This is a genomic window from Streptomyces sp. SID9727 (genome assembly GCF_010550605.1).
Lineage (GTDB): Bacteria > Actinomycetota > Actinomycetes > Streptomycetales > Streptomycetaceae > Streptomyces.
The window spans coordinates 1-45,830 of sequence record NZ_JAAGNI010000107.1 but is presented as its reverse complement, the minus strand read 5'-3'; the positions used below and the strand labels follow the sequence as shown (position 1 = coordinate 45,830).

Annotated in this window: 38 protein-coding genes and 1 pseudogene; 13 read left to right on the top strand and 26 right to left on the bottom strand. The window is 71.5% G+C overall.

Going from position 1 to position 45,830, the window contains the following annotated elements; genetic code table 11:
• The 3 genes from G3I41_RS06785 to G3I41_RS06775 form a co-directional block, all read right to left on the bottom strand.
• The coding region (locus tag G3I41_RS06785) for an electron transfer flavoprotein subunit beta/FixA family protein (protein ID WP_164399387.1) at window positions 1-784 on the bottom strand (784 nt) is incomplete at its 3' end.
• 202 nt (window positions 785-986) lie between these two features.
• Window positions 987-1,493 (bottom strand): flavin reductase family protein, encoded by a 507-nt coding sequence (locus G3I41_RS06780; RefSeq protein ID WP_164399386.1) that lies wholly within the window; start codon window positions 1,491-1,493, stop codon window positions 987-989.
• Between the two features lie 196 nt (window positions 1,494-1,689).
• Window positions 1,690-2,016, bottom strand: a complete 327-nt coding sequence (locus G3I41_RS06775; protein WP_164399385.1) for a thioredoxin family protein — start codon at window positions 2,014-2,016, stop codon at window positions 1,690-1,692.
• 219 nt (window positions 2,017-2,235) lie between these two features.
• Between G3I41_RS06775 and G3I41_RS06770 the strand changes: the two genes are divergently transcribed.
• Window positions 2,236-2,958 carry a lysophospholipid acyltransferase family protein gene (locus G3I41_RS06770; protein ID WP_164399392.1) on the top strand — a complete coding sequence of 241 codons (723 nt, stop codon included), beginning with the start codon at window positions 2,236-2,238 and terminating at the stop codon, window positions 2,956-2,958.
• Between the two features lie 55 nt (window positions 2,959-3,013).
• Here the strand turns inward: G3I41_RS06770 and G3I41_RS06765 are convergent, their stop codons facing one another.
• From G3I41_RS06765 to G3I41_RS06755, 3 genes are read right to left on the bottom strand one after another with little or no spacing between them, the layout of a single operon-like run.
• Window positions 3,014-4,096 carry a low specificity L-threonine aldolase gene (locus tag G3I41_RS06765; RefSeq protein ID WP_164399384.1) on the bottom strand — a complete coding sequence of 361 codons (1,083 nt, stop codon included), beginning with the start codon at window positions 4,094-4,096 and terminating at the stop codon, window positions 3,014-3,016.
• Window positions 4,075-4,842, bottom strand: a complete 768-nt coding sequence (locus G3I41_RS06760) for an SDR family NAD(P)-dependent oxidoreductase (RefSeq protein WP_164399383.1) — start codon at window positions 4,840-4,842, stop codon at window positions 4,075-4,077. Before G3I41_RS06760 ends, G3I41_RS06765 begins: the two co-directional genes overlap by 22 nt.
• Window positions 4,843-4,868: 26 nt before the next feature.
• Window positions 4,869-6,266 (bottom strand): DUF6421 family protein, encoded by a 1,398-nt coding sequence (locus G3I41_RS06755; RefSeq protein ID WP_164399382.1) that lies wholly within the window; start codon window positions 6,264-6,266, stop codon window positions 4,869-4,871.
• A gap of 261 nt (window positions 6,267-6,527) precedes the next feature.
• On the opposite strand from G3I41_RS06755, the gene G3I41_RS06750 reads away from it, so the two are divergent.
• Window positions 6,528-7,211, top strand: a complete 684-nt coding sequence (locus G3I41_RS06750) for a glycerophosphodiester phosphodiesterase family protein (RefSeq protein ID WP_164399381.1) — start codon at window positions 6,528-6,530, stop codon at window positions 7,209-7,211.
• Window positions 7,212-7,214: 3 nt separating this feature from the next.
• Here G3I41_RS06750 and G3I41_RS06745 read toward each other — a convergent pair whose 3' ends face one another.
• Window positions 7,215-7,769: a GNAT family N-acetyltransferase gene (locus G3I41_RS06745; RefSeq protein ID WP_164399380.1), complete on the bottom strand. Its 555-nt coding sequence runs from the start codon at window positions 7,767-7,769 to the stop codon at window positions 7,215-7,217.
• Window positions 7,770-7,989: 220 nt separating this feature from the next.
• On the opposite strand from G3I41_RS06745, the gene G3I41_RS06740 reads away from it, so the two are divergent.
• From G3I41_RS06740 to G3I41_RS06720, 5 genes are all read left to right on the top strand, one after another.
• Complete coding sequence (locus G3I41_RS06740) at window positions 7,990-8,577, top strand: DUF5134 domain-containing protein (protein WP_343242074.1); 588 nt, start codon at window positions 7,990-7,992, stop codon at window positions 8,575-8,577.
• Window positions 8,578-8,663: 86 nt separating this feature from the next.
• On the top strand, window positions 8,664-9,593 hold the full coding sequence (locus tag G3I41_RS06735) for a M56 family metallopeptidase (RefSeq protein WP_164399378.1): 930 nt from the start codon (window positions 8,664-8,666) through the stop codon (window positions 9,591-9,593).
• Window positions 9,594-9,662: 69 nt separating this feature from the next.
• Window positions 9,663-10,355, top strand: coding sequence for a phosphatase PAP2 family protein (locus G3I41_RS06730; RefSeq protein WP_164399377.1), 693 nt, complete (start codon window positions 9,663-9,665; stop codon window positions 10,353-10,355).
• Window positions 10,356-10,427: 72 nt separating this feature from the next.
• Entirely contained in the window at window positions 10,428-11,129 is a 702-nt protein-coding gene (locus tag G3I41_RS06725) for an HAD-IA family hydrolase (RefSeq protein WP_164399376.1), read from the top strand.
• A 70-nt stretch (window positions 11,130-11,199) separates the two neighbouring features.
• A complete protein-coding gene (locus G3I41_RS06720) occupies window positions 11,200-11,379 on the top strand; it encodes a hypothetical protein (protein WP_164399356.1) in 180 nt (59 codons plus the stop codon).
• Between the two features lie 142 nt (window positions 11,380-11,521).
• Here the strand turns inward: G3I41_RS06720 and G3I41_RS06715 are convergent, their stop codons facing one another.
• The 7 genes from G3I41_RS06715 to G3I41_RS06685 all read right to left on the bottom strand — a co-directional run bounded on the left by G3I41_RS06715 (window position 11,522) and on the right by G3I41_RS06685 (window position 19,354).
• Window positions 11,522-11,905 (bottom strand): helix-turn-helix transcriptional regulator, encoded by a 384-nt coding sequence (locus G3I41_RS06715; protein ID WP_164399375.1) that lies wholly within the window; start codon window positions 11,903-11,905, stop codon window positions 11,522-11,524.
• Window positions 11,906-11,984: 79 nt separating this feature from the next.
• Window positions 11,985-13,064: an aldose epimerase family protein gene (locus tag G3I41_RS06710; protein WP_203600358.1), complete on the bottom strand. Its 1,080-nt coding sequence runs from the start codon at window positions 13,062-13,064 to the stop codon at window positions 11,985-11,987.
• Window positions 13,065-13,314: 250 nt separating this feature from the next.
• Window positions 13,315-14,349, bottom strand: coding sequence for a LacI family DNA-binding transcriptional regulator (locus G3I41_RS06705; RefSeq protein WP_164399374.1), 1,035 nt, complete (start codon window positions 14,347-14,349; stop codon window positions 13,315-13,317).
• Between the two features lie 109 nt (window positions 14,350-14,458).
• Window positions 14,459-15,523 (bottom strand): ABC transporter permease, encoded by a 1,065-nt coding sequence (locus G3I41_RS06700; protein ID WP_164399373.1) that lies wholly within the window; start codon window positions 15,521-15,523, stop codon window positions 14,459-14,461.
• Entirely contained in the window at window positions 15,520-16,494 is a 975-nt protein-coding gene (locus G3I41_RS06695; RefSeq protein WP_164399372.1) for an ABC transporter permease, read from the bottom strand. Before G3I41_RS06695 ends, G3I41_RS06700 begins: the two co-directional genes overlap by 4 nt.
• Window positions 16,491-18,146, bottom strand: a complete 1,656-nt coding sequence (locus tag G3I41_RS06690) for a sugar ABC transporter ATP-binding protein (protein ID WP_164399371.1) — start codon at window positions 18,144-18,146, stop codon at window positions 16,491-16,493. Before G3I41_RS06690 ends, G3I41_RS06695 begins: the two co-directional genes overlap by 4 nt.
• 119 nt (window positions 18,147-18,265) lie before the next feature.
• Window positions 18,266-19,354, bottom strand: coding sequence for an ABC transporter substrate-binding protein (locus G3I41_RS06685; protein ID WP_164399370.1), 1,089 nt, complete (start codon window positions 19,352-19,354; stop codon window positions 18,266-18,268).
• 511 nt (window positions 19,355-19,865) lie between these two features.
• Between G3I41_RS06685 and G3I41_RS06680 the strand changes: the two genes are divergently transcribed.
• Window positions 19,866-22,310 (top strand): RICIN domain-containing protein, encoded by a 2,445-nt coding sequence (locus tag G3I41_RS06680; protein WP_164399369.1) that lies wholly within the window; start codon window positions 19,866-19,868, stop codon window positions 22,308-22,310.
• Window positions 22,311-22,459: 149 nt separating this feature from the next.
• Window positions 22,460-24,730 carry an AbfB domain-containing protein gene (locus G3I41_RS06675; protein WP_343242075.1) on the top strand — a complete coding sequence of 757 codons (2,271 nt, stop codon included), beginning with the start codon at window positions 22,460-22,462 and terminating at the stop codon, window positions 24,728-24,730.
• Window positions 24,731-24,781: 51 nt separating this feature from the next.
• On the opposite strand, the gene G3I41_RS06670 is transcribed toward G3I41_RS06675, so the two are convergent.
• Window positions 24,782-25,621, bottom strand: a complete 840-nt coding sequence (locus G3I41_RS06670) for a phytanoyl-CoA dioxygenase family protein (RefSeq protein ID WP_164399368.1) — start codon at window positions 25,619-25,621, stop codon at window positions 24,782-24,784.
• 140 nt (window positions 25,622-25,761) lie between these two features.
• Here G3I41_RS06670 and G3I41_RS06665 point away from each other — a divergent pair, with 140 nt between their 5' ends.
• On the top strand, window positions 25,762-26,766 hold the full coding sequence (locus G3I41_RS06665) for a LacI family DNA-binding transcriptional regulator (protein WP_164399367.1): 1,005 nt from the start codon (window positions 25,762-25,764) through the stop codon (window positions 26,764-26,766).
• Window positions 26,767-26,845: 79 nt separating this feature from the next.
• On the opposite strand, the gene G3I41_RS06660 is transcribed toward G3I41_RS06665, so the two are convergent.
• The 10 genes from G3I41_RS06660 to G3I41_RS06615 all read right to left on the bottom strand — a co-directional run bounded on the left by G3I41_RS06660 (window position 26,846) and on the right by G3I41_RS06615 (window position 42,363).
• Window positions 26,846-30,121, bottom strand: a complete 3,276-nt coding sequence (locus G3I41_RS06660; protein WP_164399366.1) for a LamG-like jellyroll fold domain-containing protein — start codon at window positions 30,119-30,121, stop codon at window positions 26,846-26,848.
• Between the two features lie 231 nt (window positions 30,122-30,352).
• Window positions 30,353-31,450: an NADH:flavin oxidoreductase/NADH oxidase gene (locus tag G3I41_RS06655; protein WP_164399365.1), complete on the bottom strand. Its 1,098-nt coding sequence runs from the start codon at window positions 31,448-31,450 to the stop codon at window positions 30,353-30,355.
• Window positions 31,451-31,568: 118 nt separating this feature from the next.
• Window positions 31,569-31,847, bottom strand: a complete 279-nt coding sequence (locus G3I41_RS06650) for a DUF1876 domain-containing protein (protein WP_164399364.1) — start codon at window positions 31,845-31,847, stop codon at window positions 31,569-31,571.
• 74 nt (window positions 31,848-31,921) lie between these two features.
• Window positions 31,922-32,302, bottom strand: coding sequence for a hypothetical protein (locus G3I41_RS06645; protein WP_164399363.1), 381 nt, complete (start codon window positions 32,300-32,302; stop codon window positions 31,922-31,924).
• Window positions 32,303-32,341: 39 nt separating this feature from the next.
• The gene (locus G3I41_RS06640; protein ID WP_164399362.1) at window positions 32,342-35,554 is read right to left on the bottom strand and encodes a glycosyl hydrolase 115 family protein; all 3,213 of its coding nucleotides are present in this window, start codon (window positions 35,552-35,554) and stop codon (window positions 32,342-32,344) included.
• Between the two features lie 20 nt (window positions 35,555-35,574).
• Entirely contained in the window at window positions 35,575-36,660 is a 1,086-nt protein-coding gene (locus tag G3I41_RS06635) for an endo-1,4-beta-xylanase (protein ID WP_164399361.1), read from the bottom strand.
• Between the two features lie 155 nt (window positions 36,661-36,815).
• Window positions 36,816-39,230, bottom strand: coding sequence for a glycoside hydrolase family 3 N-terminal domain-containing protein (locus G3I41_RS06630; RefSeq protein ID WP_164399360.1), 2,415 nt, complete (start codon window positions 39,228-39,230; stop codon window positions 36,816-36,818).
• A gap of 52 nt (window positions 39,231-39,282) precedes the next feature.
• Window positions 39,283-40,176, bottom strand: coding sequence for a carbohydrate ABC transporter permease (locus tag G3I41_RS06625; protein ID WP_164399359.1), 894 nt, complete (start codon window positions 40,174-40,176; stop codon window positions 39,283-39,285).
• A 4-nt stretch (window positions 40,177-40,180) separates the two neighbouring features.
• On the bottom strand, window positions 40,181-41,110 hold the full coding sequence (locus G3I41_RS06620) for a sugar ABC transporter permease (protein WP_143619846.1): 930 nt from the start codon (window positions 41,108-41,110) through the stop codon (window positions 40,181-40,183).
• A 2-nt stretch (window positions 41,111-41,112) separates the two neighbouring features.
• Window positions 41,113-42,363: an extracellular solute-binding protein gene (locus G3I41_RS06615; RefSeq protein WP_164399389.1), complete on the bottom strand. Its 1,251-nt coding sequence runs from the start codon at window positions 42,361-42,363 to the stop codon at window positions 41,113-41,115.
• A 214-nt stretch (window positions 42,364-42,577) separates the two neighbouring features.
• On the opposite strand from G3I41_RS06615, the gene G3I41_RS06610 reads away from it, so the two are divergent.
• Window positions 42,578-43,636, top strand: a complete 1,059-nt coding sequence (locus G3I41_RS06610) for a LacI family DNA-binding transcriptional regulator (RefSeq protein ID WP_239081508.1) — start codon at window positions 42,578-42,580, stop codon at window positions 43,634-43,636.
• Window positions 43,637-43,743: 107 nt separating this feature from the next.
• Window positions 43,744-44,832: an exo-alpha-sialidase gene (locus tag G3I41_RS06605; RefSeq protein WP_164399358.1), complete on the top strand. Its 1,089-nt coding sequence runs from the start codon at window positions 43,744-43,746 to the stop codon at window positions 44,830-44,832.
• A 16-nt stretch (window positions 44,833-44,848) separates the two neighbouring features.
• On the opposite strand, the gene G3I41_RS06600 is transcribed toward G3I41_RS06605, so the two are convergent.
• On the bottom strand, window positions 44,849-45,526 hold the full coding sequence (locus tag G3I41_RS06600; RefSeq protein ID WP_164399357.1) for a uracil-DNA glycosylase: 678 nt from the start codon (window positions 45,524-45,526) through the stop codon (window positions 44,849-44,851).
• 84 nt (window positions 45,527-45,610) lie between these two features.
• Here G3I41_RS06600 and G3I41_RS06595 point away from each other — a divergent pair.
• A pseudogene (locus G3I41_RS06595) lies at window positions 45,611-45,830 on the top strand (ATPase); the annotation flags it as partial.

Here is a 45,830-nt window from a genome sequence, read left to right as displayed (position 1 = left end):
AGATGAACTTCTGACCGGCCAGGAACTCGGCCAGCTGCTTGCCGCCCTCGCCCTCGTCCTTCACGATCGTGCCCGCGGTGCGGGCCGGGCGCTCGGTCGCGGAGTCGACCGCGGTCCACGCACCCGCCAGACCCACCTGCTCGGCGTCGATGCCCAGGTCGTCCAGGTCCAGGGACTTCACCGGCTTCTTCTTCGCCGCCATGATCCCCTTGAACGACGGGTAACGCGCCTCACCGGACTGGTCGGTCACCGACACGACCGCCGGGAGCGACGCCTCCAGCTCCTCCGACGCACTGTCCCCGTCCCGACGGCCGCGCACCACACCGCCCTCGACCGACACCTGCGACAGCAGCGTCACCTGCGGCACACCCAGCCGCTCCGCGAGCAGCGCCGGAACCACACCCATCGTGCCGTCCGTCGACGCCATCCCCGAGATCACCAGGTCGTACCCGGTCTCCTCGACCGCCTTCGCCAGCACCAGCGACGTGCCCAGCGCGTCCGTACCGTGCAGATCGTCGTCCTCGACGTGAACCGCCTTGTCCGCACCCATCGACAACGCCTTGCGCAACGCGTCCTTGGCATCCTCCGGACCCACCGTCAACACGGTGACCTCCGCGTCGTCAGCCGCCTCCGCGATCTGCAACGCCTGCTCGACCGCGTACTCGTCCAGCTCCGACAGCAGACCGTCGACATCCTCACGGTCCAACGTCAGGTCATCGGCGAAATGCCGGTCACCGGTCGCGTCGGGCACGTACTTCACACAGACAACGATCCTCAAGCTCACGCCGGCTCTCCTACTGCATCGTCATTTCCGGGGCTGCCTTGTTGCACGCAGCATAGGCGCCTGATGGGGCGTTTTCCGGTCGGGGCGACCGACGCTCCGACCGTCATATTACTCGCCAGTACATCGAGCGTGTGCCCAATGAGCAAGCGCTTTGCACTGTGATCTGCCCAACGCGATCCACCCGGGAACCCCCCGGGCCGCGTCAGTCCCGCAGACCCGTGAACCGCCCCTGGTGATAGACGAGTGGCCGGTCCCCGCCTGCCGGCTCGCCCTCGACCACCTGGGCGATCACGATGTGGTGGTCGCCCGCCGGGACCCGGGTCACCACGCGGCAGACCAGCCACGCCAGCACGCCGTCGAGCAGCGGAACGCCCTGCGGGCCACTGCGCCAAAAGGTGGACGGGCCGAACCGGTCGGCGCCGCTCCGGGCGAAGGTCGCGGCCAGTTCCCGCTGGTGTTCGCCGAGTATGTGCACGCCCACGTGCTCGGCCTCGGCCAGCACCGGCCAGCTGGAGGAGGCGGTGCCGACGCCGAAGGAGACGAGGGGCGGCTCCGCGGCCACGGAGTTGAGCGAGGTGGCGGTGAAGCCGACCGGCCGCTCCCCGGCGGCGGTGATCACGGCGACCCCGGCGGCGTGCCGGCGGAACACGGAGCGCAGGAGGTCCGGGGACGCCGTGCGCGTGTGGCCGAGCCCGGGTGATGCCGTCATGGAGATGTCCTTCTGCGCGTCGGAGATGCGGGGTCGTGGATGCTCAGGCACCCGGACAGCACGCGCCGGCGGTGCGGGCGAGGTCGATGTACGCCCGGCCATGGAGGAAGGGATCTGACGGCATAACGTCAGACTGACGATGCGCGGTCCGTGCAGTCAAGGGTGTCCCCTCAGGTGGGAGAAGCATCACGGTCCGTCATATCGCCCGGCCGAGGGCGGCGACGACATCGACGGTCCGGGGCTGCCCCTCGGCCCGGCGGACGATCCGGCCCCCGGCGTCCAGGACCAGGACGGTCGGGGTCCGGCTGATGCCGAGGGCGCGCACGAGCGCGAGACGCGCCTCCGCGTCGATCTCCACGTGGGCGACGCCTTCGACCATTCCGGCCACCTCCGCGAGGGTGCGGCGAGTGGCCCGGCACGGCTGGCAGAAGGCGGTGGAGAACTGCACGAGCGTGGCCCGCTCCCCCAGTTCCGCGCCGATCTGCGCGGCGTCCAGCCTCTCGGCACCTGCCTGCCCTTCCACCTGCGGCCTCCTGTCAGAGCTCTACGCAGAGGGTCAGCGCCCGCGACGGCGCGGGCATTCCCGGGGCCCCTACGTGACGAGAATCTCGCGCCCCGTCGCCGCCGGGACTGGCCACCACGTCGCCGCATGGGGCACGATCGGCGCAATGCCGAAAACCTACGGCTGCGTAACTTCCGCCGGGAGAACCTCCGCGGGCGCTGGAGAAAGGGCCTTCCCCAGATGGCAGAACTCGTCTATCGGCCGGTCATCGGCGCCGCTCGCACGTTTTTCAAGGCGCTCGACCTGAAGATCGACACTCAGGGTTCGGAGCACATCCCGAAGACCGGTGGCGCTGTTCTGGTCAGCAACCACATCAGTTATCTGGACTTCATCTTCAGTGGCCTCGCCGCGCTCCCGCAGAAGCGGCTGGTGCGTTTCATGGCCAAGGAATCCGTATTCCGGCACAAGGTTTCCGGGCCGCTGATGCGCGGCATGAAACACATTCCCGTCGACCGCAAGCAGGGCGAGGACGCCTACGCGCACGCGCTGGCCTCGCTGCGGTCCGGCGAGATCGTCGGGGTGTTTCCCGAGGCGACGATCTCTGAGTCCTTCACGCTCAAGAGCTTCAAGTCCGGTGCCGCGCGCCTGGCCCAGGAGGCCGGGGTGCCCCTGATCCCGATGGCTCTGTGGGGCACGCAGCGGCTGTGGACCAAGGGCCGGACGCGCAACTTCAAGCGCAGCCACACCCCCATCACCATCCGCGTCGGAGAGGCCGTGGAGGCCCCCACGGACCAGTACGCGGGCGCCATCACACGGCGGCTGCGGGAGCGGGTGCAGGAGCTGCTCGAAGCGGCCCAGCGGGCGTATCCGGTCCGGCCGAAGGACGCGAGTGACACGTGGTGGGTGCCCGCGCACCTGGGCGGTACGGCTCCGACGGCGGCCGAGGTCCGCGAACGCGGCTGAAACGCCGTAGCCGGGGTGCGGGACGGGTCCGCACCCCGGCTACGGCCAGACCGCCCTATGCGGCGGCCATCTCCTCCTTGAGCGCGAGGAGGAACGCGTCGACGTCCTCCTCCGTGGTGTCGAAGGCGCACATCCAGCGCACGTCACCGGCCTGCTCGTCCCAGAAGTAGAAGCGGAAGCGCTTCTGGAGCCGTTCGGTCACCGCGTGCGGCAACCGCGCGAAGACGGCGTTGGCCTGGACGGGGTAGAGGATCTCCACGCCGTCGATCCCGCGCACGCCCTCGGCGAGCCGCTGGGCCATCGCGTTGGCGTGCCGGGCGTTGCGCAGCCACAGGTCGCCCGCGAGCAGCGCCTCCAGTTGCACGGAGACGAAGCGCATCTTGGACGCGAGCTGCATCGACAGCTTGCGCAGGTGCTTCATGGCCCGTACGGCGTCCGGGTTCAGGACGACGACGGCCTCGCCGAAGATGGCCCCGTTCTTCGTGCCGCCGAAGGAGAGCACGTCGACGCCGACGGTGTTGGTGAACGTGCGCATGGGCACGTCCAGGGAGGCCGAGGCGTTGGCTATGCGGGCGCCGTCGAGATGCACCGCCATGCCGTGCCCGTGGGCGTGGTCGCAGATGGCGCGGATCTCGTCGGGTGTGTAGACGGTGCCCAGTTCGGTGTTCTGGGTGATCGAGACGACCTGCGGCATGGCGCGGTGCTCGTCGTCCCAGCCGTACGCCTGCCGGTCGATGAGCTCCGGCGTGAGCTTGCCGTCCTCGGTGGGGACGGTGAGCAGCTTGAGGCCGCCGACCCGCTCCGGTGCTCCGCCCTCGTCCACGTTGATGTGCGCGGACTCGGCGCAGATGACCGCGCCCCAGCGGTCGGTCATGGCCTGGAGCGACACCACGTTGGCGCCGGTCCCGTTGAAGACCGGGAACGCCTCGGCGGTGGGGCCGAAGTGGCTGTGCATGACGCGCTGGAGATGACCCGTGTAGTCGTCCTCGCCGTAGGCGACCTGGTGGCCGCCGTTGGCGAGGGCGAGTGCCGCGAGGATCTCGGGGTGCGTCCCCGCGTAGTTGTCACTGGCGAAACCGCGGACCCGCGGGTCGTGGTGGCGACGCGCGTCGGTCCTTACGGTTGCGGGGTCAGCCACAGGCGCTTTCCGTTCACTTCCGGGGCGGGCCGGTCCCAGACGCCGGCGATGGCATCGGCCAGGTCCTTGACGTCGGTGAAGCCCGCGAACTTCGCATTCGGGCGCTCGGCGCGCATCGCGTCGTGCACCAGTGCCTTCACGACCAGGATCGCAGCCGCGCTGCGGGGGCCGTCCTCGCCCCCCGCCTTGCGGAAGGAGTCGGCGAGGGCGAGCGTCCACGCCTCGGCGGCAGCCTTGGCCGCGGCGTAGGCGGCGTTGCCCGCGGTGGGTTTGCTCGCGCCGGCCGCGCTGGTCAGCAGGAAGCGCCCCCGGTCGCTGCGCAGCAGGCAGTCGTGGAAGGCCAGCGAGGTGTTCTGCACCGTGCGGATCAGCAGCTTCTCCAGCAGCGTCCAGTCCGCGGGATCGGTCTCGGTGAAGGTCGCGCTGCCGCGCCAGCCGCCCACGAGGTGGACGACGCCGTCGATACGGCCGAACTCCTTCTCCGTCTTGGCAGCCCACTCCCGGGTGGCGCCCAGGTCGAGCAGGTCGACGGTGTCGCCCGTGACGGTCGCGCCGCCGTGGGCGTAGCGCGCCGCGTCGACGGCTTCGGCGAGCCGGGTGGGATGGGAGTCCGACGCGACGACGACCGCACCCGCCTCGGCGAGCCGCAGCAGCGTGGCCCGGCCGGCCGGGCCGGCGGCTCCCGCGACGGCGACCACGGCCCCTTCGAGCGCGCCGCCCGCGTCGCCCGTGCTTGTTCCGTTCATGGCCTCCGCCTCCTTGGCACCTGTGCTCACGCGGCAGCCTTCCCCGCGTCCGAGCCGGTGATGCCCTTGGCCGAGGCGATCACGCTCTTCAGCTTCTTGGAGAGGGCCTCATAGAACATGCTCAGGGGAAACTCGTCCGGAAGCACGTCGTCCACGAGTTTCCGGGGCGGCTGGGAGAGGTCCAGGGCGTCGGGGCCCTTGGCCCAGCGGGAACCGGGGTGCGGGGCGAGGTAGGTGGAGACGAGGTCGTACGCGGCGAACCAGTGGACCAGCTTGGGGCGGTCGATGCCGTCCCGGTACAGCTTCTCGATCTCGGCGCAGAGCTGGTTGGTGACCCGCGGGGCGCGCTCCCAGTCGATCCGGAGCGTGTTGTCGGTCCAGCGCACCACGTCGTGCTTGTGGAGGTACGCGAAGAGGAGCTGGCCGCCGAGGCCGTCGTAGTTGCGGACGCGCTCGCCGGTGACCGGGAAGCGGAACATCCGGTCGAAGAGCACGGCGTACTGCACGTCGCGGCCGTGCGGGTTGCCCTCGGCCTCCAGCCTCACGGCCTCCTTGAAGGCGGTGAGGTCGCAGCGCAGCTCCTCGAGGCCGTACATCCAGAACGGCTGCCGCTGCTTGATCATGAAGGGGTCGAACGGCAGGTCGCCGTGGCTGTGGGTGCGGTCGTGGACCATGTCCCAGAGCACGAACGCCTGCTCGCAGCGCTGCTGGTCACCGATCATCGCGCGGATGTCGTCGGGCAGCTCGACGCCGAGGAGGCCGACGGCCGCCTCGGTGACGCGACGGAAGCGGGCGGCCTCGCGGTCGCAGAAGATGCCGCCCCAGCTGAAGCGCTCGGGGGCCTCGCGGACGGCGATGGTCTCCGGGAAGAGCACCGCGGAGTTGGTGTCGTAGCCGGAGGTGAAGTCCTCGAAGGTGATGCCGCAGAACAGCGGGTTGTCGTAGCGGGTGGCCTCCAGCTCGGCGAGCCAGTCGGGCCAGACCATCCGCAGCACGACCGCTTCGAGATTGCGGTCGGGGTTGCCGTTCTGGGTGTACATGGCGAAGACGACCAGGTGCTGGAGGCCGTCGGCGCGCCCCTCGGCCGGCTGGAAGGCCAGCAGGGAGTCCAGGAAGTCGGGGACGTCGAACCCGCTCCCCACCCAGCCGCGCAGGTCCTTCACGAGGGCGCGGTGGTACGCGGCGTCGTGCGGCAGCAGCGGTGACAGCTCCTCGACGGCGCCGATCACCCGCTCCACGGCGGCCTCGGCCAGCGCCGGGGCGGGCGCGCCCTCGGCGTCGAAGTCGATGGAACCGTCCTTCGACTGCCAGGGGCGGATCTCCTCCACGGCGTTCTTGAGCGCGGGCCAGGCCGGGTGCTCGATCACCCGTGGGGCGGCAGCTATGTCGCCGGATGCGGCGTCGTGCACAAGAATTTCCGTCATCACACTTCCTCCACGGGAGAACCTCGCGTCCGACCACCGTATCCGCGTGCGAGTCCCCGCGACAAGTGGGATGGTGGAAATTATCCTGCCGACCCCCCATGGCCACCGTCATTTTTCCTGTGATACGTCCTCACGGCGCCTTCTTCGGGGGTTTCGCAGGTCGCTGTGCGCTCGACGCCACCCCTCCCCCGTGCGGCGCGGGGAGGTCAGACAGGCCCTAGGCTGCCTCGGGAACAGAGCGTCGACGGAAGCGAGCGGACCTTGTCCATTCTTACGATCGGTCATCGCGGAGCACCGGGCTTCGAGCCGGAGAACACGCTGCGTTCGTTCGTCCGTGCCGAGAAGGAGGGCGTGGACCTCGTCGAGTTGGACCTGCACCTCAGCAAGGACGGCGCGCTGGCCGTCATGCACGACGCGGAGGTGGACCGCACGACCGACGGCGAGGGCCCGATCGCGGAGAAGACGCTCGCCGAGCTGCGCGCGCTCGACGCGGGCCTGGGCGAGCGGGTGCCCGTCTTCGAGGAGGTCCTGGACGCCGTGCGGTCCCCCCTCCAGGCGGAGATCAAGGACGTGGCCGCGGCCCGCACCCTGGCCCGGGTCATGCACGAGCGCGACCTGGTCGAGCGCGTCGAGGTGATCTCGTTCCACGACGAGGCGATCGCCGAGATCGCGCAGCTGGTCCCGGGCGTGCGGACGGCGCTGGTGGCCAGCCGCTGGGGCGCGGACCTGCTGGACCGCGCGAAGGCGGTGGGCGCGACCCGGCTCATCCTGAACGTCCGGCGCATCACGCTGGAGCTGGTCGACAAGGCCCATGCCGAGGGGCTGACGGTCTTCGGCTGGACGGTCAACACCCAGAAGCAGCTGCGGCTGGCCGAGGGGCTGGGGCTGGACGGCGTGACCACCGACCACCCCGACATCCAGCGCGGGGGCGGCGCCCACGCGTAACGGTCAGCCGGCCAGCTCCTTGACCAGCAGCTCGAACGTCAGGTCGTCGCGGAGCGGGATGCCGAAGCGCTCGTCGCCGTACGGGAACGGGGACAGCTTTCCCGTACGGCGGTAGCCCCGGCGCTCGTACCAGGCGATGAGTTCGTCGCGGACGGAGATCACGGTCATGTGCATCTCCCGCGCGCCCCAGCTCTGCCGGACGGTGCGCTCGGCCTCGGCGATGATCACCTTGCCGAGGCCGGCGCCCTGGAGCGCGGGACGGACCGCGAACATGCCGAAGTACGCGGCGTCGCCGCGGTGCTCCAGCTGGCAGCAGGCGACGGGCGTGCCGTCCCGCTCCACCACGAGCAGCCGGCTGCCCGGGCTCTCGACCACCTCGCGCACACCCTGCGGGTCGGTGCGCTGCCCCTGGAGGATGTCCGCCTCGGTGGTCCAGCCGGCGCGGCTGCTGTCACCGCGGTACGCCGACTCGATGAGTTCGACGAGCGCGGGGATGTCCGCTTCGGTGGCGTCGCGGAACGTCAGTGCTCCCGTGTCCCGGGGCGGGGCGGTGTCCATGGCGGGGGTCTCCGGATTCTGTGCGGGGGCGGTGCCGGAGCAGCGTAACTCCGGGGGCTGCGCCGGGGCTCCCGGCGGCCCTCGCGGGGCGCGCACCAGGCGCATCCCGGAAACACTCCCGCCGTGCGCCCCCTCGCGCCTCCGTGCGCCGCGTACAGGTGTCCGGCCCCGGGCATCTACTGCTCGACGGCGATGTCGTTCGCCCGGGGGGAGGGCCGCTGTGCACGGACCGGCGATGTCCGGATGGCTGCTCATGGCGTTGTGCGCGGTGACGGGCTCGTACTGCTTGCTGCGCACCCGTACGGGGAGCGCGGAGGAGCGCAGGGCCGCGCGGGCCGAGGCGCTGATGGGCTTCGGCATGGCCGCGATGGCGATACCGGCCGCCGCCGTCGCCCCGCCCGCGTGGGGGTGGGGGCTCTACGCGCTGTTCTTCGGGGTCGCGGCGCTGCGAGCGCTGTGGTTCTCCCGGCGCAGCGGACACCATCTGCACCACCTGGTCGGCTCCTCGGCGATGGTCTACATGGCGGTGGTGATGGCCGGAGCCGGCGGGCACGGCGGCAGCCACGGCTCGCACGCGATGGGCTCCCACAGCATGGCGGCCGCGGGCGGCATGCCCCTGCTCACGGGGCTGCTCCTCCTCTACTACGCGGTGTACGTGCTGCGCTCGGGCGCCCGGCTGGTGCCGGTGGCCGCGACGGCCACCGGCGGGGGGTCCGCACCCGGGGGCTCGGGGGCCCGCCCTGAGCTGACTCTGGCGTGCCGGCTGACCATGGGGATAGCCATGTTCGCGATGCTGCTCACCCTGTGAGACGGGAAGGGCCGCCTCTCGTGGTGTGCGTCACTTGGCGCGCGGAGCCATATCCGTGTGTGGTGCGGCCCTCATAGGCTGACGCCATGTGGGTCTCCCTAGCGCTGCTGCTGCTCGGTGCACTGGCCGCCGTCGTGACCCCGCGCCTGATGGCGCGGGCCGAGTGGCCCGAGCGCGAACCGGTGGTGGCGCTGTGGGTGTGGCAGTGCGTGGTGGCCGGGGTGCTGCTCTCGTTCGCCCTCTCCATGACGTTCAGCGCGGCCGCCGCCTGGCAGGCGGTACGGGGTCATGTCTTCGCGCCCGCGCCGCACGCCGTCGTGGAGGCGTACGCGCTCGCCGGCCACGGGGTGTGGTCGGCGGTGATCGCCGTGCTGCTGGCCCTCGGCGGGGTGTGGACGGCCGCCATGCTGGCCCGCGAGATCCACCGGGCGCATCTGCGGCGCAGGCAGCGGCGGACCGAACTCCTGACGCGCGCCCCCTTGATGCCCGGCGAGGAGCCGGGGCGGCTCGTGGTGCTGGAGGGTGAGCGTCCGGACGCCTGGTGGCTGCCGGGGCCCGCGCCCCGGCTCGTCATCACGACCGCCGCGCTGGGGCGGCTGAAGGGGCGCCGGCTCGACGCGGTTCTGGCCCATGAGCAGGGCCACGCGCAGGCCCGGCACGACTGGCTGCTCAACTGCTCGGAGGCGCTGGCCTCCGGCTTCCCGCAGGTGCCAGTGTTCGCGGCCTTCCGCAACGAGATGCACCGGCTGGTCGAGCTGGCGGCCGACGATGTGGCCTCGCGGCGCTTCGGCCGGCTCACGTTCGCCCTCGCCCTGGTCGAACTCAACGAGGACCGGGGTGTTTTCGGCCCGTCCCCGGCCGCGGACGCGGAACTGCCGCTGCGGGTGAACCGGCTGCTGGCCCCGGCGGGCAGGCTCACGGCCGGACGGCGGCTGCGGCTGACCGCGGCGGCGGCCCTGGTGCCCGTCGTCCCGCTGCTGGTGGCGTTCGTTCCAGGGCTCAGCGCGCTCAAGTAGCGGACCGGATTCCCGTGGCCCGGCGCGCGTGAATGGCCGGAGGGGGCGCCCGTCGGCGAGGATCGTGCCATGCACATTCCGCTGCTCTCCCCCGTCGGCCGGGTCCGCCCCGCTTCGCGCCTCTCGCGGGCGGGCGCGGTCTGCGCGGTGCTCGGCGGCGCGGTGACGGCACTGGTCGCCGCCCGGTGGCGGCCGCTGGCGGACCTGGACGCCCGGATCGCGGAGGCGCTGCACCGGCGGGCGGTGACCGAGCCCGGCTTCGTCCACGTCAACCGCTTGCTGACGGACTGGCTGTGGGACCCGTGGACGTTCCGCGCCCTGATCTCCGTCGCGGTGGTGGCCCTGTGGTGGCGCGGGGCCCGGCCGCTCGCGGTGTGGGCCGCGGCGACGACGCTGCTCTCGGCGCTCGTGCAGCAGGGCGTCAAGGCGGCCGTCGGCCGGGACCGGCCGCAGTGGGCGGACCCTGTGGACTCCGCCCACTACGCGGCCTATCCCTCGGGTCACGCGATGACGGCGACGGTGAGCTGCGGGCTGCTGCTGTGGCTGCTGCACCGGTCCGGTGCGCGGCGCGGCGTGTGGCGGGCGGCGGTGGGCGCGGCGGCCGTCTCGGTGCTCGGGGTCGGGCTCACCCGGCTGTACCTGGGCGTGCACTGGCCGTCCGACGTGCTGGGCGGGTGGCTCCTGGGGGCGGCGCTGGCCGCCTTGGCGATCCGGGGCTTCGACCGGTGGTGCGCCGGCGCACCCGCGCGCCGGGGGCTCTGACCAGGCCGGGTGCCGTGGTGTCCGGTCAGGCGCCCTTGCCGGGGGCGCGCCGGTTCGGCGAGGATCGGTGGCATGCCGATCAAGGGTGCCCTCTTCGACTTCTCCGGGACGCTGTTCCGGATCGAGCCGGTCCGCTCCTGGCTCGCCGCGACTCTCGCCGAGCGGGGGGTGCGGGTGGACGAGGCCGCCTTTGAGCGGTACGCGGCGGAGCTGGAGGCGTTCGGCGCGCTGCCGGGCGGGCCCAACCCGAAGCGGATGCCTGAGGATCTGGTGGACGGCTGGGCGCACCGCGACGAGAGCGCCGAGCTGCACCGCGCGGTGTACACCGGTCTGGCCCGCCAGGTGGCCCTGCCCGACCCCGGGCTGTACGACGCGCTGTACGACCGCCATCTGAGCCCGGACGCCTGGCAGCCCTACCCGGACGCGGCAGAGGTCCTGGCCGGCTTGCGCGCGGCCGGGGTCCGGATCGGGGTCGTCAGCAACATCGGCTGGGATCTGCGGCCCATGTTCCGCGCGCACGGCCTGGACCGCTACGTGGACGCGTACGTCCTGTCCTTCGAGCACGGCGTCCAGAAGCCGGACGCACGGCTCTTCCACACCGCGTGCACACTTCTGGGACGGGATCCCGCGGATGTGGTGATGGTCGGCGACGACCGGCGTGCCGACGGCGGGGCCGCGGCGCTGGGCTGCGAGGTGCGTTTTGTACGCCACCTGCCGGTGGACGAGCGGCCTGACGGGCTGCGGGAGCTCGGACTTGCCGAGAAGGTTGCCTGAGACACATGTGAGAGATGTCCCTGACGCGCAATGGGTCGGATCGTCACATCATGGCCTTAGCCTGGGGAACATGTGCCCGACTCCCTGCCCGTCCGACTCCGTACGCCCCGCAGCGGTGGTGAATGAAGACATTCGCGACCTGTGGCGGCGTTCGGGCGGCCATCTGTCCCCGGAGGACGAGGAGCAGTACCAGAGCCTGCTGGTCGAGTGGGCCGCCGCGACCGGGGGCGGCGAGAGGCCCGCGTTCTGAGACGTCCCGGCTCCGGCGATCCCCTGCGTCGCCGGAACCGGTCCGTGGCGGGGGTACAGCATGTCCCGTCAGGGCTGATCGGTCAATGAAGTACTACGATCCGCCACGCTGCCGGTCCGCACGGTGACGAGGCCGGCCGCCCTCAGCCCTCGCCGAGGCGCACCGCCTGGCAGGCCGCCGCTTCGAGGACGCGGTCGAGCAGCCCGGGGAACAGCGCGTCGAGGTCGTCCCTGCGCAGCCCGTTCATCTTGGCGGTGCCCCGGTAGGTCTGCCGGACGATGCCGCTCTCGCGCAGCACCCGGAAGTGGTGCGTGGAGGTGGACTTGGTGACCGGCAGGTCGAAGCAGGAGCAGGTGAGCTCGTCCTCGGCGGCGGCCAGTTCCCTGACGACGCACAGCCGCACCGGGTCCGAGAGGGCGTGCAGGACCGCTTCGAGCCGGATCTCCTCACGGGCGGGGTGGGCCAGGGCGCGCGCGCCCGCTGCCGGGGCGGTGGTGCTGGCAGGGGTCACGGTCGCTCTCCGCATCGTCGCTCCGTCCGGGGCTCCCATACTACGAGGCTCATCGTAATTCGCCGTGCGGGACGGGAGCCCGGCCGGTACGGACTCACGCCCTGCGGGCCGCCAGGTGCGGGAAGCGGTACTCGGTGCGGCTGCGGAAGTGTTCGCCCGGGCGCAGGACGGTGGCCGGCAGGTCGGGGCGGTTGGGCGAGTCGGGGAGGTGCTGGGTCTCCAGGCAGACGGCGCTGTGGCGCTCGTGGTGGCCGCCGCCGGGGTCGGCCAGGGTGCCGTCCAACTGGTTGGCGGTGTAGACCTGGATGCCCGGTTCGGTGGTCCACACCTCCATGACGCGCCCGCCGTCGGGTGCCGTGAGGCGGGCGGCGCGGCGGGGAGCCGCCGGTGCTTGCGCGCCGTCGAGGACCCAGCAGTGGTCGAACCCGCCGGCCCGGCGCAGCTGTTCGTGCGGCAGCGCGATCCGGTCCCCGAGGGTCTGCGGCTCGGTCAGGTCGAACGGGGTGGCGGCGACGGGCGCGGCGGGGCCCTCGGGGATGCCCTCCTCGTCCACGGGGAGGTAGTGCCCCGCGTCCACCTGGAGGGTGTGCCCGAGGATGTCGCCCCGGCCGGTGAGGTCGAAGTACGCGTGGTTGGTGAGGTTGACGACGGTGGCGCGGTCGGTGGTGGCCGCGTAGTCGAGGGCGAGGGTGCCGGCGGCGTCGAGGGTGTACGTCACGGTGACGTCCAGCGTCCCGGGGAAGCCCATGTCGCCGTCGGGGCTGCGCAGCGCGAGCCGCAGGACGGCCGCCTCCTCCGTGGCGGTGCCCTCGGCCTGCCAGATCCGGGTGTGGAAGCCGTCCGGCCCGCCGTGCAGGGCGTGGCCCCGGTCGGTGGCGGGGACCTGGTGCTCCGCGCCGTCGAGCGTGAACCTGCCGTGCGCGATGCGGTTGGCGTAACGGCCGACGAGGGCACCGAAGAACGGGTTCTTGCCCGTGTAGTCGTCGAGGGCGGGCAGCGAGCGGACGACGGAGGCCGGGGTGCCGGCGGAGTCGGGCACGGTGAGCCGGTGCAGGACGCCACCGTAGGTGAGGATCTCGGCCCGGACTCCGGTACCGGAGTCGAGCGTCCAGATGTCGACGTCCGTGGGCCCGTGGGCGCCGAACGGTTTGCTGTGCACGGTGGGGCGAGGCATCGATGATCCTTGGGGGCGATCGGAAGGCCGGAGGGGCCGGACGGAACGTTCCGGACCCGGCCCAGGGGCTGTCCTGGGGCGTGTTTCGAAAGTAGCGCCGTCCGCCCGGAGGGCGGGTCCGGCGGCGTCTGGTGCGTGCGATCGCAAGGCGGAGGGTCGCCCCGATACTGGGCGTATCGGGGTGATCCCGACAACGCGGCGAGCGTGCGTGCCAGGCGTCGCCGGACAGGCGGGACTTTCGAAACACGCCCTAGGACGCGGCCCGGCCGGCGGCGGGCCGGGGGGCGGTGGATTCGCGGACGACGAGCCGGTAGCCGGGCCGGGGCCGCCTGGGCTCCGCCACCGGTTCGCCGGAGAGGCGCTCGACCAGGCTGTCGACGGCGAGCCGGGCGATGGCCTCCTTGTCGGGCGCCACGGTGGTGAGCGTGGTCGCGCCGTAGAGGCTTTCCTCGATGTCGTCGAACCCGACGACGGCGACGTCCTCGGGGATGCGCAGGCCGCGCGCGGTGAGGGTGCGCATGGCGCCGATGGCGATGAGGTCGTTGTACGCGAAGACGGCGTCGGGCCGCTCGCCGCGGTCCAGCAGCGCGGCCATGGCCGAGGCCCCGTCCTCGCGGCCGTACCCGTCGGTGACGACGACCAGCGCCTCGTCGGGCTCGATGGAGGCGGCGGCCAGCTCCTCGCGCCAGCCGCGCAGCCGGAGGTGGGCGGGCTGGCGTTCGCGGCCGGTACGGGAGCCGAGGAAGGCGATGCGGCGGTGGCCCAGCTCGATGAGGTGGCGTACGGCCTCGCGGGCCGCCGCGACGTTGTCGATGGCGATGTGGTCGTACGGGGCCTCGTACTCGCGCTCGCCGAGCAGGACCAGCGGCGCGGTCTCGGTGCGCGCCATCAGGTCCTCGGTCTCCAGGTGGATCGGGCTGAGGATGAGCCCGTCGATGACGTGGGACCGGAATCCCTGGCTGACCAGGAGTTCCTTCTCGCGCAGCCCGCCGGTGTGGTCGACCAGCACGGTGTAGTCGTGCCGGGCGGCGGCGTCGACCACCGCGCCCGCCAGCTCCGCGAAGTACGGGTTGCCGAACTCGGGGACGGCGAGCGCGATGATCCCGGTGCGGCCCTTGCGCAGATGACGAGCGGTCAGGTTCGGCCGGTAGCCGAGCTCGTCGATGGCCTGCTGCACCCTGGCGCGCATCTTCGGTGTGACGTGCTGATAGTTGTTCACCACGTTCGACACGGTCTTGATGGACACGCCCGCCCGTTGCGCAACGTCCTTGAGGCTGACGCCCACGGCACTCCCTGAATCGACTTGTCGCGCGGTGAGGCGCGGTGGCCCGGCTCCCGCCGGTTCGGCTCGATCGGCTCGAACGGTGCCGGGGCCGCGGGGCCCCGGCACCGGTTCAGGTGGTTCTGCGGCTGCGCGCCAGATAGCGCTGGGCCACGACGACAACGATAAGGAAACCGCCGCTGACGACCGACTGGTACGAGGAGTTCAACGAGCCGATCTGGTTGATCAGGTTCTGGATGACCTGAAGGAGCAGGACGCCCCAGAGCGTCCCGCTGATGGAGCCGGCGCCGCCGATGAGGAGGGTGCCGCCGATGACGACGGCGGAGATCGCGTCGAGCTCCATGCCCACGCCCACGATGGTGACTCCGGAGGAGAGCCGGGCGGCGTTGAGCGCGCCGGCCAGCCCGGCCAGCAGCCCGCTGAGCGTGTAGACGAGCATCTTCGTACGGGCGACGGGCAGGCCCATCAGCGTGGCGGCGTCGCTGCTGCCGCCGACGGCGAAGATCGACTGCCCGAACGAGGTGCGCTGGAGGAGGAGTCCGCCGAGGCCGAACAGCGCGAGGGCGATGAAGATCGGGTAGCCGAAGCCCCAGACGGCACCCTGGCCGAGTTCGGCGAAGGCGGAGTCCTTGGGCACCAGGTAGGTGGTGGCGCCCTCGTCGGTGAGGGCGAGGAGCAGTCCGCGCGCCCCCAGGAGGGTGGCGAGCGTGACGATGAACGGGGCCATTCCGGCGCGGGCCACGAGGAAGCCGTTGAGCAGGCCGATCGCACCGCACACCACCAGCGGGACCAGCAGGGCGGGCAGGACGCCCCATTGCGAGGCCCAGGCGGCGAGCACCCCGCCCAGGGCGAAGACCGACCCGACGGAGAGGTCGATGCCGCCGGTGATGATGACCATGGTCATCCCGAGCGCGACGACGGCCAGGAACGATGCCTGGACGGTCACTCCGCGGGCGTTGTCCAGGGTGGAGAACGTGGTCGGGTAGATGGAGGACGCGACGATCACGACCGCCAGGAAGACGACCAGGACGCCCTGGCGTTGCAGGAGTTCGGCGATCCGCCGGCCGGTCGTCCGCGATGCCGCGGGACCGGGCGCCGGCGGGGTGGCGCCGGAGGCGGCGGGGGTCTTGCGCGGGGCCGGGGCGGGGGCCGCCGGGGCAGGTGAGGTTTCGTTCATCGGGACCGACGCTCCCGGGCGACGTAGACGGCGGCGATGATGATGGCCGCCTGGGCGATCTGTGCGGTGGAGTCGGGCAGGTCGTGCTTGATGAGGGTGGCCCGAAGGAGCTGCATCAGCAGGGCGCCGGCGACGGTGCCGAGGACCCGGATGGAGCCGCCGTTGAGCGGGGTCCCGCCCACCACGACCGCCGTGATGGCGGAGAGTTCCATGAGGGTGCCGAGCGAGGAGGGGTCGCTGGCGGTGAGCCGGGCGGTGGCCAGGACTCCCGCGAGGGCGGCGAGCACCCCGCAGAGCACGTACACACCGATGAGGACCCGCCGTACGGGCAGTCCGGCCAGGGCGGCGGCGGAGCGGTTGCCGCCGATGGCGACGACCTGGCGCCCGAAGGTGGTCCGGGTGACCAGGAAGGCCACGGCGACGGCGAGGACACCGGCGATGAGGACGACCAGCGGGATGCCGAGGAAGGAGCCGGTGCCCAGGGAGAGCAGGTCGGGGTTGACGATCTGCTTGAGCTGGCTGTCCGCCATGACCAGGGCGAGGCCCCGGCCGCCGACGAACAGGGCGAGCGTGGCGACGATCGGCTGGAGGCCGACGAGCGAGACCAGGGTGCCGTTGACCGCTCCGACGAGGGCGCCGGCCAGCAGCGCCATGACGAGTGCGGGGACCAGTCCGTAGCCGAGGTAGAGCGGCAGCAGCGCGGCGGCCAGGGCCATGGTCGAGCCGACGGAGAGGTCGACGCCCTCGGTGCCGATGACGAGCGCCATGCCGAGGGCGACGATGACGATCGGGGCGACCTGGACGAGCTGGGTGCGCAGGTTGTCCACCGTCATGAAGTGCTCGGTGAACACGGCGTTGAAGACGAGGACGACCGCGACGGCGAGGTAGACGCCGTACTCCTGGTACCAGGCGGGGTCGCGCAGCCGGGCGAGCGGCCGGGCTGCGGGGGTGGTGACTGCGGCCTGGGTCATCGGGGGTCCTCCTTCGCGGCCGGCGCCTTGTCCGCGGCTGCCGGTGAGTGGTCGGCGAGCACTTCGAGCAGATGGCTCTCCGCCACCTCGTCGCCCGCCAGTTCGCCCGCGACCGCGCCGCCCCGCAGGACGACGATCCGGTCGGCGCCCTCGATCAGTTCCTCGATGTCGGAGGAGATGAGCAGGACGGCCAGGCCCTCGCGGGCGAGGTCGTCGATGAGGCTCTGGACCTCGGCCTTGGCGCCGACGTCGATGCCCCGGGTGGGTTCGTCGAGCAGCAGGACCTTGGGTTCCAGGCAGAGCCAGCGGGCCAGCAGCACCTTCTGCTGGTTGCCGCCGGAGAGCTCGCCGACCTTCTGCTCGGGGCTCGCCGCCTTGATCCTGAGTCGCTTCATGAAGATGTCGACTATGCGGTCCTGCTTGGCGCGGGAGACGATGCCGGCGCGGGAGAGCCGGGGCATCGCGGCCAGCACGATGTTCTCGCGGACCGAGAGCCCGGGCACGATGCCCTCGGCCTTGCGGTCCTCGGGCAGCAGGCTGATCCCGGCCCGGATGGCGCCGGCGGAGGTGAGGCGGCGCAGGGTGCGTCCGGCGATGCTCACCTCTCCGGAGTCCAGTGAGAGCGCTCCGGCGACGGCCTTCGCGGTCTCGCTGCGGCCGGAGCCGAGGAGGCCGCCGAGACCCAGGACCTCACCCGCGTACAGGTCGAGGGAGATGTCGTGCAGCTGGTGGGCGCGGGAGAGGCCGGTGGCGGTGAGGACGGGGGTGCGTGCGGCCTCGTGGCCCTCGGAGCCGAAGCTGGTGAGCCCTTCGCGGCGCACCTCGGCCATGTCGCGGCCGAGCATCATCGAGACGAGCTGCATCCGGTCGAGGTCGGCGAGGTCGCCGGTGTGGATGTGGTGGCCGTCGCGCAGGACGGTGACCCGGTCGCAGATCCGGTACAGCTCGTCCATGCGGTGGCTGACGTAGAGGACGGCGATCCCGCGTCCGCGGAGGTCCTCGATGACCCGGAAGAGGGTCTCGACCTCGCGGGGCTCCAGCGAGGAGGTGGGTTCGTCCATGATGACGACCTGGGCGTTCACCGAGACGGCGCGGGCCATCGCGACCATCTGCTGGGTGCCGATGCCCAGGGTGTGCAGGGGGCGCTTCGGGTCGACGCGGACGCCGAAGCCGTCGAGCAGTTCGCTCGCCTCGCGGTGCATCCGGGGGAAGTCGATCAGGCCGAAGCGGTTCTTGGGCTCGCGGCCGAGGAAGATGTTGCGCGCCACGCTCATCAGCGGGACGAGGTTCACCTCCTGGTAGATCGTGGAGATGCCGGCCTCCTGCGCCTCGAACGGCCGGGCGAACGCGATCGGTCGGCCGGCCAGCCGCAGTTCGCCCTCGTCGGGCCGGTAGACGCCGGTCAGCACCTTGATGAGGGTGGACTTGCCGGCTCCGTTCTCCCCCACCAGGGCGTGGGTCTCGCCGGCGCGCAGGGAGAAGGAGACGCCGTCGAGGGCGACGACGCCCGGGAACCGCTTGCTGACCGAGCGGGCCTCCAGGACGGCCGGTGCCGCGCCGGGCTCGTCCGCGAGGGCCGTTCCGGACGCGCTCCTCTCCCGCACATCGGCGGCCGGCTCCGGCGGCTGCGGTACTGCTTCGGGTGGTGCCATGGCTGGTCTTGGCCTTCCGCTCTTCCAAGGATGGGGGCCCGGTGGCCGCCGTGACGGGGGGGGTGCCACGGCGGCGGTGAACCGACGGAGCCGGTACGGGCAGGTGGGGCCGGCTGGGGTCAGAACGCGTTGCCCACCGTGGACTTGGCGTTGGACTCGTCGTAGGAGCGGTCGCTGATGATGACGTTCTCCGGGATCTCCTCGCCGCCGTAGAACTTCTGGGCGGTGGCGAAGGCCAGCGGGCCGAAGCGCGGGTTGGACTCGATGACGGCGTTGTACTCGCCGTTGACGATGGCCTGGACGGCGTTGCGGGTGCCGTCGACGGAGACGATCTTGATGTCCTTGCCGGGCTTCTTGCCGGCGGCCTTCACGGCGGTGACGGCGCCGAGGCCCATCTCGTCGTTCTCCGCGTAGATGGCGGTGATGCCGGGCTTGGACTGGATCAGCTGCTCGGTGACCTGCTGGCCCTTGTCGCGGGCGAACTCACCGGTCTGCTGGGCGACGATCTCCATGTCCGGGGCCTTGGCCTTGAGCTGGTCCACGAAGCCCTTGGTGCGGTCGGTGGTGACGTTGTTGCCCGACGAACCGAGGAGGATGGCGACCTTGCCCTTGCCGCCGGTCGACTTGATCATCGCGTCGGCGGCGCGCTTGCCCTGCTCCACGAAGTCGGAGCCCAGGAAGGCCACGTAGTCCTTGCAGGCGCCGGCGTTGAGCTTGCGGTCGACGGTGAGGACCGGGACCTTCTTGGCGGCGGCGGCCTTGAGGGCCGGCTCCAGGCCGTCGGAGTTCAGCGGGGCGACGATGAGGAACTGGGCGCCCTGGGCGAGCATGTCCTGGATGTCGCTGATCTGCTTGGACAGCTGCGACTGGGCGTTGGTGGTGAGCAGCTTCTTGACGCCGATCTTCTTCGCCTCGTCCTTGATGGACTGGGTCTCGGCGATACGGAAGGGGTTGGCCTCCTTCTCCGACTGGGAGAAGCCGACCACCGCGTCCTTCAGGTCGAGCTTCGGCGCGCCGTAGCTCTGCAGCGAGCAGCCCGAACCGGACGACGACTCGGGGGTCTTGGCCGCCTGCGCGGCCTGGCTGCTGTCGCTGCTCGCGTTGTTGTCCGAGCCTTCCGACTTGGAGCAGCCGGAAACGGCCAGCGTGGCGGTGGCGGCGAGGACGCAGGCCACGGCGAGGGTACGGGGTCGGCGCTGGATCATCATGCGCGGGGGCTCCTTGGCGGGATGACGGCACGCCGGAAGACGTGCGGTCGGTCATGGCTGGACGACGCATCGGCCGCTGCGCGGCGGCTGATGGCATTGCACTCACGGCCCCGCTAGGAGACGGTCCCTAGCTGCACAAACTGCGGTCGTGAGAGCCTGCGCGGCCTCTCGGCGGCTCGGTTTACAACGTTATATAGGCGGCGCGGCGCGGGCGGCAAGAGCGTTGTCGATGCGTTTCCAAAATGTGTCGGGAGGGACCTCACCCGGTTTCGGCGCCCGTCGGGGGAGATGCCGCCGCACCCCTGGACAGCCGCCCGACGGCGTGCTGTCATACCGCCGGAACCCTGTTTTCCAACGTTGCAGAAGAGGCACCGCACCCTCCGCCCGGATCGTGACGGCGCTCTTCGTCATGCCCGCGTCCGGACCGCACCGCCATCGCCGCATCCCCCCTCTTGTCATGCGCATTCCTTGAGCCGGAGTCCCGTGTCCGGCAGAGCAGGAGCCCTCTCCCATGCCCCTGAACCGCAGACAGCTCATGACCGGCGCCCTCGCCACCGTCGCCGCCACCACGGCCGCCGGCCGCTGGTCGGCCACCGCGACCGCCGCCGAGCACCGCGCGCGGCCCGCGCACGGCGGCCACTACTCCCCCAACGCCGCACCCCTGCACCCCACCGCCTTCCTGAGACTCCCGCCCGGCCAGGTCACCGCGCGCGGCTGGCTCGCCGGACAGCTGAAGCTCCAGCTGGACGGGCTGTGCGGCCGGTACGAGGAGTTCTCGCACTTCCTCGACTTCACGGCCACCGGCTGGGTCCGCCCCGAACTCGGCGGCTGGGAGGAGGTCCCGTACTGGCTGCGCGGCTACACCGACCTGGCGATCGTCACGGGCGACGCGAAGGCGCTCGCGGCGGTGCGCCGCTGGTTCGACGCGATCCTCGCCACCCAGCAGTCCGACGGGTTCTTCGGCCCGAAGGCACTGCGCACCTCGCTCAACGGCGGCCCGGACTTCTGGCCGTTCCTGCCGCTGGTGCAGGCCCTGCGTTCCTGGCAGGAGTACACCGGGGACGCCCGGATCATCCCCTTCCTGAGCCGGTTCTTCCGCTACATGAACGCCCAGGGCCCGGGCGCCTTCGACACCAGCTGGATCGCCCTGCGCTGGGGCGACGGCCTGGACAGCGTCTTCTGGCTGTTCAACCGCACCGGCGACACCTTCCTCCTGGACCTCGCCGACAAGATCCACGCGTACGGTGCCGACTGGGGCGACAACCTGGTCAACCCGCACAACGTGAACATCGCCCAGGGCTTCCGCGAGCCCGCCCAGTACGCGCTGCGCAGCGGCTCGGCCCAGGACACCCGGGACACGTACGGGACGTACGGCAAGGCCATGGACCCGTACGGGCAGTTCCCCGGCGGCGGCTTCGCCGGGGACGAGAACGCGCGGCCCGGGCACGGCGACCCCCGGCAGGGCTTCGAGACCTGCGGGATCGTGGAGTTCATGGCCAGCCACCAGCTGCTGACCCGGATCACCGGCGACCCGCTGTGGGCCGACCGCTGCGAGGAGCTGGCGTTCAACTCGCTGCCCGCCTCCCTCGACCCGTCGGGGAAGGCGGTCCACTACATCACCAGCGCCAACAGCGTCGACCTGGACAACGTGCCCAAGTCGGAGCGCCAGTTCCAGAACGGGTTCGCCATGCAGGCGTTCCTGCCCGGCGTCGACCAGTACCGCTGCTGTCCGCACAACTACGGCATGGGCTGGCCGTACTTCACCGAGGAGCTGTGGCTCGCCACTCCCGACGGTGGGCTGGCCGCCGCGATGTACGCCGCCTGCACGGTGACGGCCAAGGTCGCCGACGGCACCGAGGTCACGTTCACCGAGGAGACGGACTACCCCTTCAAGGAGACCGTCACCCTCACCCTCAAGGCCCCGAGGCGGCTGGCCTTCCCGCTGGTGCTGCGCGTGCCCGCCTGGTGCGACGCCCCCGAGATCACGGTGAACGGGCGGCGCGTGGACGCCCCGGCCGGCCCCGCCTTCACCCGGATCGACCGCACCTGGGCCGACGGGGACCGGGTCGCCCTGCGTTTCCCGCAGCGCACCACCGTACGCACCTGGGCACACAACCACGGCTCCGTCAGCGTGGACCGCGGCCCGCTCACGTACTCGCTGCGCATCGGCGAGACGTACGAGCGCATCGGCGGCAGCGAGCAGTTCCCCGAGTACGCGGTCCACGCGACGGGCCCGTGGAACTACGGGCTCGTCCTGGACGCGAAGAAGCCCGCCGCCTCCCTGCGCCACCACACCGCCCGCGGGGTGAAGGGCGGCAACCCCTTCACGCTCGACGGGACCCCGCTGTCCATCACCGCGAAGGCGCGCCGCATCCCGGAGTGGACGGCCGACCACGAGCACGTGGTGGCCCCGCTCCAGGACTCGCCGGCCCGCAGCACCGAGCCGGTGGAGGAGGTCACCCTCATCCCGATGGGAGCGGCACGGCTGCGCGTCACCTCGTTCCCGACCGCCGCCCCGGACGCGGAACCGTGGCTCGCGGACCGCTGGTACCGCATCCGCAACCGGCACTCCGGCAAGGTCCTCGGCGTGGACGTCATGTCCACCGCCAACAGCGCGCACGTGGTGCAGTTCGGGGACACGGGCACCGACGACCACGACTGGCGGCTGGTCGCGGAAGGGGACGGCTGGTACCGCGTCCGCAACCGCCACTCCGGCAAGGTGCTCGGCGTCGACACCATGTCGATGGACGACAGCGCGCACGTCGTCCAGTTCGACGACAACGGCACCGACGACCACCTCTGGCAGCTCGTCCCGGACGGCGACGGCTGGTACCGCATCCGCAACCGCCACTCCGGCAAGGTCCTCGGCGTCGACAACATGTCCACGGCCGACAGCGCCCATGTCGTCCAGTTCGACGACAACGGCACCGACGACCACCTCTGGCAGCTCGTCTGATTCCGGGCGCTCCGCGCACTCCCCCCATACCGCTCCCGTCCCCGGGGGCCGAACCGAATCAAGGAGACGAACCTGTGAGCCGTTTACGTGTGCCCGGCCGGAGGCCGTGGTGGAGACGGGCGATCGCGACGACCGGCCTGCTGGCGCTGGTGTCCTCCGCGCTGGTCGGGGTCGGCGCCTCGCCGGCCGGTGCCGCGTCCTGGTCGCCCAAGACGCCGCCGATGACGACGCCCTGGACCAGTCAGGTCCCGGTCGACAAGCCGCTGCCGGAGTACCCGCGCCCGCAGCTGACCCGGTCCGACTGGGCCAACCTCAACGGGATCTGGGACTTCGCGGTGACCGGCCGGGACGCCGGGCAGCCGTCCTCGTGGCCGGAGCAGATCCGGGTGCCGTTCGTCGCCGAGTCCGCGCTCTCCGGCATCCAGCGCAGGATCACCGAGAACGACAAGCTCTGGTACAAGCGCACCTTCACCGTCCCGACGAACTGGAACGGCCGCCGGACCGTGCTCAACTTCGGCGCGTCCGACTGGCAGACCACGGTCTGGGTCAACGGCACCCAGGTGGGCGCGCACAAGGGCGGCTACGACTCGTTCTCGTACGACATCACGCCGCAGCTGAACGGCGGTACGAACACGATCGTGGTGTCCGTCTACGACCCGACGCAGACCGGCGGCCAGGCGGTCGGCAAGCAGCGCATCAATGATGTGCGGCCGCACAGCGGGGGCGGGATCTTCTACACCGCCGCCTCCGGCATCTGGCAGACGGTGTGGCTGGAACCGGTCGCCGCCGCGCACATCACCCGGCTGGACATGACGCCGAGCCTGGGCGACAGCACCCTGCGGGTCAAGGTGCAGGCCGCCTCCGCCTCCGGGCGTACGACCAGGGTCACCGTGTCCAGCGGCGGCGCGGTGGTCGGCTCGGCCACGGGTCCGGTCGGCTCCACGGTCTCCGTACCGGTGCCGAACACGCGTCTGTGGACTCCGGACGACCCGTTCCTCTACGACGTCAGGGCGGAACTGCTCGACGGTACGGCGGTGACGGACTCGGTCGGCAGCTACACCGGGATGCGCTCGATCGCGATCGCGAAGGTCGACAACGTCCTGCGGCCGGTGCTGAACGGCACGTTCGTCTTCCAGACGGGCACCCTGGACCAGGGCTACTGGCCGGACGGCATCTACACCGCGCCGACCGACGCCGCCCTGAAGTCGGACCTCCAGGCCCACAAGGACCTCGGGTTCAACATGGTCCGCAAGCACATCAAGGTCGAACCGCAGCGCTGGTTCTACTGGGCGGACAAGCTGGGCCTCCTGGTCTGGCAGGACATGCCGGCCATGGACACCGGCAAGTCCCCGAGTGCGGCGGCCCGCACCCAGTGGGAGGCCGAGTTCCACGCGATCATCGACCAGCACCGCAGCTCTCCGTCGCTGGTGATGTGGGTGGACCAGAACGAGGGCTGGGGGCAGTACGACCAGGCCAGGATCGCGAACGAGGTCAAGGCGTACGACCCGACCCGGCTGGTCGACAACATGAGCGGGGTCAACTGCTGCGGCTCGGTGGACGGCGGCAACGGTGACGTCGTGGACAACCACATCTACGTCGGCCCGGGCAACACCGCGCCGACCGCGACCCGGGCGGCCGTCCTCGGCGAGTTCGGCGGGCTGGGGTACAAGGTCCCCGGGCACGAGTGGTTTCCCGGCGGCGGCTTCAGTTACGAGGACCAGCCCAGCATCGCCGCGCTGAACAACCGGTTCACCGGGCTGATCGACGGCATCCGCATCGGCCAGCTCCCCGCAGGGCTCTCCGCCTCGGTGTACACCGAGATCACCGATGTGGAGAACGAGGCCAACGGGCTGCTCACCTACGACCGCCAGGTCGTCAAGGTGGACACGGCCCGGGTGCGGGCCGCGAACCAGGCCCTCATCAACGCCTCGAAGAACCCGGCCCCGCCGGTGACCCTGCCCACCGGGGGCTACACGTCCCTGCGGGTCACCACGCCCGGGTACACCAACAAGTATCTGCGCCACCAGGACTCGCTGGCCTTCACCGAGGTGGTCGACGGCAACAGCGGCGCGCTGCTGAAGAACGACGCCACCTGGAAGATCGTGCCGGGCCTGGCGAACGGCAACTGCTACTCGTTCGAGTCGCGCAACTACCCGGGCGAGTATCTGCGCCACCGGGACTTCCGGGTCCGCCGCGAGGCGAACGACGGCTCCGCGCTCTACAGGGCGGACGCCACCTGGTGTGCGGTCGCCGGCTCCGGCGGTGTGCGGCTGACCAGCGCGAACCTGCCGGGCAGCTATCTGCGGCACATCAACTCGGAGGTATGGCTGGCCACCCCGGGCGGCGGGCACGACTGGGACAACCCGGCCACCTTCACCGAGGACACCACCTGGGCGGTGGAGGCGCCCTGGGCCCCCTGAGATGAGCTGAGTACCGGGGTCCGGCGGCCTGGCCGCCGGACCCCGGTTTCGTCATGCGTCGCCCATGACCAGGCCCTCGATGGTGTGCTTCTGCACGATGGGCGCGAGCTCATCGACGACCGGGCAGCCCAGGTGTGCCCGGACCCGCTCGGGCAGCGACTCCCAGAAGCCCCGGGTGACCGCCATGTCGTGGTGGCCGTCGTTCCCCGCTCCCGGGGCGTCCACGCCGAGGACCAGGACCGGGCGCGGGTCCTGCGACTGGTTGGCCGTGCCCCGGTGGATGGTCAGGGCCGAGCGCGCCGAGATGTCGCCGCGCTGCGGGTGCTTGCGCTCGGCCAGGGCCTCGTAGCGCGGGTAGTCCTCACGGCGCGGGAACATCGCGTGCCCGAAGCGGGCGTCGTCGTCCCACTGGGTGCCGGGCGCGATCTCGAACGGGCCCATGTCCGCGCGGGTGTCGACGGCGGTGAGGTTGAACGCCAGCGAGGTGAGCCTGCGGTCGCGGCGGGTCTCCTCCGGCATCGGGAAGTCGCGGTGCCAGGGCTGGTTCACCGCCCCGGCCAGCGGCACGTCGAAGCCCAGCTCCACGATCCGGTAGCCGGGGCCGAGCACCGCCTCGCTCACCGCGCGCACCCAGGGGTGGTCGACCAGGTCCACGAAGCCGCGCAGCTGCTCCGGGTGGATCTCCACGTAGTAGCGGTGCGGGCCGCGGCCGACCGCGCCGCCTTCCCGGCCGCGCGCCTCGGCGAACGCCGCGTCGATGTCCTCGCGCATCCGGTCCGCCCACTCCGGGGCGAACGCCCCGCGGCAGGCGGTGATCCCCGGGCCGTACAGGTCGCGCACCGCGTCCTCGGCGGGCGGGAAGGGGGCGGTGGTGGTCGCGGTCTCGGTCATGGTGTGGTCCTTCCTTCGTTCGGAGCACCCTCATATTGCAACGTTGCAACCAACGTGGCAAGGGTGTGGACGGGGAGACCTCGCGCCACCTGTTACGGTCACTGCGCACAGCCCGCCGGCAGAGAGCAGGAGCACCGAACGTGGCAGCGAGACTCAAGGACGTGGCCGCGCTCGCGGGCGTGTCCGTCAGGACCGTCTCCAACGTGGTGAGCAACGCCGCGGCCGTGGCCCCCGGCACCCGGGCCCGGGTGCTCGCCGCGGTGGAGGAGCTGGGCTACCGGCCCAACCTCGCCGCCCGCAACCTCCGTCAGGGCCGCACGGGGCTCATCGGGGTGGCCGTCCCGGAGATCCACTCCCCCTACTTCGGCGCGCTGACGGGCCTGCTCATCGACGCGGCCCAGGAGCGCGGCTGGACGGTGCTCGTGGAGCGGACCGGGGGCCGGGCGGACCTGGAGCGGAGGCTGCTGGACGGCTCCGAGGGGCACCAGGTGGACGGGATGGTCATCAGCCCGTGGTCGACGTCCCCCGCCGCACTGGCCTCGCTCGCGGGCGGCCTGCCGCTCGTCGTGCTCGGCGAACTCGATCCGCACGGGTCCATCGACCATGTGGCCCTGGACAACGTGGCGGCGGCCCGGGACGCGGCCCGGCATCTGGTGGCGGCCGGCCGCCGGCGGATCGCCGCGATCGGCCTCCAGTCCGCGCTGGGCCACGGCACCGCCGAGCTCCGGGCCGAGGGCTTCCGGCTGGGGCTCGCCGAGGCGGGGCTGAGCCCGGCCGCCGAGGTGGAGGTGGCGGACCTGCACCGGGAGGAGGGGGCGCGGGCGCTGCGCGAGCTGCTGGAGCTGCCGGAGCGCCCGGACGCGGTGTTCTGCTTCAGCGACGAACTGGCCCTGGGGGCGCTGCGGGCGGCCGGCGAGCGGGGGGTGCGGGTGCCCGAGGAGCTGGCGCTGGTGGGCTTCGACGACATCGAGGACGGGCGGTTCTCCACGCCTTCGCTGACCACGGTCTCGCCCGACCTGGCGCAGATCGCCGAGCGGGCGGTGCAGTGCCTGAGCGAGCGCGTGCTCGGGCGGCTCTCGGGGCTGGCGGCGCGCCGGATCGTGGTGCCGCACCGGCTGGTGGTGCGGGAGAGCAGCGGAGGGTAGCCGGGCGGGCAGCCGGAAGCTCCCGGCGGTGCGGGCCCGTGCCGCGCACCGCCGGGAGCGGTTCTGGGAGCGGGGGGGCTTACGCCTTCCCGCCGTCGTAGAGCGCGGTCACCTCCTGGTCGGTGAGCGCCTTGTCGTACACCTGGACCTGGTCCACGGAGCCGTTCCAGAAGTCGGTGTTGTTGCCCGACCACTTGGCGCGCCCCACGGACAGGGCGCCGCTGCTGACGTCGGCCGATCCGGCCGCGGTGGTGGAGGCGAGCTTGCCGTCCACGTACAGCTTGATCTGGTCACCGCTGCGGACGCCGACCAGGTGGTACCAGTGGCCGAGCTCCGGGGTCATCTCCGCCCGGGCCCGGTGGGCGCCGGGGGTGGAGAAGGCGAACGCGCCCTGACCGTACTGGAGGTAGAACGGGTTCTCCTGGCGCCGGCCGTCCTGGCTGACGACGGTGGCGTAGTTGCCCGGGAGGGCGTCCAGGGAGGCCCAGGCCGAGACGGTGTAGTCGCCGGTGGTGTCGACGACCGGGCCGTCGGTCTCCGCGTACTGGCCCTCACCGTTGAACTTCAGCGCCGAGCCGTGCACGCCGGGGGTCCAGGACGTGCCCTCGGAGAGGGTCAGGTCCTTGTGGTTCGGGCCGCTGTCGGCGGCCTTGGTGCCCTTGTTCTCGTCCAGCGACCAGGAGCCGCCGCCCTTGACCGGGGTGCGGGTGCCGGCCGCGGCGCCGGCGGCGATGACCTCGCGGTTGATCTCGCGGACCTGGGCGGCGTCGACCTTGATCTCGCGGCGGTCGTACGTCCAGAGGCCGTTGAGCTCGTTCTCCAGGTCGGTCACCTGGGTGTAGATGGAGCCGGAGAGTTCGGCGCCGGCCGCTTCCAGGTAGTACGTGCGGGTGTTCTCGACGTACTTGGCGGTCAGTGCGGCCTTGTCGGCGACACCGCTGTAGATCACGGTCGGGGCGCCGGGCCACATGTGACCGGGCATCCGCAGCGTGAAGCCGCCGTGCTCGCCGTCCATCGCGGCGCGGTTCGCGTCCGGGAAGGCCGGGTCGGTGTTGTTGTAGTCGTGGTGGTCGATGATGTCGCCCTTGCCCGAGTCACCCTTCGAGTTGCAGCAGTTGACACCGCTGTGGGCGTTGACGATGCGGGAGGGGTCGGCGGCCTGGACCTTCTCGGTGATCTTCCCGGTCTCGGTGCGGTCCCATTCGCCCCAGCCTTCGTTGAAGACGATCCAGGAACCGATCGAGGGGTAGTTGTGCAGCTGCTTCATCATCTCGGCGCCCTGGTCGAGGAAGGCCTGGTGGCCCTTCTCGTTGGTGAGGTTGCCGGAGACGAAGTCCTGCCACACGAACAGACCGAGCTGGTCGGCGTGGTAGTACCAGCGGGCGGGCTCGACCTTGATGTGCTTGCGCACGGAGTTGAAGCCGAGGTCCTTCTGCGCCTTCAGGTCGAAGACCAGCGCGTCGTCACTGGGCGCGGTGTTCAGACCGTCCGGGTAGAAGCCCTGGTCGAGCTGGGCGAGCGAGAAGAACGGCTTCCCGTTGAGGACGATCTTCTGGTAGCCGCCGACCTTGGCGATGCCGACGGAGCGCATGCCGAAGTAGCTGTCGACGGAGTCCTTGGAGCTGCCGTCCTTGAGGGTGACCTCCAGGTCGTACAGGTACGGGTCGTCCGGGGTCCACAGGTGCTGCTTGGCGACCGGGAGGCTCAGCTCGCGGTTGGCCGGGCCGCTGATCCTGCCGACGACCTTGCCCTTCTTGTCACGGGCGACGGCGGTGACCGTGGCGGACTTCGAGGCGCTCTCGGAGTTGACCGTCAGGGCGAGGTTGCCCTTGTCGATGTCCGGGGTGGTCGTCAGGGAGTCGACGGCCGCCGGGGCGACGGGCTCCATCCAGACGGTCTGCCAGATGCCGGAGGAGGCGGTGTAGAAGATGCCGCCCGGGTTGGCCGACTGCTTGCCGGTGGGCTGGTCGGGGCCGGTGGTGTCGGTGACCCCGACGACGATCTCCTGGGGGCCGCTGCCCTTGATCGCGTCGGTGATGTCGGTGGTGAAGGCGGTGTAACCGCCGGTGTGCTCGGCGACCTTCTTGCCGTTGACCCAGACGGTGGCCTGGTAGTCGACGGCACCGAAGTTGAGCTTCAGCCGGTTGCTCTTGCCGTGCTTGTCGCCCTTGACGGCCCAGTTCTTAGGGACGGTGACGAGCTTGCGGTAGAACATGTGGTCTTCGTGGCGCTCCAGACCGGAGAGCTGCGACTCGACCGGGTACGGCACGGTGATGCGCTCACCGAGCTTCTTGCCGAAGACGGGCTTCTCGCCGGCCTTGGCGCCGGCGAACTCCCACTGGCCGTTGAGGTTCTTCCACTGGTCGCGCACCTGCTGCGGCCGGGGGTACTCGGGCAGCGGGTGGTCGCGGTCGACCTTGTCGCCCCACTTGGTGGTGAGGCGGTGCGTGGAGTTGTTGGTGGCCGTGCGGTTGATCTCGGGGACGGTCTCGCCGCCCGCCTTCAGGCCGGCCTTGCCGTCGTACGCGATCTTGACGCGCTGGTCCTTGAGGACGGCCGCGTCCAGCTTGACGACGAGTTCCTTGCCGCCGCGGGTCCGGGTGACGGACTTGACCGGCATCGGGGTGGTGTCGGCCTCGATGGTGAGGTGGTTCTTCAGGTCCGCGTAGTCGCTGACCTTGTCGTCGAAGACGGCGTGCAGCTCGGTGCCGTTGTCCGCGACGCTCAGCCCGACCGGGTAGACCTCGAAGTCGGCGGGCGGGGTGAAGGCGGACTCCGGGACGAACTGCCTGGCCAGCTTCGGGCTGGACCAGCGCAGGAACATGTTCGCGCCGCCGGTGTCCTGGAACATCTCCAGCTTGAACTCGTGCGCCTCGCCGGCCTTGAGCGTGATCGGCTCGCTGGTCTGCTCGTTGTCCCAGTCGGGCTGCCAGTGGTCGATGACGGCCTTGCCGTCGATGAAGAGCCGGAAGCCGTTGTCGCCGCTGGCGGAGAAGGTGTAGTCGCCGTCCTCGGGAGCGGTGAGGAAACCGGTCCAGCGGGCGGTGGTGTTCTCGGTCTGCCCGGTGGTCGACTCGAACGTTCCCGTGAGGCCGGGGAAGTTGATGTTCGGTTCGAGGGCGACCCCGCCGAGCTTGGCGAAGTCCCGCGCGCCGGGCGCGGACATGCTGAAGTACTCGCCCTTCAGCCCGTGGACGGTGGTGGCCGGGTCACCGGCCTTGAAGGTGGTCGAGGCGGCGCTCGCCGGGGCGGCCGCGGCGGCCGGGACGAGCGTGGCACCGAGGGGGATGAGCAGCGCGGCGGCGCAGGCCGCCGTCCTGAACAGAGCGCGGGGGCGGGGCGTTTGTGGTCTCAAGGCGTCGTCCTGTCGAGAGAGCTGAAGTGCCTCGAACCTGTGAGGCACAGCACACAATCGAACATTGAGCCACAGCATCAAACGCAAAACAACAGTCGTGCGCGAGGATTTTTCAACGATAGAAAGAACGGTCGGCGCGCGCCCCGCGAGGGAGCACGCAGACCGCCCCCTTCGCACACCTTGGGTGCGAAGGGGGCGGCCGGGTACGAAAGGGCGGACCCTGAGGACGGGTCAGATGGCGTAGCCGTACGGGGCGGGGGCGTGCACCGTGCCGTTCAGCGCGCCGGCCGCGTCCCGGGCCCAGGAAGGGCTGCGCAGCAGCTCGCGGCCGAGGAGGACGGCGTCCGCGCGGCCCTCGGTGAGGATCTTCTCGGCCTGCTGCGGGTCCGTGATGAGGCCGACGGCCGCCACCGGCAGCGAGGTCTCCCGCTTCACGCGCTCGGCGAAGGGCACCTGGTAGCCCGGACCGGTGGCGATACGGGCGCGGGGCGCGTTGCCGCCGGTGGAGACGTCGAGCAGGTCCACCCCGTGGTCCCGCAGGAGCGCCGCGAGGCGAACGGTCTCGTCGGCCGTCCAGCCCTCGCGCTCGTCCTCGGGGTTCTCGGTGAGCCAGTCCGTCGCGGAGACGCGGAAGAAGACCGGCAGTTCCTCGGGCCACACCTCGCGTACGGCGTCGACCACCTGGAGGGCGAGGCGCACGCGGTTCTCGAAGCTCCCGCCGTACTCGTCGGTGCGGTGATTGCTGTGCGGGGAGAGGAACTGGCCGATGAGGTAGCCGTGCGCACCGTGCACCTCGGCGACCTGGAAGCCCGCGTCGAGGGCGCGGCGGGCGGCCTGGCGGAAGTCGTCCACGACGCCCGCGATCTCGTCGGTGGTCAGCTCGTGCGGGACCGGGTAGCCCTCGTCGAACGGCAGCGGGCTGGGGCCGACCGGGGTCCAGCCGTGCGCCTCGGGGCCGACGGGGCCGCCGCCGGTCCAGGGGGCGGCGGTCGACGCCTTGCGCCCGGCGTGGGCGAGCTGGATGCCCACGACCGAGCCCTGCGCCTTGACGAACTCGGTGATCCGGCGGAACGCCTCGACCTGGGTGTCGTTCCAGATGCCGAGGTCGGCCGGGCTGATGCGGCCCTCCGGGCTCACGGCCGTGGCCTCGGTGAGGATCAGGCCGGTGCCGCCGGTGGCACGGGCCGCGAGGTGGGCGAAGTGCCAGTCGTTGGGCACACCCGTCTCGGGCCCCTCCACCGCGGCGCTGTACTGGCACATCGGCGCCATCCACACCCGATTGGGCACGACAAGCGACCTGAGGGTGCAGGGCTCGAAGAGGGCACTCACGACGGACTCCGTTTCGCCGGGTACGGAAGGATCGCTAGTACGATACATCCCGTAGTACGACGCCCGTCAAATTACGACCCCTCTCGTACAAGTGGCCCGCGGCCTCGCCGGGGCGGGGTCAGCGGGGTTTCAGCGGGTACGAGCTGCGGCCGGCCGCGTCGTCTATCTCGTCATGCGCCTTGGTCAGCAGCTTCATCGCCAGTTCGTTGAGCGCCCTGGCCCCGGCGATCTCCTCCCCCACCCGGGGCTGCTCGGCGTCGGAGGGGTGGCGGCTGGCGTAGCCGTGGGCGCGCACCTCCTGTCCGTCGGAGAGCCGCACCAGGGCGGCCGCGCGGGTGCGGTGGGTGTCCTCCTCGAATGCGAGCTCGATGTGCCATCCGACAGCGGTTCGGGTCATGGGGTCCACCTCCGGAAGATCTCCCTTCCAGGGTGCGCCCGCCGCCGGGCCGCGCGCGAACGGGCGGCCCTCGCTCAGGCGCCCGGCAGCCGGCCCCGGCGCCGGAGCGGGATGGCGGCGTCGGCGTCGTACATCTGGTTCCAGCTGCGTCCGGCGCCGGACGCCCAGGTGACGTGGGCGGTGCCGGCTTCGACGCGGACGGCCTCCACGGTCATGGCGCGGTCGCCGTCACGCACATCGCCCCGGTGCAGTTCGTCCGCCCGGACGGTGACGGGCTCGGCCGGCCCGCTCTCGGCCTCGTCCGCCGCGAGACCGAGAGCGGCGGCCAGTTCCCGGGCCCGGGCCGGGGTGCACAGGAAGGTGCGCTCGCCGGACGGGGTGGCGACCGTGATCCCGACCTCCGCCCCGGCGGGGGCGACCTCCAGGATTCCGCCGCCCCTGTGCTCGTCCGTCATCGTGCGCACCTTCCCGTGTACGTTCCGTGCCCCCCGGGCTCAGTCCAGCCGGAGGCTTTCCGGCGGGCCCAGGTAGCTCGGTTCGAGGCCGCCGGTGTCGATCACCAGGTTCTGGAGGACCACCGTCGGGTCGACCATCCAGAATTTCAGCACATGCGTCCCGGGGCCGGCGATGCGGTGGACCGTGCCGGTGATGTTGACGTTGTCAGAGGTGTGCCGGGCCCACTGGGCGTTCATGGTCCCGTCGTCGGCCCCCGTCGCCTTCGTGACGTTCACCCGCTGCGGGGCGGCGTCGTCGAAGGAGACCGCGTACGTCAGCCCGTCGGTCGGCAGCGCGTTGTTACGGGGCGAGAGGTACGCGTACACGGTGACCGGCCCGGTGGTGAAGAGGCTGACCCGGTACTCCAGGCGCGGGCTCCGGCCGCCGGGCGTCCGGCGGGCGGCAGTGACCGGGAAGGGCTCCATGCCGGCCCCGGTGCGACCGATGTCCGGGATGCGCTGCCAGCTGACGCCCCCGCCGCCGACCGCCCGGTGGTAGTGGTCGGCCTCGATGGACACGTGTCCCCCGGCCTCCACGAAGCCGCCGAGCCGGGACCGGGAGAGCGTCGGGCGGTCCGCCACCGCCGTCACCGTCACCTCGGCCCCGTCCGGCCCGGTGACGGTGACCGGGACGCGGGTGACGCCCTTGGGCGCGCGGTCCCAGTCGACGCGCAGGGTGATCCGGTCCTGCGTGGTGACGCGTCCGCGCACCCGGTCGGCGGTCAGCCAGGACGCTCCGGTCCGCACCCGGTAGTCGAACGGGGCGCGGCCCCGGTTGAACACCTCGATGTACTGCGCGGGCCGGGTCTGATAGGGGCTGAACACCGGCAGCACGGCGGGCGCGGTCTCGTGCGGCCACCACGCCGTGGAACCGTCGACGGCGACACCCATCGCGGCCGCCGCCGGCAGGTCGATGCGCTTGACGGCCGGGAAGAGCACGTCCTTGATGGCGACGTTGTCGATCTCGGGCTGCTGCCAGGGCGCGTTGGGCCCATAGCGTTCGACGTCGCCGTAGTCGATGTGCGGCTGGGTCTGGAAGCCCTGCCACTTGCCGCCCGCGACCTTCTTGTTGAAGCGGTCGGCCAGGGCGAGGTCGTCGGCGAGCCGCGCCTCCGCGGTGGCCGCCAGCTCGTTGGTGAGGGCCCGGCCCTGGGCCGCGTAGTGGATGTTGGTGAACTCCGCCTCGCGCAGCGCGTACAGGTTGGCGGTGGCCGCGACCTCGTAGCCGACCAGTTCGTACCAGGCGTCCTGCGCGGAGGCGGGCAGCCTGCGCCCGATCCGCCCGGCGCGCTCGCCGAGCCGGCGCCACTCGTCCGTGACGCGTTCCAGCTCGCGGTAGTGGACGAGGCTGAAGGGGGTCGCCCGGTCGTCGTAGACCACGGCCGAGCTGTCGGTCGCGGGGTCCTTGGCCGGGTCGAGGGTGATGCGCCGGTTGAGCAGTTCGGGCTTGCGGCGGGCCTGGAGCCGGGCGTACTCACGCAGGACGGAGGCGATCTCGGCGGCCTGCTTCTCGCCGAAGTTCTGCCGGGCGTACGTCTCCTCCCACTCCGGCAGCCGGTCCAGGGTCCAGCGCTCCGGGTTCCAGGCGTACTCCAGGAAGAACTGCGTGGGCAGCTCGTTGCCCTTGAGGTCCCCGACGTTGGTGACCCAGAGGCCGTGGTTGCCGTACGCGTGGCACTGGTGGAGCTGGTCCCACATGTTGGGGAGGGACGCGGTGTCGACCCACTTGTAGTTGCGCCCGACGCCCACGTAGTCGAAGTGGTAGTACAGCCCGTAGCCGCCCCGCCTCGGGCCCTCGGCGGGGTCGGGGAGCTTGCGGACATTGGCCCAGTTGTCGTCGGTGAGCACCACGGTGACGTCGTCGGGAACGCGCAGGCCCCGGTCCCAGTAGCGCTGGACCTCCTTGTAGAGGGTCCAGACCTGCGGGATGGTGGTGACGTCCTTGCCGGAGACCTCGGCGAGGATCTGCCGTTGGGTGGCGATGATCTCGCTCATCAGCTCGATGCCGTCGCCGTCCGGGAGGCTGACGTCGCCGTTGCCGCGCATGCCGAGCGTGACGACGCCCTCGAAGTCCTCGTCCTTCATCCGGCGGATGCCGTCCGCCCAGTACGCCTTGAGCGCGTCGGCGTTGCGCCGGAAGGACCACTCGCCGGTGCCGCCGTAGGGGTCGTGGCCGGGGGTGGTGATGGTGCCCTCGCTGTCGCGCACGGCGGCGACGGCGTGCCGGTTCCACTCCTCGATGCCGCGCATCATGGGTGCCTCGTGCGAGGTGCCCATGACGACGCCGTACGCCTTGGCGGTGGCGTGGTTGAGCGGATCGTCCTCGGCGAAGGCACGGCCCCAGACGGCCGGCCACAGGTAGTTGGCCTTGAGCCGGAGCATGACCTCGAAGACACGGGCGTAGAAGTCCGCGTTGAAGCCGCCCTCGAAGCCGGGCGCCTTGCCGGGGCCGAAGTACGCGGGTGCCCAGGTGCCGAGCGCCGGGTTCTCGTCGTTGATGAAGAAGCCGCGGTACTTCACGGCCGGGGTGCCCTGGGTGTGCCGTCCGGGCAGTACGTGGATCTCGTCGCGCTGCACGGGGACGACGTCGTCCCACCAGTACCAGGGCGAGACGCCGATGCCGCGCGAGACGTCGTAGGCGCCGAAGATCGTCCCGCGCTGGTCGCTGCCCGCGATGACGAGGGCGCGCTCGACACCGGGCAGCGGGTGCTCGACGACGGTCTGGAGGCTCGTCTCCCACTTGCCCCGGATCGAGGAGACGTCGAGCCGGCCGTCGGCGACCAGCCGGTCGATCAGGGGGCTTCGGCCCACGGTGCCGACGACGGTGATCTCGCGGGCCTTGGGCACCGCCCCGTGCGACAGGGCGGGGCGGACCCCGGTGACGCGTTCGATGTCGTCGCGGAGGTCGCCGGCGACCCTGACGACGCCCGGCCAGTCGCGGTCGCTGACCAGGAGCGGTGCCGCCCGTCCGTGCCTGACCAGCGGGAAGCTGCCGCGCCGCGCGGTGAACGAGATGTAGGCGCCGGGGTCGGTGGGCCGGGGCGCGGGGCCGTGGCCGGTGGCGGACGCCTCACCGGTCAGTCCGACGAGGGAGCCGAGGGGTGTGGCGGTGAGTGCGGTGAGGCCCAGGCCGAGGCCGAGGACCGATCTGCGGGTGGCCCGGCGGGGCGTGCCGTTGGCGGAGCTGCCGGGGCCGGGAGTGTCGCTGTCCATCCTGCTCTCCTTCTCCGTACTCAGTTACGGCCGCCGGCGAGCAGCAGGTCGTCGCGCAGGGCGCTGTAGGCGGGCTTGGCCTTGTAGTCCTCGTCGAAGAGGTTGGCCGCGCCCTCGCCCTCGAAGGTGCCGGGCACCCAGGAGTACTTGTCGGTGAAGCCCCACACCGTGAAGTCGGTGCACTTGCGGGTGAGCAGGCAGCCGCGCAGGAGCACGTCGTAGCCCTCGGCCTGCGCCTCCTGCTTGGTGCTGTCGGAGGGCATCGGGATGCGGACGTCGGCCTCGGTGATCGCGGTCTCCAGGCCGAGGTCGTCGAACCGCTTCATGTTCTCGGCGATGTCGTGGGGCGCGTTGTACTGGACGGACAGGTGGCCCTGGATGCCGACGCCGTGGACCGGTACGTGCTGCTTGCGCAGCTTGACGACCAGGTCGTAGAGGGCGGTGCTCTTCGCGTTGACGCCCTCGATGTTGTAGTCGTTGATGAAGAGCTTGGCCTTCGGGTCGGCCTCGTGGGCCCAGCGGAAGGCGTCCGCGATGTAGCCGGGGCCCAGCTTCTGGAGCCAGATGCTGTCGCGCAGGCTGCCGTCCTCGTTGAACGCCTCGTTGACGACGTCCCACTGCCAGATGCGGCCCTTGAAGTGGCGGGCCTCGTCGGTGATGTGCTTGCGCAGGATGGCGCGCAGCTCGTCGGCGGTGAAGTCGCCGGTGGTGAGCCAGGCGGGCAGCTGGTTGTGCCAGAGCAGGGTGTGGCCGCGCACGAGCTGGCCGTTGGCACGGGCGAAGTCGACCAGCTTGTCGGCCTCCTTCCAGTCGTACTGGCCGCGGTTCGGCTCGACGACCTCCCACTTCATGACGTTCTCGGGGGTGACCGAGCTGAACTCGCCCGCGGCCTTGGCGCGGTAGGGCGCGTCGTCCGCCAGGGCCGCCATGTCGACGGCGGTGCCGATGCGCACACCCGACCGCAGACCGAGGGCGCCGAGGGTGGTGGCCCGCGTGTCCTGGTGCCCGCGTCCGTGGTCGTCGCGGGCGAAGGCGTTGATGGTGCCCGGGGCGAGCAGGGCCGCGGCGGCGGTGCCGACCAGAACAGCCTTGATTGGCTTGCGCATGACAGAAACCCTTCGAGAGAGCGCGCACGACCGGTCCCCGGTGACCGAGGGGGCGTGCGCGGGAACGGGTGTTTCGAAAGTTTCGTGGATCTCTGGACCGGGCGGGGGCGCTGCGGTAAGGGCGGCGGCGCCCCCGCCCGGGGTTCGGGGTGCGGTCAGCCCTGTACGGGGGCGGCCGCCGGCACGGCTTCGACCTCCGCGCCGCACACCAGCCGGCGCCGGTGATCCACCGTGCGCTCGGGACCGGTGAGGCGCAGGTGCACCGTGTGCCGGATGTCCTCGGCACCGCTGGACGTGGCGAGCCGCAGCTCCAGCGCGCCCGGCTCCACGACGCGCCGTCCGCCGATGCCGGTGAAGGACACCAGGTCGGCGTGGAACCGGAAGCGCACCCGCGCCTCCTGGCCCGCGTCGAGCGGGACCCGGGCGTAGCCGATGAGCCGCGTGTCGGGCCGGGTCGTCTGGGCGACCGGGTCGTGCACGTAGAGCTGGACGACCTCCGCGCCCGCCCGGTCCCCGGTGTTGCGGACGGTCAGCTCGATGTCGGCGGAGCCGTCGGTGGGGATCTCCTCCGGGGCGGGGGCGCCGGGCTCCCAGGCGAAGGAGGTGTAGGTGAGGCCGTGGCCGAAGGGGTACAGCGGCGTCGGGTCCAGGTTGCTGACGCCGTTGGCGAGCCCGAGCGGCGGCTGGAGGTAGGTCCACGGCTGGCCGCCCGGGTGGCGGGGGACGGAGACCGGCAGCCGGCCGGACGGGCTGACCCGGCCGGAGAGCACGGAGGCCAGGGCCGGACCGCCCTCCTCACCGGGGAAGAACGCCTGGACCACGGCGGCCGCACGGTCCGCCCAGCGGCCGAGCGCGTACGGGCGGCCGGTCAGCAGGACCAGGACGACCGGGGTGCCGCTGTCCAGCAGCGCGTCGAGCAGTTCGCCCTGCACGCCCGGGAGCGCGAGGTCGTCGGCGTCGCAGCCCTCGCCCGAGGTGCCGCGCCCGAAGAGCCCGGCCCGGTCGCCGAGTACGGCGACGCACACGTCCGCGTCCCGGGCCAGGCCCACCGCCTCCGCGATGCCCGAGGTGTCGGTGCCGTCCACCTCGCAGCCCGGGGCGCCGGTGACCGTGGCTGCGGGGAACTCGCCGCGCACCGCGTCGAGCACGGTGGGGATGTCGATGCCCATGGCGGTCTCGGGGTGCAGGACGCCGACGTGGCTGGGGAAGGAGTAGCAGCCGAGCATGGCGAGCGCGTCGTCGGCGCGGGGGCCGATCACCGCGATCCGCCCGGTGCCGGCGAGCGGCAGCGCCCCCTGCGGGTTGGCGAGCAGGACCACGGCCTGTTCGGCCAGTTCGCGGGCGAGGGCGCGGTTGCGCGGCGGGTCCAGGTCGATCGTCTCGCGGGCCCGCTCCGGGTCGGTGTCGCGCAGGAGCGCGGGGAGCGGGGTCCAGTCGGGGTCGAGCAGCCCGAGTTCGCACTTCTGGAGCAGGACCCGGTGCAGGGCGCGGTCGACCAGGGCCTCGGGGACCGTACCGGCCAGGACGGCGGCGGCGAGTTCGTCGCCGTAGCTGCGGACGGTGGGCAGTTCCACGTCGACCCCGGCGTTCAGCGCGAGGCGGGCGGCGTCGGCGCGGCCCTCGGCGACCTTGTGCAGGGTCTCCAGGAAGCCGATGGCGAAGTAGTCGGCGACGACGGTGCCCTCGAAGCCCCAGGTGTCGCGGAGGAGCCCGGTGAGCAGGGCGGGGTCGGCCGCCGACGGCACCCCGTCGATCTCCGCGTACGACTGCATGACGGAGCGGGCGCCGCCGTCGAGGAGGGCCATCTCGAAGGGCGGCAGGATGACGTCGGCCAGTTCCCTGGCCCCGGCCCGGACCGGCGAGAGGTTGCGGGCGCCGGCCGATGCCGCGTACCCGGCGAAGTGCTTGAGGGTGGCGACGATGCCGGCGGACTCCAGGCCCTTCACGTACGCGGTACCGATCGTGGCGACGAGGTAGGGGTCCTCGCCGATGGTCTCCTCGACACGGCCCCAGCGCAGGTCCCGCACCACGTCCAGGACCGGGGCGAGGCCCTGGTGGATGCCCACGGACCGCATGTCGCTGCCGATCCGGTGGGCCATCTCGGTGACCAGGTCCGGGTTCCAGGCGGCGCCCCAGGAGAGCGGGACGGGGTAGGCGGTGGCGCCCCAGGCGGTGAAGCCGGCCAGGCACTCCTCGTGGGCGAGCGCCGGGATCCCGAAGCGGCCGGCGCCCGTGATGGCCCTCTGCGCGCGGGCGAGCGAGATCGCGCCGACGGCGGGGTCGACGGGGGCGGTGCCGAAGGGGCGGGTCAGCTGACCGAGCCCGCGGGGGATCAGCGCGTCCCAGTCGACGGCGTCGACCATCTTGTCCTGGTGCGGGGCGACCCCCTCCCCGTCGGCGTCGGCGCCCACCCAGATTCCGTAGAGCTGGGCGGTCTTCTCCTGGAGGGTCATCCGGGAGACGAGATCGGCCACGCGCTCCTCGGGGGCGAGCGCGGGGTCCTGCCACGGGCCGTCGACGGCGGTGGCCGCTTCGGTCCTGCGGGCATGCGGAACAGGGGGGTTTGCCATGGCGGCGGAAAATCCTCTCAAGAGTGGGGTGGTACGCGGCGGCGTGGGTGCGTTACTTGCCGCCCACCCCCATCAGTCCGTTGACCAGTGCCTTCCGTGCCACGAGGTACACGGCGAAGATCGGTACGACGGAGAGCACGATCGCGGCGAGCACGGCCGGGATGTTCACCCCGAACTGGGACATGAAGTTGAAGAGACCGAGGGTCAGCACCCGGTTCTCCTCCGACTGGGTCAGGATCAGCGGGAACAGGAAGCCGTTCCACGCCTGGAGCGCCGTGTAGATCGCGACCGTGCTGATGCCCGCCTTGGACATCGGGATCGCCAGCTGCCACAGCATCCGCAGCGACGAGGCGCCGTCGAGCGCCATGGCCTCGTACATCTCCTCGGAGACGTCGCGCATGGTGCCGCTGAGGATCAGCACCGCCACGGGCATCGCGAACGCCGCGGTCGGCAGGATGATGGCCGGCAGGCTGTCGTACAGGCCCATCTTGCTGATGAGCAGGTAGAGCGGCACGATCACGGCCTGGGCGGGGATGGCGACGCCGAGCAGGAAGGTGCGGAAGGCGAGTCCGGAGAGCCTGCTGCGGGTGCGTACCGCGACGTACGCGACGGGGATCGAGAGGACCAGCACGATCGCCGTGGTCGCCACGGCGACGATCGCCGTGTTGGAGAGCATCGTGGAGAAGCCGCTGTCCAGCACCGTGCGGTAGTTGTCGAGCGTCGGGTTCGTCGGGATGGCCAGCGGGTCGCCGTTCAGCGCCTCGTCCTGGTGCATCAGCGAGGACGAGACCAGCGTGTAGAGCGGGACGATCACGAGCACGAGCCAGACCAGCGAGCCGAGGCCGGCCAGCGGGTTGCCCCACTTGCGGCGGCGCGCGGCGGTGGCCGGGCGGGTGCGGTTCAGGGGGCGTGCGGGGCGCGCCGCGGGGCGGGTGTCGATCGACATCGCGTCACATACCTTCCCGGGTGGAGCGCATGTTCCCGAAGCCGCTGAAGCGGACGAGGATCAGCGAGATCGCGGTGGCCACGACGACGAGGGCGGTCGCGATCGCGGCGGCGTACCCGAGGTCGTAGGTCTGGAAACCGGTGCGGTACATCAGGTACGGCAGGATGGTGGTGTCCGTGCCCGGGCCGCCCTTGGTCATGATGAGCACGGTGTCGAAGTAGGTCAGCGAGCCGACGATCATCAGGACGGAGGAGGTCGTGATGGTGTTGCGCAGCTGCGGCAGGGTGATGTGGAAGAACTGCCGGAACATTCCCGCGCCGTCGATCTCGGCGGCCTGGTAGAGGACCTGCGGGATCTGCCGGGTCCCGCCCTGGTAGATCAGGGTGTGGAAGGGCATGAACTGCCAGCCCCCGACGAACGCCACGGTGAGCAGGGCGCCGGTGGACGAGCCCATGATGTTCGGGTCGATCCCGAACCAGGGCCCGATCTCCTTGATGACTCCGAAGTTGGGGTCGAGCAGCGCGTGGAACAGCATCGCGATGGCGGTGGTGGACAGCAGCAGCGGGATGAAGAAGATCGCGGACAGCACGGCGCGGCTGCGCTGCCGGCCGGCCGCCCAGACGCCGAGGAGCAGGGCCACCGGGGTCTGGAAGGCCCAGCTGATGGTGGTGAGGAGCAGGCTGAGCCAGGCGGCCTGGCGGAACTCGGGGTCCTTGAAGAGCCGGGTCCAGTTGGCCGTGCCGGCGGAGGTCGGGTCGTTCAGCCCGTCCCAGTGGCAGAAGGAGAGGTACACGGCGATCGCCAGCGGGACGATCGCGAAGAGGGCGAAGAAGAGGATGCCGGGCAGCGCCCAGGCGACCGGGGGGCGGCCGACGTTTCCGACGGCCGCCTTCCGTCCTCCGCGCACCTTCGGTGACGAGGAGACGTGCGACATCGTTACTTGACGGCCTTCATTGCGGCGACGAACTGCTCGGGCGTGGACTTGCCGGCGAACAGCTTGCTGATCTCGGTGAGCAGCGGGGTGGCGATCTTGGATTCCAGCGCCTGGTCCCAGGAGAGGGTGAAGTCGGGCGCCTTCTGGACCATCTCGTACTGGTCGGTGGCGAACTTCGGGTTCGGCGATCCGCTCAGCATGGAGGCGGCGTTGGAGGTGGTGGGCACGTCGCCGTTGTCCACGAGGGCCTGCGCGTAGGACTTGGACGCCATGGTCTTGAGGAAGGCTATGGCCTCGTCCTTGTGCTTGGTGCGGGCGTTCACCGACCAGTAGTTGGTGGGGTTGCCGACCACGTCGGCCGGGTCGCCGACGCCGCCGGCGACGGTCGGGAAGTTCGTCCAGCCGAGGTCCTTCTTGGCGAAGTCGGGCGCCTTGCCGAGCTGGGTGGAGTACTCCCACGAGCCCATCAGGTGCATGGCCGCCTTGCCCTTGTTGAGCAGGGTGGGCGCGCCGCCGTTGCCGTAGTCGACGGAGTTGAAGTTCTTGCCGAACGCGCCGTCGTCGACGAGCTGCTTGACGGTCTGGGCGGTCTTCAGGACGGCCGGGTCGCCCCAGGCGGAGCTGTCACCGTTCTGGATCTTCCGGAAGACGTCGGGGCCGCCGATCCGGTCGAGCAGGTACTCCATCCACATCAGCTCGGGCCACTTGTCGGAGCCGCCGAGGGCGAACGGCGTGATGCCCTTGTCCTTGAAGGTCTTGATGGCCTTCTGCAGGTCCTCCCACGTCTTGGGGACCGTGACGCCGTTCTGGGCGAAGAGGGCCTTGTTGTAGAAGAGCATCACGGGCTGCATACCGCGCATCGGGACGCCGTAGACCTTCCCGTCGAGGCTGCCGGCCGTGACGATGGAGGGCAGGAAGCCGTCCTTCAGGGTGGCGTCGCTCTTGAACGTCGAGGTCAGGTCGACCAACTGGTTCGCGTCCACGTACGGCTTGATGGAGCCGCCGCCCCAGTTGAAGAAGATGTCGGGGGCGCTGGGGGAACCCATGGCGCTGCGGAGCTTGTTGACGTACTCGGTACCGGGCACCGGGACGAGCTTGACCTTGACGTCGGAGGTCTTGTTGAACTCCTTGACCGCGGCCTCCTGCACCTTCACCGCGTCGTCGCCGTAGACGTACGCGGTCAGCGTGCCGCCGCCGTCGCCGCCGCTGCCGCCGTCCGATCCGCAGCCCGCCAGGACCCCCGCCATGACCATGGCCGCACCGGCGGCGGTCCATCTCGCCGCGCGCTTGCCCTGAGTGAAAATTCCCGACCGCATGACCGCACCTCTGTCGAATCTTTCGGAGTTGCTTGCGAATGTTGCCGGAACCGTACGGTTGGGTTTCCGGCCAGTCAAGAGGTCGCGGACAGCGAATTTTTCGTGGAGGACCTCGCCGCCAAGAGGCCGCCGGGCGGTTACGATTCGCTCTATGAGCCCCGCAAACGTCCAGTCACATCAGGAGAATGCGCCTGCCGCAGCGCCGTCGGACGGCACTGCCACGCTGGCGGAAATCGCCCGAGCGGCCGGAGTCTCGGCTCCGACAGTTTCGAAGGTGCTGAACGGGCGTGCCGATGTCGCGCCCGGTACGCGCACGAAGGTCGAGGAGCTGCTGCTCCAGCACGGCTACCGCCGCAGACGCGGCTCGACCACGCAGTCGCAACTCATCGACCTGGTCTTCCACGAGCTGGACAGCGCGTGGGCCATGGAGGTCGTACGCGGGGTGGAGAACGTCGCACGCGAGGAGGGCCTGAGCCTGGTCCTCTCGGAGAGCGCGGGCCGCCTCAGCCCCGGGCAGACCTGGGTCGACGGAGTACTGGCCCGCAGGCCGGTCGGGGTCATCCTGGTCCTGTCCGACCTCACCGCCGCCCAGCGCGCGCAGCTCACCAGCCGCAGCATCCCGTACGCGGTGGTCGACCCGGCCGGAGACCCCGGTGACGACATCCCGTCGGTCGGCACGACGAACTGGCAGGGCGGTCTGGCCGCGACCCGCCACCTCACCGGCCTGGGCCACCGCAGGATAGGCGTGGTCAGCGGGCCGTCCCGGATGATGTGCAGCCGGGCCCGGGTGGACGGCTACCGGGCCGCCCTGGAGACGGCCGGCATCCCGATCGACCGGTCACTGATCCGCGAGGGCGAGTTCTCGCACGAGGCGGGGTACGCGGCCGGGATGGAGCTGCTGCGCTCGGCGGACCGGCCGACCGCCGTCTTCGCCGGGAACGACCTCCAGGCGCTCGGCGTGTACGAGGCGGCGCGCGAACTGGGTCTGCGCATCCCGGAGGACCTGAGCGTCGTGGGCTTCGACGACCTGCCGCTCACCCGGTGGATCGGCCCGCCGCTGACCACGGTGCGCCAGCCCCTGATAGAGATGGCCGAGACGGCCGCCCGGCTGGTCCTCGACCTGGGCCGGGGCCGGCAGCCCGCCACGACCCGGGTGGACCTGGCGACGAATCTGGTGGTCCGCAGCAGCACGGCCCCGCCCTGCCGCTGAGAGGTCCGCCCGCCCCGGGACACCCCGGGCCGTGGTCCGGGCCGCTGTCAGTCCCGGGGTGCAGACTGACCGATATCCGGCACAACGGCGTTTCGGGAGGTTCGGTCATGACCGGGGTACTGCTCACCGTGGGCACCCGCAAGGGGCTCTTCATCGGCCGCAGGCGCGGCGGTACGTGGGAGTTCGAGGGGCCGCATTTCAACGCCCAGGCGATCTATTCGGTCGCCATCGACACCCGGGGCGGCCGGCCCCGGCTGCTGGTCGGCGGGGACAGCGCGCACTGGGGCCCGTCCGTTTTCCACTCCGACGACCTGGGCGCGAGCTGGGTCGAGCCGAAGACCCCGGCGGTGAAGTTCCCCGAGTTCACCGGGACCTCGCTGGAGCGGGTGTGGCAGTTGCAGCCGGCGGGGCCCGAGGCGCCCGGCGTGGTCTACGCGGGCACGGAGCCGGCCGCGCTCTTCCGGTCCGAGGACGGCGGCGAGTCCTTCGAGCTGGTGCGCCCGCTGTGGGAGCACCCGACGCGTTCGCGGTGGGTGCCCGGCGGAGGCGGCGAGGGGCTGCACACGGTCCTGACCGACGAGCGGGACGCGCGCGCCGTGACGGTCGCGGTCTCCACCGCCGGGGTGTTCCGGACCTCCGACGGCGGCGCGAGCTGGGCCCCGGCCAACAAGGGGGTCTCGGCGGTCTTCCTGCCCGACCCGGACCCGGAGTTCGGCCAGTGCGTGCACAAGGTCAGTCGGGACGCGGCCGACCCCGACCGCCTCTACCTCCAGAACCACTGGGGCGTCTTCCGCAGTGACGACGCAGGGGGCAACTGGACGGACATCGGCGCGGGCCTGCCCTCGGACTTCGGCTTCGCCGTGGCCGCCCACCCGCACCGGGCGGACACCGCGTACGTCTTCCCCATCAACGCCGACGCCGACCGGGTGCCCGCCGAGCACCGCTGCCGGGTCTTCCGGACCACCGACGCGGGCGCCCACTGGGAGCCGCTGTCGGCGGGCCTGCCCGAGAGCGCGCACTACGGCACGGTGCTGCGTGACGCGCTCTGCACGGACGACGCGGACCCGGCCGGGGTGTACTTCGGCAACCGCAACGGCGAGGTGTACGCGAGCGCGGACGACGGGGACAGCTGGGAGCAGCTCGCCTCGCATCTCCCGGACGTGCTGTGCGTACGGGCGGCGTCGGTCGAGGTGTGAGCCGTGCGGGAGCGGCCTACGGCAGGCGCCAGTCGACCGGCTGGGCGCCCTGGGCGACGAGCAGCTCGTTGACCCGGCTGAACGGCCTGGAGCCGAAGAAGCCGCGGTCGGCGGACATCGGGGACGGGTGGGCGGACTCGATGGCCGGCAGGTCGCCGAGCAGGGGCCGCAGGTTGCGGGCGTCGCGGCCCCAGAGCACGGACACCAGCGGTTTGCCCCGGGCGGCCAGGGCGCGGATGGCCTGTTCGGTGACCTCCTCCCAGCCCTTGCCGCGGTGGGCGCCGGGCGAACGGGGAGCGGTGGTCAGCGCCCTGTTCAGCAACAGCACGCCCTGACGGGTCCACGGGGTCAGGTCGCCGTTCGACGGCCGGGGCAGTCCGAGGTCCGCGTTGAGCTCGCGGTAGATGTTCTCCAGACTGCCCGGCAGCCTGCGGACGTCCGGGGCGACCGCGAAGCTCAGCCCGATCGCCATCCCCGGTGTGGGGTAGGGGTCCTGACCCACGATCAGGACCCGTACGTCCTCGAAGGGCTGCTGGAACGCGCGCAGCACGTTCGCCCCGGAGGGGAGGTAGGTGCGGCCGGCCGCGACCTCCGCGCGCAGGAAATCGCCCATCTCGGCGATGCGCCCCGCCACGGGGGCCAGGGCGTCGGCCCAGCCGGGCTCGACTACTTCGTTCAACGGTCGCGCTGTCACAGAAGATCACCCTACCGGCGCAACGCGGCGCCCCGGGGATAGGGTGCTGCCCGTCCCCACCTCTACGCCCCCGGGAGCCGGTCCATGACGCCACACGGACAACCGGGCGCCTTCGTGCTCGGCGTGGATTCGGGCGGCTCCGGGCTCCGGGTGGCACTGGGCACGGCGGAGGCCGGCGCCCCGCTGTCCACCGTCGCGTGCGGGAGTCCAGTGCGCACGGGACCACGCGGCATCGACGCCGCGCACCTCCTGGGGCAGGTGCTGCCCGCCGTACGCGGGCTGCTCGGCGCGCAGGGCCCCGGCG

What these genes read in the sequence shown, in the direction of transcription:
- G3I41_RS06780 (WP_164399386.1), bottom strand. Translation starts at nt 1,493, where the DNA reads ATGACGGCATCACCCGGGCTCGGCCACACGCGCACGGCGTCCCCGGAC.
- G3I41_RS06770 (WP_164399392.1), top strand. Translation starts at nt 2,236, where the DNA reads ATGGCAGAACTCGTCTATCGGCCGGTCATCGGCGCCGCTCGCACGTTT.
- G3I41_RS06760 (WP_164399383.1), bottom strand. Translation starts at nt 4,842, where the DNA reads ATGAACGGAACAAGCACGGGCGACGCGGGCGGCGCGCTCGAAGGGGCC.
- G3I41_RS06755 (WP_164399382.1), bottom strand. Translation starts at nt 6,266, where the DNA reads ATGACGGAAATTCTTGTGCACGACGCCGCATCCGGCGACATAGCTGCC.
- G3I41_RS06745 (WP_164399380.1), bottom strand. Translation starts at nt 7,769, where the DNA reads ATGGACACCGCCCCGCCCCGGGACACGGGAGCACTGACGTTCCGCGAC.
- G3I41_RS06735 (WP_164399378.1), top strand. Translation starts at nt 8,664, where the DNA reads ATGTGGGTCTCCCTAGCGCTGCTGCTGCTCGGTGCACTGGCCGCCGTC.
- G3I41_RS06730 (WP_164399377.1), top strand. Translation starts at nt 9,663, where the DNA reads ATGCACATTCCGCTGCTCTCCCCCGTCGGCCGGGTCCGCCCCGCTTCG.
- G3I41_RS06725 (WP_164399376.1), top strand. Translation starts at nt 10,428, where the DNA reads ATGCCGATCAAGGGTGCCCTCTTCGACTTCTCCGGGACGCTGTTCCGG.
- G3I41_RS06720 (WP_164399356.1), top strand. Translation starts at nt 11,200, where the DNA reads ATGTGCCCGACTCCCTGCCCGTCCGACTCCGTACGCCCCGCAGCGGTG.
- G3I41_RS06715 (WP_164399375.1), bottom strand. Translation starts at nt 11,905, where the DNA reads ATGCGGAGAGCGACCGTGACCCCTGCCAGCACCACCGCCCCGGCAGCG.
- G3I41_RS06710 (WP_203600358.1), bottom strand. Translation starts at nt 13,064, where the DNA reads ATGCCTCGCCCCACCGTGCACAGCAAACCGTTCGGCGCCCACGGGCCC.
- G3I41_RS06700 (WP_164399373.1), bottom strand. Translation starts at nt 15,523, where the DNA reads ATGAACGAAACCTCACCTGCCCCGGCGGCCCCCGCCCCGGCCCCGCGC.
- G3I41_RS06695 (WP_164399372.1), bottom strand. Translation starts at nt 16,494, where the DNA reads ATGACCCAGGCCGCAGTCACCACCCCCGCAGCCCGGCCGCTCGCCCGG.
- G3I41_RS06690 (WP_164399371.1), bottom strand. Translation starts at nt 18,146, where the DNA reads ATGGCACCACCCGAAGCAGTACCGCAGCCGCCGGAGCCGGCCGCCGAT.
- G3I41_RS06685 (WP_164399370.1), bottom strand. Translation starts at nt 19,354, where the DNA reads ATGATGATCCAGCGCCGACCCCGTACCCTCGCCGTGGCCTGCGTCCTC.
- G3I41_RS06680 (WP_164399369.1), top strand. Translation starts at nt 19,866, where the DNA reads ATGCCCCTGAACCGCAGACAGCTCATGACCGGCGCCCTCGCCACCGTC.
- G3I41_RS06670 (WP_164399368.1), bottom strand. Translation starts at nt 25,621, where the DNA reads ATGACCGAGACCGCGACCACCACCGCCCCCTTCCCGCCCGCCGAGGAC.
- G3I41_RS06650 (WP_164399364.1), bottom strand. Translation starts at nt 31,847, where the DNA reads ATGACCCGAACCGCTGTCGGATGGCACATCGAGCTCGCATTCGAGGAG.
- G3I41_RS06645 (WP_164399363.1), bottom strand. Translation starts at nt 32,302, where the DNA reads ATGACGGACGAGCACAGGGGCGGCGGAATCCTGGAGGTCGCCCCCGCC.
- G3I41_RS06640 (WP_164399362.1), bottom strand. Translation starts at nt 35,554, where the DNA reads ATGGACAGCGACACTCCCGGCCCCGGCAGCTCCGCCAACGGCACGCCC.
- G3I41_RS06635 (WP_164399361.1), bottom strand. Translation starts at nt 36,660, where the DNA reads ATGCGCAAGCCAATCAAGGCTGTTCTGGTCGGCACCGCCGCCGCGGCC.
- G3I41_RS06630 (WP_164399360.1), bottom strand. Translation starts at nt 39,230, where the DNA reads ATGGCAAACCCCCCTGTTCCGCATGCCCGCAGGACCGAAGCGGCCACC.
- G3I41_RS06625 (WP_164399359.1), bottom strand. Translation starts at nt 40,176, where the DNA reads ATGTCGATCGACACCCGCCCCGCGGCGCGCCCCGCACGCCCCCTGAAC.
- G3I41_RS06620 (WP_143619846.1), bottom strand. Translation starts at nt 41,110, where the DNA reads ATGTCGCACGTCTCCTCGTCACCGAAGGTGCGCGGAGGACGGAAGGCG.
- G3I41_RS06615 (WP_164399389.1), bottom strand. Translation starts at nt 42,363, where the DNA reads ATGGTCATGGCGGGGGTCCTGGCGGGCTGCGGATCGGACGGCGGCAGC.
- G3I41_RS06610 (WP_239081508.1), top strand. Translation starts at nt 42,578, where the DNA reads ATGAGCCCCGCAAACGTCCAGTCACATCAGGAGAATGCGCCTGCCGCA.
- G3I41_RS06605 (WP_164399358.1), top strand. Translation starts at nt 43,744, where the DNA reads ATGACCGGGGTACTGCTCACCGTGGGCACCCGCAAGGGGCTCTTCATC.